Below are 42,554 nucleotides of genomic sequence, written 5' to 3' on the forward strand. Positions count from 1 at the left end.
AACGGCGGACGGAGACCCTTGCTCTCCCACGGGCTTGGTGTCCCAAAGGTGCGACGGTCTTCCATCCGCCACCGCAACTGGCATTACAGCGCCAAATGCGGAAGAAGGGAAGTTACAAGGTGGCCCGCAGGGCCGGATGATGGGGAGCCCAACACATAGAGCTTGCCGTACCGCCCCCTCATCGTCTCGCTTCGCTCGACACTTCTCCCCGCTGGGGAGAAGAGGGAGATTGCCGCTCTTTCACAGGCACAAATCCATATTGCGTCCGCGATGGTCTTCCCTGCCCGCCCCCGCTTCTGTACAAGCAGACCATGATCTCCAGCGACACCATGAGCCCGGCCGAACTTGCCGCCCTTCTGCATTTTCATGCGGAAGCCGGGGTCGAATGGCTGCTGGAAGACGAGCCGGTCGATCGCTTCGCGGAATTTGCCGAGGCGAAGGTGGCGCGCGGCAGTGGCGCGTCGCAAGCCATGCAGCGGACGCAGGTCTCGGAGCGTGGCGATGCACCCAATGCGCCGGTCGATCGCGAAAACGCCAATCGGACCGCCAACAAGCCGCAGGCGGCACCGGCAGTCGTCCCGCAAATGGCCATTCCCGATGAGCAGGCCATCGCCGAAGCGCGGTTTGCGGCCGGGTCTGCCCGCTCGCTTGCGGAACTCAAAAGCGCCATGGAGGCATTTTCCGGCTGCAACCTCAGAAACAGCGCCCGCAACATGGTGTTTGCCGACGGCAATCCTACATCCGGCATCCTGGTGATCGGCCCGGTGCCGAATGGGGACGACGACCGCGAGGGGGTTCCGTTTTCGGGCAAGCAGGGCCAGATGCTGGAGCGCATGCTGGGCGCCATCGGGCTCGACCGGACATCGGTGCTCCTGACCAATGTCATTCCCTGGCGGCCGCCGGGAAACCGCCCGCCCTCGCCGCGCGAAACCGATATCTGCCGCCCGTTCATCGAGCGTCAGATTGCGTTGGCCGAACCGCGCCACCTGCTGATCCTCGGCAATTTCGCCGCCCGTTTCTTTTTCGGCGGCAACGAGATGATCCATCACATGCGCGGCGAATGGCGCGACATTCAGGTGGGCGATGCAACGGTACCGGCTCTTGCCACGCTGCATCCGCAGGACCTGACCTCGGCACCGGCCAGCAAGCGTCTGGCCTGGCAGGATCTCTTGGCGTTTCGCGCCCGGATTCGTGGTTAAGAGCGCCTGAACCCGGCGCCTGCCTGATTTATGAACAAACGATGAAACAAGCCATGCGGATTGCGCATACCAGCAACGCGAACGCGTCCGTTGCGGAATCGATGTTGCAGTGCAATATAAGACAACGGGGGGACTGAATAAGGAATTGAACCATGACGACCCGTTTTCGCCCTCTGCATTCGAGCTTTGAAACGCTCCGCCACGCCGGCTCCGCGCTCCGCACGCCCTTCAACAGCTTCGGCTCGGCTGCCAACGAACAGATGACCGCTGCAGGCTACGGCCACAAGACACGCCCGGCCCAGATCTTTGCGGAATTCGTCCAGCGTTGATTTTCAAGGTCCGCGCAACCGCGCGCCTCCGCTTGAACACCAGGTCAAGATGAAAGGTATCCGATCATGACAGCACATATCCGCTCGCTCCGGGTCCTCCTCGCCGATATCGGCACCGCCGTCCGCGCCTCCGGCGAATTTAGCCGTCTGAGCAAGGAAGCTCCGGCCACCAATGCCGACCGTCATGCGGTCAGCGGGTTCCTGCCGAAGTAACCGTCGGCTTTCTGGCCGCCCTGCGACCACATCCCTCTTCTGCGCCAAGCCTTGTCGCAATCGACAGCGTCAGCAAAACTGGATAGAGCGACACTCGTTCTTTGATTCCAACAGCGGCGTTTCGGGCACCGGTTTTCAAGCGCGCAATCCGCTCCAACATTTTCAGCGTTTTTCCTGAGGCTTGTGCGTCACAGCCAACGGAAAGAACCGCGTCCGGAGCCTTCATGCTGGTCAGCCTCAGATCCGTGTTCAGCCTGATGCTTTCGACGCTTTTGATGATGGTCGGGTTCGGGCTGGCGAGCTATGTTCTGCCGGTCCGCTCGGTGGCCGAGGGCTGGTCGACGCTGACCATTTCGCTGATCGCCACCGGCTATACGCTGGGTTTCACGATCTCCTGCATCATCACCCCGAAATTCGTGCTGCGGGTCGGCCATGTGCGGGTGTTTACCGCCTTGATCACGCTGCTCAGCATCGCCATCCTGATGTGCGGACTGGTGGTCGACTGGCGGGCCTGGATCTTCTTTCGCGCCATTTCCGGCTTTGCGATTTCGGGCAGCTATCTGGTCATCGAGAGCTGGTTGAACGAACAGGTCACCAACGAAAACCGCGGCATGCTGTTTTCGCTCTATCTGATCACCACCATGGTCGGCACGATCGGCGGGCAATATCTGGTGCCGCTTGGCGATCCGACCAATTCGTCGCTGTTCATTCTGTGCGGCGTGCTGTTTTCGCTGGCGCTTTTGCCGACGGCGCTGTCATCGTCGGCAATGCCCGCCCCGCCGGCCCAGGCCAATTTCGACGTGCCGGGACTCTATCGGCGCTCCCCCGTTGCCGTCGTCGGCGCATTTCTCGCCGGTGCCATGTCGGGCGCCTGGCTCAATCTCGGCGGCGTCTTCACCCAGAAGATCGGCCTTTCCACGGCGGAAGGGGCAACGCTGCTGGCGGCCCTTCTGGCTGGCAGCGCCATTTCGCAGATCCCGATCGGGCGGACGTCCGACCGGATCGACCGGCGCATCGTCATGGTCGGCTGCGGCATCGTCGGTGTCGTCTCCTGCCTGACCATGGTCGCCTTTGTCGGCTCCAGCCCGCTGGTACTCTATGTCATCGCCGCCTTCGTCGGCTCGGTCTTGTTTCCGATCTATGCGCTGAATGTCGCCCACGCCAACGATCTTGCAAGGCCCAACGAATATGTCGAGGTTTCCTCCGGCATGATGATCACCTATGGCATCGGCACGATTTCCGGCCCGCTGATGGTCGGCCCCGTCATGGATCGCTTCGGACCGCCGTCGCTATTCGTGATTCTGGCCGTCTATTTCGCGCTCTACGCCGCCTATGCCGCCTGGCGCATCGCCCAGCGCGGCCATACGGATGGGCTGGTGTCCAAGACCGATTTCCAGGCCAATACCGTGCCGACACCGGGGACGGAGGCCGTCAACGCCATGAACCAGGCGGTGCGGCCGGCCGATCTGATCGATGACGACACCGCCCCACCAGCGACATCCTGACCATTCAGGCAATGGCTCAGCCCTGCGGGGTGATGTGCTTGCGCGCACCCCGGCGCTCAAGACCGAGCTGATGTTCCCGGAATATGATGAAGATGCCGGCGCCGACAACGATCGCCGTGCCGATCAGCATGACGCCGGTCGGCACCTCGTCGAACAGGAAGTAGCCGATCAGCAGCCCGAGCAGGATCGACGTATATTCGAACGGTGCGATCGTCGACATATCGGCATAGCGGTAGCTCTGCGTCAGAAGGATCTGCGCGACGCCGCCGCAAAAACCCGCCCCCATCAACAGCAGAAAGGAATTCATCGGCAGCGGCTCCCAGCCGAACGGCAGCGACAACAGCGAGAAGCACGCCGCCGAGAGCGAGAAATAGAGCACGATCGTATGCGTCTTTTCCTTGGCGATCAGCTTGCGCACCAGCACCATGGCGACGGCGCCGAGGGCCGCCGACAGCAGCACGGCCAGTGCGCCCAGCGCCTCCTGCGAGCCGAACCCGCCATCGCGCAACAGCGTCACCCGTGGCCAGGTGATGATCATCACCCCAACCAGCCCGATCAGCACTGCCGACCAGCGATAGATCCGCACCGTCTCCTTCAGGAAGACCGCCGCAAAGACGACTGCCAGCAGCGGCATGGCATAACCGATCGCGATCGCTTCGGGCAGCGGCAGGTGCACCAGACCGTAGAACCCGAAACTCATGGCCAGAATGCCGATTAAGCCGCGTGCAAGATGGCCGAAAATATCCTTGGTGTGGAAAGCGGTGCGCAGATGCCCCTTGAAGGCGAGATAGCCGAGGATCGGCACCATGGCGAAGGCCGAGCGGTAGAAGGTGATCTGGCCGGTGGCAATCTCGGTTCCTGCCGCCTTGATCAGAGTTGCCATGCAGACGAAAACCAGGACGGACATGACCTTGAGGGTGATGCCCTTCATCGGGTGGGGGAACTCGGAATCCATTGCGGGTCGCACTCATCGGACGAGGGCAGCGGGCCGGGAATCATTGGAAACGACAGGCTGCGGAAAAAGTAGGCGGCCGGAGAATCCGCCGCCGGGACCCTGTCACCTTAACGCGCGACAATCGAAAGAGGGATCAATTTTCGTGATGAGTGGCGGAAATATTTGATGCACCTGCCCCTCGTGCTTCTCCCAGGCCGAAACAGCCAGATGGCCACCGGGCAAGCAATCTGGAGGGCGAAAATCGCAGCCTTGAGATAAACGCTGACAACCGGCTGTAAAATTACGTAACCTGTGCCAAAAATACACGACTGATTTAAATATTGTTAGGGCGAATTTCGTAAGTCTCTCAACAAGCAAAGAACGGGACAGGTCAGGCATGCCGGAAATCGGCATGTACCAGCGAAAAAGAACCACCTTGCGACAACACCGGAAGCTTCGCATCTTCAGCGCAGCCTCTTCACAGAGACCAAGCCTCACCACCAGCGTCGTGACGCAGCGGATGATGCAAGCGGGACAAACAATGCGGACAGATACGGGCGAGATCATTCATCTGGAAGACTACCGGCCGACGGATTTCGTTCTTGAGAGGGTGGACCTCACCTTCGAACTGGATCCGACCGAAACCAAGGTCGAAGCCCGGCTGATCTTCCACCGGCGTGAGGGGGTAAACGCGGATGCGCCGCTGACCCTTGATGGCGACGATCTGAAGATGACCGGCCTGCTGCTCGACCAGGAAGAAATTCCGGCGCTCAACTACGATGCAGCCGAACACACGCTGACGATCCGCGACTTGCCGGCAACGGCGCCTTTCGAAGTAACGATCACCACAGAGATCAATCCCGAGGCCAACACCACGCTGATGGGCCTCTACCGCACCAGCAATGTCTATTGCACGCAGTGCGAGGCCGAAGGCTTCCGCCGCATCACCTATTTCCCGGATCGCCCGGATGTGCTTGCTGTCTATACGGTCAATATCATCGCCGACAAGGCGACTGCACCGCTGCTGCTCTCCAACGGCAACTATCTCGGCGGCGCCGGCATGGGCGACGGCCGGCATTTTGCCGCCTGGTACGATCCGCATCCGAAGCCGAGCTATCTCTTCGCACTGGTCGCTGGCGATCTCGGTGTCGTCGAAGATACGTTCACCACCCTGTCCGGCCGCGAAGTCACGCTGAAAATCTATGTCGAGCACGGCAAGGAGCCCCGCGCCGCCTATGCCATGGATGCGCTGAAGCGCTCGATGCAGTGGGACGAGGAACGGTTCGGCCGCGAATACGATCTGGATATTTTCATGATCGTCGCCGTGTCCGATTTCAACATGGGCGCCATGGAGAACAAGGGGCTGAACGTCTTCAACGACAAGTATGTTCTGGCCGACCCGGAAACTGCGACCGATGCCGACTACGCCAATATCGAGGCGATCATCGCGCATGAATATTTCCACAACTGGACCGGCAACCGCATCACCTGCCGCGACTGGTTCCAGCTCTGCCTCAAGGAAGGCCTGACGGTCTACCGCGATCACGAATTCTCGGCCGACCAGCGCTCGCGCACCGTCAAGCGTATCGCCGAAGTCCGGCACCTGAAAGCCGAACAGTTTCCGGAGGATGCCGGCCCGCTGGCGCATCCGGTCCGCCCGACAAAGTTCCGCGAGATCAACAACTTCTATACGACGACCGTCTATGAAAAGGGCTCCGAGGTTACCCGGATGATCGCCACCCTGCTCGGTGCCGACCTCTTCAAGCAGGGCATGGATCTCTATTTCGACCGCCATGACGGACAGGCCGTGACGATCGAGGATTTCGTCGCCTGCTTTGCCGAAGTCAGCAAGCGCGACTTCACCCAGTTTTCGCTCTGGTATCACCAGGCGGGAACGCCGCTGGTCAGTGCCTCGACGGCCTATGACGCCGCCAAGCAGACATTGACGCTGTCGCTTGAGCAGATGGTGCCGCCAACGCCCGGCCAGAGCGCCAAGGAGCCGATGTATATTCCGCTGCGCATCGGCCTTCTGCTGGAGGACGGTTCGGAAGCCACGGTCACCGCCGTCACCGGTGCGGAAATGACCGGCGACGTGCTGCACCTCGTCGAGCGCACGCAGACTGTGGTTTTCAACGGCATCACATCGCGCCCGGTCCTGTCCTTGAACCGCGGCTTCTCGACGCCGATCAACCTGCATTTCGAGCAGACGGCGGCCGATCGTGCGCACATCGCCAAGCATGAGAGCGACCTGTTTGCCCGCTGGCAGGCGCTCAACGATCTCGCCTTGCCCAACCTGGTCGCCGCTGCTGCCAGCGCCAAGGCTGGCGAACCCGTGCAATGCGACGCGTCCCTGATCGACGCCCTGCTCGCAGCCGCCGCCGACGGCGATCTTGAGCCCGCGTTCAGAGCCCAGGCACTGGCATTGCCAAGCGAAGCCGATATCGCCCGCGAAATCGGTGGCAATAACGATCCGGATGCGATCCATGCAGGCCGCCAGCAGATCATGGCGGCGATTGCCAGAGCCGGCCAGGCCATTTTCGAGAAACTGGCCGACGAGATGGTCGTCTCGGGTCCGTTCAGCCCCGACGCTGCAAGTGCCGGACGCCGGGCACTGCGCAACACTGCCCTCTCCTATCTCGTCTATGCGGAAAACGAGCCGGCCCGGGCCGTGGCTGCGTTCAAATCCGCCAACAACATGACCGATCTCAGCCAGGCCCTGACCATCCTTGCACACCGGTTTCCGGATGCCGCCGAAACCATCGAGGCCCTTGCTGCGTTCAAGACCCGTTTTGCCGCCAATGCCCTGGTGATCGACAAGTGGTTCACCATCCAGGCGACCATTCCGGGGGCTGAAGCGCTTGCCCGGGTCACCGCCTTGATGGCCGATCCGCTGTTCAACCGCTCCAACCCGAACCGGGTGCGCGCGCTTGTCGGCACGTTCGCCTTTTCGAACCCGACCGGATTCAACCGCGCCGATGGCGAAGGTTACCGGTTCCTGGCGCGCCAGATTCTCGACATCGATCCCCGCAATCCGCAGCTGGCTGCACGTATCCTCACTTCGATGCGGTCATGGCGCTCGCTGGAAGCCGGCCGGGCCGAACAGGCCCGCAGCGCATTGCGCGAAATCGCCGCAGCACCGAAGCTATCTGCCGATGTCAGCGACATCGTCGAGCGCATGCTCAAGGGATAGAAAAAATCAACCGGAATCGACCAAAACCCCGCAGCTGCGGGGTTTTTTTGTTTCTGTGAAAGGAAGACGCCAAAAGTGCAATTTTCCCATGACGATAAATGGTTAACAAAGTTTTACATTTCCCTCTGGACAAGGCGAATCACAATTGATTCATTGGGTCAGGTTCGGGCGAGCGGCGCACCGAATCACATGAGGGTTTTCAGATTTGACCAAGATGGCGGAAGCGCAGCGGGGACGCGCAGCCGGTGAGCGGTTGCGTCCCAGATTTCCTGGCTTTTCGAGGCTGGAACGGGACGTTATTCAGCACGCGCGGATTTTTACCGAGCCGGCAGTGCGCCGTCTCGCGGGTGCCGAGCCGTTGCTCAAGCGCTCGATCCCGATCCTCATCACCGCGTTTCTTCTCGTCGTCGCCATTTCCCGCATCAGCGGCATCATGGTCGAATATGCGCGCATGGAGGCAAGCGCGCGCCAGGTCACCGTCCTTGCTGCAGCGACCGCGAGTGCAGCACTTCAGGAAAACGGCGTGGCTCTGTTCGACAAGGCGCAGAAATGGGATGTCGAGCAGCGGCTGAACGCCGTCCTCTCGCCGGACATGCTCGAATCGGGCGCCTTTGTTCTGACCGTGCGCAATGACGGCCGGATTTTCGCAAGCTCTCCAGACGGTTCAGTCTATACGGGCCGCACGCTCAACGCCGTGGCACCGGAAGTTGCAGCCTTCCAGTATTTCGGCGAACGCTCGACCGTGATGAAGACCTTCATCGGCGGTACGGAACACATTGTCGCGTTGATGCAGGTACCGGGCGGGGCGGGAATGCTGCTCGTCGCCACGCCTCTGTCAGGCATCCAAAAACTCTGGCGGGACGAGGTGTCGCTGAACGTCACCTTGTTCGCCGGGATCTCGGCGATCCTGCTGATCGTGCTTTATGCCTATTACATCCAGGCCAAACGTGCCCGTGACGCCGACCAGATTTTCGCGGAATCCAACCTGCGCGTCGAAACCGCCTTGTCGCGCGGACGCTGCGGTCTTTGGGATTTCGACATGCCCAACCGCCGGCTTTTCTGGTCGCGCTCGATGTACGAGATGCTTGGCATGCCGCCGCAGAGCAATGTGCTGTCCTTCGGCGACGCCGCACGGCTGATGCACCCGGATGACGGAAGCATCTACAAGGTCGCCCGCACCATCGCCAAAGGCGACGCCCGCCAGATCGATCAGATCTTCCGGATGCGCCATGCCGATGGCCACTATGTCTGGATGAGGGCGCGTGCGCAGGTCATCCGCACTGCTTCAGGCCGTGTGCACCTGATCGGCATCGCCATGGATGTCACCGAGCAGCACCGACTGGCACAGCGTTATGCCGAAGCCGACCAGCGGTTGGCAGACGCCATCGAATGTACGTCCGAGGCCTTCGTGCTCTGGGACAAGAACGACCGGCTGGTGATGTGCAACACGCACTATCAGCAGGCCTACAAGCTGCCCGACCGGGTGCTGGTCGCCGGCACGGAACGCTCGGTGGTCAACTCTGCCGCCGCCCGCCCGATCATCGAACGGCGCATTGCCGACCCCGACCGGTCCAATCAGTCGCAGACTTCAGAGGTACAGCTGTCGGATCAACGCTGGCTGCAGATCAACGACAGGCGCACCCGCGACGGCGGCCTGGTATCCGTCGGTACCGACATCACACTTTTGAAGCGGCACCAGGTGCGACTGCGCGAATCCGAGCGCCGCCTGATGGCAACCATCGGCGACCTCTCGACCTCACGCATCACGCTGGAACGCCAGAAGGCCGAACTCTCGGTGGCCAATGCTAATTACCAGGCCGAAAAAGAGCGTGCGGAAGCGGCCAACCGGGCCAAATCCGAATTCCTGGCCAACATGTCGCACGAATTGCGCACCCCGCTGAATGCCATTCTCGGCTTCTCGGAAATCCTGCAGAACCAGATGTTCGGGCCGCTCGGCTCGGAAAAATACGACGAATATTCCCACGATATCCACGACAGCGGCAAACATCTGCTCAACGTCATCAACGACATTCTCGACATGTCGAAGATCGAGGCAGGCCAGATGAAGCTCAACCGGGAAACCATCGATCTCGCGCCGCTGATCATGGAAACCCTGCGCTTCACCACGATCCCGGCACAACAGAAGAACATCTGCGTCGATCAGCAGATCTCGTCCGGCTTGACGATCACTGCCGATCGCCGCGCCATGAAGCAGGTCCTGCTCAACCTGTTGTCGAACGCCGTCAAGTTCACCAACGAGGGCGGCAAGATTTCGCTGCGGGCCCGCAAGGTCGCCGGTGCGGTGACGTTGACCATCGCCGATACCGGCATCGGCATCCCCCGCCTTGCACTGGAAAAGATCGGCCAGCCTTTCGAACAGGTTCAGAGCCAGTATGCCAAGAGCAAGGGCGGCTCCGGCCTTGGTCTTGCGATTTCCAGATCTCTGACCAACCTGCATGGCGGCGCGATGAGAATCCACTCGCAGGAAAATGTCGGCACGATCATTTCGCTGCGCATACCCGATACGTCGCCACGCACAGTTTAGGGGCCGAGGCCAATCTGGCCAACGCCCAACACCTGATCAGGATTTGACGGTCGCCTGAAATATCCGGCGTACAGCCTTCGACAGGCGCCGGATATCAGCCTCCAGCACCTTGATATCCGGCGAATCCCCTGCCCGGCATAAGAGCTCGACCAGTCCGGCCGGTGCGTCCTTCAGCTCCAGATCCCCCTCGATGCACAATCGCACGATCTGCGAGAGGTCGGTGAACAGCGTCAGCGCCTCCTGTACGGTATCGAGGTCGGCCGGGGCAATCAGAGCCGGTCCAAGCAGCCGCAAGACATCAACCGTCGAGGTGCCGCCCGGTGGAGTGGCGATACCGCGGGCCGGTGCGATCAGGGCAAGATATTGCGCAATGAATTCGATATCGACCAGCCCGCCGGGAATAAGCTTGAAATCCCAGACATCGCTCGGTGGCTTCTCCTTGTCGATCAACCCGCGCATCTCGGCGACATCGGCCGTGACCTTTGCAACATCGCGGCTCTGGCCAAGCACTTCGCGGAAAATCATATCGACTTCTGCAATCAGGCTTTCCTCGCCGCAAAGAGCACGGGCGCGCGTCAGCGCCATATGCTCCCAGGTCCAGGCTTCCTCGCGCTGGTACTTTGCAAAGGCATTGATCCGGGTGGCGACAGGCCCCTTGTTGCCGGAGGGGCGCAACCGCATGTCGACCTCGTAGAGCACGCCTTCAGCCGTTGGCGCCGAGAGTGCCGCGATCAGCCGCTGCGTGACACGGGTGAAATAGCGGATGGAATCGAGCGGCTTTGCGCCATCGGATTCGCTTCCCTCATCATCATGGTCGTAGAGCAGGATGATATCGACATCGGACCCGGCAGTCAGTTCATGGCTGCCCAGCTTGCCCATGCCGATAACCGCGACGCGGCCGCCGGGGAATTTCCCATGCGCGGTCTCCACCTCGTGCAGCACCGCATCCAAAGCGGCGGTCAGGATCAGGTCGGCCAGATCGGTAAACGCATGTCCCGCCTGTACCCCGGTGATGACGCCGGTCAGCAGCCGGATCCCGATCAGGAACCGCTGCTCGGAAGCGGTGATCCGCAGCCGGTCGAGAATGTCCTCATAGTGCCGGGCCGTGGCCAGAAAGCCTTTGATCCGCTCCGCCAGATAGTCTCGTGTCGGCAGTTCTGCGAGAAGCCGGGGATCGAGCATGCCATCGAACACATGCGGCTTGCTGGCAATGATATCGGCAAGCCGTGGCGCGGATGACATGATGTTGACGATCAGCGACAGCAGGCCGGGATTATTGCCGAGCAGCGAGAACAGCTGGATGCCGGACGGCAGACCCGCGATGAAATGGTCGAAGCGCAACAGGGCCTCGTCGGCGCGCTTGTTCTGGCCAAAAACACGCAGCAGTTCCGGCGTCAGTTCCGTCAGGCGCTCGCGCGCTTCCACCGACTGCGTCGCCCGGTAGCGGCCATAGTGCCAGGTCCGGATGGTTCGGGAAATATCCTGCGGCCGCTCGAACCCGAGCTTCCTTAGTGTCCCCAGCGTATCCGGATCGTCTCCCTGCCCGGTAAAGACCAGATTTCCGGTCTCGCTCGAAAGTTTTGCTTCCTGCTCGAACAGCTGGGCATACCGCCGTTCCACCGTCTTCAGCACGCGCGACAATTCCAACGAAAACGCAGGCACATCGGCAAAGCCCATCATGTAGGCGATGCGTTTCAATTCAGCGTCGGTCGTGGGCAGAACATGCGTCTGTTCATCGCGCACCATCTGCACCCTGTGCTCGACATCGCGCAGGAACCAGTAGGCGGAAATCAGTTCTTCGGCTGTTTCCGTGTCGATCCAGTTGGCCCGTGCCAGGCCGTGGAGCATGGGCTCGGTGGCACGCAACCGCAGCTCCTGCATCCGTCCGCCGGCGATCAACTGCTGCGTCTGGACGAAAAATTCGATTTCGCGGATGCCGCCCCGGCCAAGCTTGATATTGTGGCCTTTGACCGCGATCTCGCCGTGCCCCTTATGGGCATGGATCTGCCGCTTGATCGAATGGATATCGGCAATCGCCGCATAATCGAGATATTTGCGGAACATGAAGGGGGTGAGTTCCCGCAGGAAGGCTTCGCCAGCCTTGATATCGCCTGCGACCGGCCGCGCCTTGATGAACGCCGCCCTCTCCCAGTTCTGACCGCGGCTTTCGTAATAGAGCATCGCCGCCTCGACCGGGATGGCAAGCGGCGTCGCACCGGGATCGGGGCGCAGCCGCAGGTCGGTGCGGAAGACATAACCGTCACCGCTGCGCTCCTGCAGGATGCGGATCAGGCGGCGCAGCAGCCGGGCAAAGGTTTCCGGCGCGTCGTCCGGGACCGTGATCAGCGGCGCGTGCGGCTCGTAGAACACCACCAGATCGATATCGGAGGAGTAATTCAGCTCGAACGCGCCGAGCTTGCCCATGCCGAGAACGACGACGCCCGACTGGTCGCTCGGATGCGCGACATAGACGACATTCAGCTTGCCTGCGTCATGCGCGCTCAACAACAGATGGTCGATGGCGGCGGACACCGCTGCACCGGCGAAATCGCTCAACCACCGCGTCGTCTCACGCGCATCGAAAAGCCGGGAGAGATCGGCAAGCGCAATCGCAAAGGCGATATCGCGCTTGGCCTGCCGCAGGCGCGTCATGATCTCGGCATCGGTGAGCGGCTTGCCGGCGTCAGCGCTTTTCCATGCGTCACGGGCGCTCTCGACGCAGGCTTGCAGATAGGGGATCAGCGGGCGGCCAAGCACCTGAACGAGGACCTGCGGATGGGAAACAGCCGTGTCGCGCAGATAGGGCGAGAGCGACAATGCCGCAACGACAAAATCTTTGAGCGGCGTCTCGCCGGCCAGCAGATCGGCGATATCCGTCTGGGTCTTTGCGATATCCTTGAGGCTGGAGAGTACGGACTTGGCGTCCGTCTGGCTCATCGGCCGCAGCGTGCATGTGCCGATATCCGATAACTGCCGCGTATCCGTTTGCATATTGGTCTCTCCCAGCCGCTCCCGATTTCGGCTGCCCTATGCCTATCAGCCGGAGCGGAGCTGGAAAACCATGCTGGCGGTCAAACCACGATTGTTTTCAACGTCGGGAACCGTATCGCTCAGTTCGAGAGACCCTTGGTGCATTTCCATCACCGCTTCGACCAGCGAAAGACCAAGCCCTGTTCCCGGCTTGCTGCGGCTTTCGTCCAGCCGCACGAAACGCTCCACCACGTCCTCGCGCTTATTGGCGGGCACGCCGGGTCCATGATCCGCCACGGACAGGACGATCGATCCATCCCGCATGGAGAGGCTGACCTTGATCAGCGGATTTGCGGCGCCGTCGGAATATTTGATGGCATTGTCGATCAGATTGCCAAGTGCCTGCCCGATCAGTTCCCGATTGCCGGAAACATGAATATCGGCAGGCACGTCGGCCTCCAGTTTCAATGCCTGTTCGTCTGCCACCGGCTCATAGAGCTCGACGCAGTCGGCCACACTTTGCGAAAGATTGACATCGCTCATCTCCGCAGCCGCTGCACCGGCTTCGACACGGGAGATCATCAAAAGCGCATTGAACGTCCGGATCAGCTGGTCGGATTCGCCGATGATCTCTTCCAGCGAGGCGCGATAGCCGGAATTGGTCGCCTTGTGCGCCAGAGCCGCCTCTGCCTTGTTGCGCAGCCGTGTCAGCGGCGTTTTCAAGTCGTGGGCAATGTTGTCGGAGACCTGCCGCAGGCCCTCGTTCAGTTTTTCGATCCGTCCAAGCATGGCATTGAGCGATTCCGACAGCCGGTCGAATTCGTCGCCGGAGCCGCTCATCGGCAATCGCTGCGAGAGGTCGCCCGCCATGATCCGCGTGCTGGCGTCCGACATCCGGTCGATCCGCTTCAACGCGTTGCGGCCGATGGCAAACCAGATGATCAGCGCGCCAATGCCCATGATGCCAAGCGCCACCATAAGCGCCTGCCGCACCAATACCCGAAACTTCTCGGGCTCCTGCAGATCGCGGCCGACGAGAATGCGCAGGCCGTTATCGAGCACCAGCACGTGCGCCAGTGCAACATGCCCTTCCTTGCGGCTTTCGTCGGTATAACGCTGATAGCGGAACGATTCGCCTGTCCAGCCCTCCTTGTCCAGAAGGCCGGGCTGCAACGAGGCGACATTGCCTGCGAGAATTTCGCCGGTCGGCCCGGCAATGACGTAGAGATTGGCGCCCGGCTGACGCGCGCGGCGCTCAAGCGTTTTCAGAAGGCTGTTGACCCCTCCACGGCTATAAATCTGCTCGATCTGCGCTACTTCCGCCGTCACCGCGTCCCTCGTCTGCTGCTCCAGCAGCCGTTGCGACATGGCGGTGACGTAGAACACCAGAAAGGCGGCGCAGAGCGAGAAGAGCAGGAGATAAAGCGCCGACAGGCGAACGGCGGTGGTGCGGAAGAGGACACTCAACCTGTTCATGCGTCGGTGCGTCCGTCTTCCTTGATCATGTAGCCCGCACCACGCACGGTGCGCAGCAACGGCTGATCGAAATCCTTTTCGATCTTGGCGCGCAGCCGCGACACGTGCACATCAATGACATTGGTCTGCGGATCGAAATGGTAATCCCAGACATTTTCCAGAAGCATGGTGCGCGTCACCACCTGCCCCGCATTCTTCATCAGATATTCGAGCAGCCGGAATTCGCGTGGCTGCAGCAAGAGCTCGCGGCCTTGCCGGCGGACCGTATGCGACAGCCGGTCCAGCTCCAGATCGCCGACACGATAGACCATGTCCTGTTCGGGAGCCCCCTTGCGGCGGCCAAGCACTTCGACCCGCGCCAAAAGCTCGTTGAAAGCGTAGGGTTTTGGCAGATAATCGTCGCCACCGGCGCGCAATCCCGTGACCCGGTCATCGACCTGGCCGAGTGCGGAAAGAATGAGGACCGGGGTGTGGACACCCTTGCGGCGCAGTTCCGAGATCACCGACAGCCCGTCGCGGCGTGGCAGCATCCGGTCGATGACCAGCACGTCATAGCTGTTCTCGCTGGCCATGAACAAACCGCTCTCGCCATCGCTGGCATGGTCGGAGACGATACCAGCCTCGCGAAAGGCCTTTGCCAGATAGGCGGCCGCTTCGAGGTCATCTTCGATAATCAGAATCTTCATACGCGTGACCATAGTCCCTGACCCGTCTCTTCCACAACCGGTTTGCCCTTGGGAAATCACACTTGCCTGCCCGGTTGCGCAGGTAGCAGTGCCCTGAAACGCCAGACGCCGCGAAACCCTGGTGAAGGTCCGCGGCGTCCGGCAGCTGGAGCTGCGTCAGCCCTCGTCAGCCCTGGCTGATGGGCAGCGCCACGAAGCGGCTGGCATTGTCGGCCTCGATCTGGAACAGCGCCTTGGTGCGGCCGTCCTTCTTGGCAGCCTCGATCACCTTGAGGATGTCGTCAGCCGACTTGACCTCCTGGTTGTTGACCGAGACGATCTTCTGGCCTTCCTTCAGGCCGCGATCGCTGGCGTCGGAGTCCGGATCGACCGCAGAGATCGTCACGCCCTTGCCGTCTTCGGACGGCGTCACGGTAACACCGAGATCAGCCAGTGCCTTTTCGCTCGCCGGCTGCTGTTCTTCCTGCTGCTGCTGCTCGGTACCGGCAGAAGCATCCTTGGTATCGGCCGGCAGTGTCCCGACTTCGAGCTTGACGCTCTCTGCCTTGCCATCACGCCACAAGGCGACATCGACGCTGGTGCCCGGGCGCATCAGGGCGATCTTGCGGGCCAGCTCGCGCGGACCCTTGATGGTATCGCCATTGACGGCGGTGATCACATCACCCTTCTTGATACCGGCCTTTTCGCCAGGAGAACCGGCCTGCGGCTCAACGACGAGTGCGCCGCTTGCTTCGGCAAGACCGAGCGATTCAGCCACATCCTTATCGACCGGCTGGATTTGTACGCCAAGCCAACCACGCGACACTTCGCCATCCTTCATCAGATCGGTGACGACGTCCTTGGCAACGGATGCCGGAATGGCGAAGGCGATGCCGACATTGCCGCCCGATGGCGAGAAGATTGCGGTGTTGATGCCGACCACTTCGCCATTGAGATTGAATGTCGGACCACCCGAGTTGCCACGGTTCACCGCCGCGTCAACCTGCAGGTAGTCGTCATAGGGGCCGGAGCCGATATCGCGGCCACGCGCCGAAATGATGCCGGCGGTCACAGTACCACCGAGGCCGAATGGGTTGCCGACAGCAACGACCCAGTCGCCAACCCGGACCTTGCTGTCGTCTGCAAAGCCGACATAGGCAAACTTGCGCTTGTCATCGACCTTCAGCACGGCAAGGTCGGTACGGCTGTCCTTACCGATCAGCTTGGCGTCCAGTTCCGTGCCGTCGTTGAGAATGACGGTAAAGGCGGAACCGTCGGAGACGACGTGATTGTTGGTAACGAGGTAGCCGTCCTCGGAGATGAAGAAGCCTGACCCTTGCGAGGTCGGACGCAGGCGGCCCGGCTTGCCGTCGCGCGGTCCATGGTCGCGCTCGGCGCGCTTGTCGCCGTTCGGGCCACCGAATTCCTTGAAGAAGCGCTTCAACGGGTGATCGTCGGGGAGTTCATCCAGCCCGCGGCCGCCGAAATCGAAGCTGAAGCCGTTTCCGCTAGCAGCATCATCGGAAACAGGATTGGCGCGCGACTGAACGCGCACGGATACCACCGCCGGAGAAACCGCATCGACGACATCAGCAAAACTTGGAACCTGCGGCGCCTCGATCTTGACGGCGGCGGCAAAGGACTGGGTGATGGTAGCGGGGATACCGGTCGACAGCATGACGGCCGCCAAACCAGCAACGGTCGTTGTCTTCAAGACGGTCTTGAGGGAGGGACGCAGTGCGTTTGTTTGAAACATCCGGTTTGCCTTTTCTCTTCATTTGCATTTGGCTGACTGGAGGAACAGCCGATGAAGAAGAAATAGACGAACGCACCTTACTGACTTGTGTCCGGAAAATGAACTTTTGGTAATGTTGGGTCAGTAGTCGTAGTCGGTAGTCGGTAGTCGGTAGTCGGTAGTCGGTAGAGAACGGCTCTTCAATCGCCAGAACTCTGCAACGCCTCCCTACTCACTTTTGTTCAACACAGCATCCAGCCGCGCCTGCTCGTCCGCAGACAGTGCCGTTCCCGTCACCTTGCCGGTCCTGCGCCTGGCAGCGACAAGCATGGCTGCAGTACCGGCCAGAAGCAGCACCACCGGCGCGCCCCACAGTAGCAGCGTCTTCGTCTCGAAACGGGGATTGAGCAGCACGAACTCGCCGTAGCGCGACACGACATAGGCAATGACGGCTTCGTCGCTATCGCCATTGGTGATCCGCTCGCGCACCAGAAGCCGCAGATCCTTGGCAAGCTCGGCGTTCGAATCGTCAATCGACTGGTTCTGGCAGACCATGCAGCGCAGTTGCGCCGACAGTCCGCGTGCCCGTGCTTCCAGCGCCGGATCGGCCAGCACCTCGTCGGGATTAACGGCAAAGGCCGGCCACGCCGACAGCAATAGGAAGGCGATGACGAGCAACCGGCGGATCATTGCGCGGGCTCCAGAACCGGTTTCTTCTGTTTCTTGGCCCGGGCCGGGGCGCCGACACGCAAGCGTCGGTCGCTCAGCGAAACGGCACCGCCAGCCATCATGAACACCGTGCCCAGCCAGATGCAGAGGATCATCGGCTTCCACCAGATCCTGACGACGACACCGCCGTCTTTCATGTCATCGCCAAGTGAAACGTAGAGCTGGCTCAAGCCGAACGTCCGGATACCGGCTTCGGTGGTCGGCATCTGCCGCGCCGTATAGAAACGCTTCGACGACCAGACCTCGGCCAGTTCGATACCTCCCTGGCTGATGGTGAAGTGCCCGGACTCTTCGCTATAATTTGGCCCGTTGCCATTGCGTAACCCATCGAAACGCAACGTGTACCCGCCAGCGTCCGTCGTCATGCCCGGCTTCATCTCGACGATGTGTTCCGTTTCGAATGCCGTGACCGCAACAATGCCGATCAGCGTTACGCCGAGCCCGATATGCGCAAGCGCCGTGCCGAAAACCGATCGCGGCAGACCGGACACACGCCGCAGCGCAACAGAACCTGTCACCTTGCCAAGGCCCGAGCGCAGGAAAAGCTCCGTCAGTGAACCGGCAATCATGTAGGCGCCGAGCGCGATACCGAACAGCGCCATGATCGGGCCGCCATTCTGCGCGTAGTAGATGACACTCCCAACAACCAGACCAAAGGCCACAGCTGCAAACAGGCGTTGCCCGGCGCCGAGCAGATCGCCGCGCTTCCAGGCGAGCAGCGGGCCGAACGGCACGGCCAGCATCAGCGGCAGCATCAGCAGTCCGAACGTCATGTTGAAGAAAGGTGGACCGACGGAGATTTTCGCACCGGTCACCGCTTCCAGCGCCAGCGGATAGAGCGTGCCGATCAAAACGGTCGCGGCCGCCGTCGTCAGGATCAGATTGTTGAGGACCAGCGCGCCCTCACGCGAAATCGGCGCGAACAGACCGCCCACCTTCAGATGTGCCGCCCTGAAGGCAAACAGCGACAGCGCGCCGCCGATGAAGAGGATGAGGATCATCAGGATGAAGACGCCGCGCGTCGGGTCGGTGGCAAAAGCGTGAACCGAGGTCAGAACGCCGGAGCGGACGAGGAAGGTGCCGAGCAGCGACATCGAGAATGTCATGATCGCCAGAAGCACGGTCCAGATCTTCAGCGCCTCGCGCTTTTCCATCACCAGCGCCGAATGCAACAGCGCCGTTCCGGCCAGCCACGGAATGAAGGATGCGTTTTCGACCGGATCCCAGAACCACCAGCCGCCCCAGCCGAGTTCGTAATAGGCCCAGTAGGAGCCCATCGAAATGCCGGCCGTCAGACAGGTCCAGGCGGCCAGCGTCCAGGGCCGCACCCAGCGCGCCCAGGCCGCATCGATGCGGCCTTCGATCAGCGCGGCGATGGCAAACGAGAAACAGACCGAAAAGCCGACATAGCCGAGGTAGAGCAGCGGCGGATGGATGGCGAGCCCAATGTCCTGCAGCACCGGATTGAGATCCTTTCCCTCGCCCGGCGCATTCAGCAGCCGGTTGAAGGGATTGGACGTCAAAAGAATGAACAGCGAGAACGACGCCGCGATCCAGGCCTGGACGGCCAGCACATTGGCTTTCAGGGTTTCCGGCAGATTGTCCCCGAACACCGCGACGAGTGCGGAGAAAAACGTCAGGATCAGCACCCACAGCAGCATCGAGCCTTCGTGATTGCCCCAGACGCCGGAAAACTTGTAGATCAGCGGGATCTGCGAATGCGAATTCTCCCAGACATTCTGAACGGAGAAATCGGAGGTGACATGCGCGTAGGTGAGAACCCCGAACGACAGAGCCATCAGCAGGAACGTGGCCTTGGCAGCAACCGTGCCGATCTCCATCAGTGCATGGTCGTTGCGCAGCGCGCCGATAATCGGCAGAACGGCCTGCAACAGCGACGTGGCAAGCGCCAGAACCAGGGCATAGTGACCAAGCTCGATGATCATTGGATGTTTTCCTTGCCGCCGAGATTGACGCCCTGCGCCTTCAACCGGTCCGCCACGTCCTTGGGCATATAGGTCTCGTCATGCTTGGCAAGCACGGTATCGGCAACGAAAACCGGGCTTCCCGCCTTGAAACTGCCTTCGGCGACAACGCCTTGGCCCTCGCGGAACAGGTCCGGCAGAATGCCGGTATAGGTCACCGGCACCTTGTCCAGCGTGTCGGTGACGCTGAAGGTGATGGTCATGCCCTCGCCGCGCTTGAGCGAGCCATTCTCGACCAGACCGCCAAGCCGGATGCGGGTTCCCGGGGCAAGATCCGCCTTGGCGAGATCGCCGGGCACATAGAAATAGGCAATCGCCTGGCTGAACGCGACCATCACCAGCAGTACCGCCGCAGCAATGAAGCTGACACCGCCGCCAATGATCACAAGACGCTTCTGTTTGCGGGTCATTCGACGCCTCCGTCGGCCTTCAGCCCAAGCTCGCCTGCCAGCGCCAGCAATTGCTTGCCTTCGCTGCCATCCGCCGGAAAGACGGCAAGCCCCTGTTTCAGAGCGTCGGCGGCCTTGTCCTTCTGGCCGAGCACGGAATAGGAGCGGATGATCCGCATCCAGCCCTCGAAATTCCTCGGATCTGTCTTCAGCTTTTCCGCGAGGCTGCCGACCATGCCCTCGATCATCGCCGTGCGATCGCCAGCGGTCATATCCTTGGCCGCCGCGATATCGTCACCGGTCGGATTGCCCAGCCGTGTCCCAGCCTGCTGCGCTGCTGCCGGGGTATCGCCCTTGAGACCGGCGATATGCTCGTTGACCAGCGGCAGCCATGGCGCACCGGCAGGCGATGTGCTGACGATCTGCTCGAAGGCTGCAAGCGCTTCCGGCACCTTGCCTTCCTGCTTCAGGGCAAGCGCCAGGTAGAATTGCGCACGCGGATCGCCGGGTTCGATCGCCAAGAGTTTCTGCAACGAGTCGCGTGCCTCGTTGGTCACCAGCCCGCCGGACAGCGCGATCAGGCTTTCGGAATAGCCGCCGAGACGCACGGGCGTTGCGCCAAGTATGCGCAGCGCGTTGCGGAATGCCACGGCGGCCTCTTCGACCCTGCCGCTGCGATAGTAGATCGGCGCCAACACGTCCCATCCGGCACCGTCCTCAGGATTGGCGACCAGTTGCCGTTCGGCCCGTGCGATCAGGATGTTCATATCGTCGCCGGGATTGGCGAGGCGCGCGGCCAGCGGCGCATCCGGTAGATCCGGATTGCCGGTCCGCAAGTACAGACAGAGCCCGACTGTGGGCAGAATGAGGACGACGGCCAACTGCGCCAGCCGGTTACCGCGCTTCACCGGTTGAGCAGGTGTAACCGCCTTCACCGCGTCGGTCGCGGCCAGCAGGCGACGGGCGACTTCGGCGCGTGCGAAATTCGCGTCATCGCCGGAAATCAGACCATTGTTCTCGTCGCGCTTCAGCTCTTCCAGCTGATCGCGATAGACCTCGACATCATGGGATTGGGGGGCCTCGGCGGTTGCGGCGGCGCGCAGCAGCGGAAGCAGCAGAACGGCGGCAACGGCCGCCGTCAGGGTGGCAACTAGGATCCAGAACAGCATGTGCGCTCAATTACTATGCGAAGCCTGCCATTCCAATCGGAAAACCGGAGATGACGGAAATTTGAGGCGTTTCGCCGCAACTGTGCGAATGCGGCGATCAGCCCAGCGGCGTCCACGTGCCGTCGGCGTTGCGGCAGGCGGCGCCGCGGGCGACACTGTCTTGTCCCGTGACCGTCACCGTATGGCTATATTGGCGGCAGTTCTGCGAGCCGACTTGATAGGGTGCCGCTGCAACCACCGAGCCACTGATGCCGGACCCCTGCCAGACCACCGGCTGTCCGCCACGCGATCCTTCCAGAGCACGGTATTCGGCTTCCAGCGCCCGCTGACGGTCGGCCTTGCTGATCGAAAGTCCCGCTTGACGCCCGATCACGCCACCGCCGAGTGCCGCGATATAGGAAGCCGATGTGTTCGAGGTGATGCCACCGCCGATTTTACCGGCGTCGCGCGACGCCGTCCCGCAGCCAGCGATCAGCAGCGACGAGGCGATCAGGCACGCGGCCGGAGAACCGGAAAGAAGGGTCGGGAAACGGGCCTGGTTTTTCATTGTGTCGGACAGCTCTTACGGTTTCCTGTGCATCGGCAGATCATGGTTCGGCTTCAGGCCGATTCATGGCTCACTATCTTTTTACATTCCCCGCCGGAGCAGGCAACAACACAGCGATCAAAGCTGTTGCATTGCGGAATTTTACCCGCAATCCTGTCAAAAAAGTCACGCGACGGCTTAAAACACGTCTCATCACGACACAGCAGGCAGCACGATCAGTGCTTTCAGGCCGCCGCGCTCGCCGCGCGACAACCCGAGAGTGCCCTGATATTCGCCGGCGATCTCGCTGACGATCGACAATCCCAAGCCCGTACCCGGCTTGCTTTCGTCCAGCCTCTTGCCGCGCTTGATGGCAATGCCGATCTGCTCCGGTTCCAGACCCGGACCGTCATCATCCACCTCGATGGTAATCCAGTTGCGCCGCCCGGGGTCCTTGCCCTGCACGCCCTCGGGCGCAATCTGTGCCAGAATGTGAACCTGGTCGTTGGCGTAGCGGGCAGCATTGTCCAAGAGGTTGCCGACCGTTTCCTCGACATCCTGCTGTTCCATCGCCAGGATCAGGCCGGGCGGCGATACAGTCAGCAGAAAGGTCTTTTCCGGGTGCAGCCGGCGCATGACGCGCACCAGCCGTTCAAGCACCGGTTCGACCTCGGTGCGCGCCAGAACCGATTCCCGCTGTGCGGCGATCCGCGCCCGGTTGAGATAGGACTGCACCTGCATCTGCATCGCATCCGCCTGCGCCTTGACGAGGTCGCCGTGCGGCGGCTCAAGCACCCGCGCTTCGTTGATCAAAACGGCAAGCGGCGTCTTCAGCGAATGGGCGAGATTGCCGACCTGCATACGGGCACGTTCGATGATGCGCCGGTTGCTGTCGATCAGGGCGTTGACTTCGCTTGCCAAGGGTTGGATTTCGCGCGGAAATTCGCCGTCAAGCCGCTCGCTTTCGCCGCCACGAATCTTTTCCAGCGACCGCCGCGCCTGGTCGAGCGGCCGAAGCCCAAACAGAATGGCCAGCGCATTCATCCCGAGGCCGCCGAAACCGAAGATCGCCAGCGCCAGGTAGAGATTGCGGTTGAAATCGTTGATATCGGCTTCCAGCACATCCCGGTTGCCCGCCACCCGGAAACGGGCCGTATGCCCCTGAATGTCCAGAACGACTTCCGTCTCCGCCACTTCGACGTCGTTGTTGAAGGAATCGACGGTGGTGTAGAAACGCTCGTAGCGAATATCGAAGGGAACTTCATCGACGCTGGCGATTGGCAACTTGCCAGAACCGAGCGAGGTCGAAATCAGCGGCGGCGTATTGAATTCGCCGATCGGCTCGACGATCCAGTACCAGCCCGTCTGCGGCTGGGAGAAGCGCAGGTCGCCCAGTTGCGGACTGCCGGCCAGCACCGACTTGTCGTTGACGACGATCGAATTGATGACGTTGTAGAGCTGTGCGCGCAAAAGGTCCTGAAAGCCGCGCTCCGAACCTTGCCGGTAGAGCGTCGAGATCACCACGCCGATCACCACCAGCGCCACCACCGCCCAGATGGTGGAAACGAGGAGAACACGTGCGGTCAGCGATTGCGGACGCAACATCATGAGTGTCGCCGAATGGTTTGATGGGACAACACCATCAGGCCTTGTCCCTCATGCGCAGACTTCAGGCGTTTCCGGTTGATGATCGTGGTCCCGCTCAGGATTTCACTTCCTTGCTGGCCATGCCGGGTGCCTGCATCCGGTAGCCAAGGCCGCGCACGGTTTCGATCAGGTCATTGCCGATCTTCTTGCGAAGCCGGCCGACGAAAACTTCGATCGTGTTGGAATCGCGGTCGAAATCCTGGTCGTACATGTGCTCGACCAGCTCCGTGCGCGACACCACCTGCCCCATGTGATGCATCAGATAGGACAGAAGCCGGAATTCATGCGAGGTGAGTTTCAGCGCCACGCCGTTGACCAGCGCCTTGGAGCCCTTGGTGTCCAGCCGCACCGGACCGCAAACAATTTCGGAACTTGCATGTCCGGCAGCCCGCCGGATCAGCGCCCGGATACGGGCCAGTACTTCTTCGACATGGAACGGCTTGGTGACGTAATCGTCGGCGCCGGCATCGATACCGGCCACCTTGTCGCTCCAGCGGTCGCGTGCGGTGAGAATCAGCACCGGCATCACCTTTCCGGCACCGCGCCACTTTTCCAATACGGTAATGCCGTCCATTTCCGGCAGGCCGATATCGAGGATGACGGCGTCATAGGGCTCTCCCTCGCCGAGATAATGGCCTTCCTCGCCGTCGAAGGCCTGATCGACGACGTATCCGGCTTCCTTCAGGGTGTCCGTCAATTGACGGTTGAGGTTGACGTCGTCTTCGACCACCAGAATGCGCATGAACAGACTTTCTTCCCTTGCTCGCCAGCATCTCCCAAAGATCTGCCGTCGCGTTGCAACACGAGACTTCTACCTAGGTATTACTGCTTACCTTATTTCATCCGTTTGGAGAATGTGTTGAAGGCAGGCATTCTGCGGCTACATCGGCACCCGCATCGTCACCTTTTTCGGACGGCCGCCATTGCCGGGAATCAGCACCGTAACGACGCATTTGCCATCGCTGGTCGGCTGCGCCGACAGGAGTTCGCCACCGGTCTCGGCCACCACTTCGGCGGCCGCCTGACCACAATCGCCATCCACGGCGACAACCATCGATGGCACATCAATCGCCGGCGGCGCGAATCCGGAAAGGCCCGCTGCAAGCGTTGCTATGATCAAGGGTGAGGACATGAACGCACTTTCGGATTGAAACGATATTGGCGACCTGGGAAGCATCGTTGCCGTTTTAATAGACGATACAGTCTGAATGGCAAATGAATGTCCCGGGAACGGCCGGTTTTGCGCAATGTCTAGCGCAAGCGCGAGCGCGCGGAAATCCGGCCCCAGATGGCGATCAGTCCACCAGCGGCCGCCGCCAGCGCGGTCAATCCATCCACAATTCCACTTTGATCCTCCGGCGCGATCTCCAGTCCCAGCAGATTGGCGCAGGATGCCAGGATTGCGACCACGCCGCCCCAGACGGTTTTCGACATGTACCAAGTCTTCAAATCGTTCATTTGATGCTCCGTTTGCTTGATGTGAGTTTGGTTTGAATGGGAAGCAGGATTTCTACAGGCTGAGCAGCGCCTGCGCAGGCACTCCGAAAGCAACCTTCTGGCCGCGCTGCTGGACGCGGATCGACAAGGCCACCTGCGGCACGCCGAAATCCTCGATTTCGAAGCCAGCCGCATAGTGCAACGCCGGTTCGGACACATCGAAGGACCGCTTGACCGCCGCGCCATCGAGAATGTCGATGCGATATCGTTCCTGGGGTTCGTCCAGCGCGATATCGCCGTCCAGCCAGTGGTCGGCATCGCGGCGCGCGCAGCGGGTCCAGGTGATTCGAATGGCACCACCTTCGAGACGCCGCCCGCGCAGATGCACCGGCGCAACCGGCCTTTCCGCCCTCAAGCCGCCGGCAAAGGCAAAGGGGCCGCTTCGTGCTGCAACCTGCCCGCCCGGTTCGGCGATCCAGTTGATCACTCGCCCCGCCTCGTCCGGGCTTAGCCCAAGCGGCCTCACTGCCGCGTTGAGCACTACCACCGGAGCACCGGCAGCACTCCCTGCCAGCATCGCGTCGGTGGTCCCATGCAGCCCGCGCAAGAGTTGTGTCAGCCGCCAGCGCCCGGCAGAGATTTCCTCCGCGCGCTGGAAAGCGATGATTTCCCAGGCACCGTTTGCAGCAAGGATCGCCATGCGGTTCTGTCCGTTGAGGACGGAAAGGCGGCTTGCCGACGATAATCCGCCGAAATTCAGATCAAGCGTCAACGTACGCGCGGCATCGAACCGGCCAGTGACGCCGGCACGAAGCGGCTCTGCCAGAACACCCGTCTGCGCCGGCTGATCGAGCCGTACCCGCGCCTGGTAACCTTCCGTCGCCGCCGATGACGAGAGTGTTATCGCCCGCCATGGCCGGGCAAAGACCGCCGCCCGCGCAAAAAGGCTGGCATTGCCCGCCTCGTATTGCGGCAGGTCCATCAGATGCACGACCGGCGAGAATCCGTCGGATGGCCTGCGCGGCGGAGCGACCGGTTTTGATGGCTGGACCGGACCACCGCCACCCGACGGCACAAACGCCCGTGCCTCGACCGCGCGTGCCGCACCATCCTCGATCCGGTTGATGATAAAACGGCCCGCCGGCCCCTCATCGAAACAGACGACATCGCCCGGCTCGAACGCTAGCGCCGCCGGCGAGAGCGCAAAACGCACACTGCGCCGCGACACCTGATGATCGCGCAGGGCATCCTCGACAGCACTGGCCGCCGCCCCGTCATGCATCACCCCCGGCAGCGAAAGCCGCAGCACGCGGTCATTGGCCGGCGATACCCGTCGCGACCGCGCCGTCGTCCGCTCATAGGCATTGCCCGGATCGAACCGGTCGAGAATGGCCTCGCTGCCGAAATCGCTATCGTGCCCGCGTGTCTCCTCGAATAGTGCCTGCTTGTCGAGATCGGCCAGTACCGGAATGACCTTTGGCTCCGCCGCCTGTTTCATCCGCGACCGAAACCGCAGTGTCGCGCCATCTTCGACCGCATCGATCTGCAGTGCCGCCATCAGCGGCTCCAGCACATCGCGCGCAGACGCCTGCTCCGACTGCACATAACCGCCGAGATCACCGCTGACACAGCTCACATCACCGCCCGGAAAACCGTGATCCGCAAGCACGGCCGCGATCACGTCGGCCGTTGTCGCCGCGCCCAGCCGGCCGTTCAGCCAATGTCCGGTCTGCCAATTGGCGCCGTCCGACCAAAGTGCTGTATTCTCCGGAAACGCCGGCATCGGCCGCGCATCCCAAGTCCAGACGAACATATGATTCGGATCAACGCATGAGGGTGCACCCGCGCCTTGCCAGAACCGGTGCTGCGCCTGCAGGAACCGGCGCTGCATCGCATCGCCACGCGCACCGTTCGAAAAATACGGAACCGCCGTCTCCGACGATTTCGGATCGGTAAAGACATTCGGCTGGTTCGCCCCCTTGTCGATCGCCGGGCAACCGAGTTCGGTAAACCACACGGGTTTCGAACCCGCCACCCACTCCGTCGGCAGCGCCTGTTCGACCCCGCCGATCCGGTTGCGATGCGTCTGCCCCCACCAGCTGGCAATATCCTTGTAGCGGTAAACCCATGGTTTTGCCGCCAGCCCGTCGGAAATTGGCGTGCGGATACGGTCGCGGCGGTCGTCGCCGCTGGCATAGTACCAGTCATAGCCCTCGCCGGCCGCGACCATCGCCCGCATCGCCTCGGCATCTTCCGCCAGACGGAAACCATCGGGATTGCCAAACGACAGGTCGCCGTCGCGCCAGTCGGACAGCGGCATGTAGTTGTCGATCCCGACGGCATCGATATCGGCCGAGGCCCAGAGCGGATCGAGATTGTAGAGCACCTCGCCCGACCCATCCTGCGGATGGTAGCCGAAATATTCGCTCCAGTCCGCCGCGTAGGTCAGCTTGGTGCCGACCCCGAGAATGGCCCGGACATCCGCCGCAAGACCGATCAGCCTCTCGACAAACGGAAACGCGCCTGCCCCATCGCGCAATTGCGTCAGCCCGCGCAATTCGGAGCCGATGATGAACCCGTCGATCCCACCCGCCACCTTGCCCAGCAGCGCGTAATGCAGCACCAGCCGGCAATAGCCCTCGTCCGCAGCCAGAGATGTCACCGACGTGCCGGATACGGAAAAATCTGCCGCCGTGGCAGCCCCGCAAAATGCGCCGATCTGCGTGCGCGCCGCCATCGTCTTGTCGGCACTGGCCGCAAGCCCGGGTGCAGGATGCGCGGTCACCCGCCCCCGCCAGGGATAGGCGGGCTGCCCGGTGCCGCCATAGGGGTTGGGCAGCGCATTCCCGGCCGCAATATCCATCATCACGAAGGGATAGAGATAGACTTTCAGCCCACGCGCTTTCAGATCAGCAATCGCCGCCATAACGCTGGCGTCATCAGGCGTACCGCCATAGGCAGGACCGCCGCCGTTCCTGCTGATCAGCCGCGCACCCCCGCGCGAAATTCCCGACACCGACCAGCGACGGCTTTCCCCCTGCCGGAACGGCGTCTCGACGCCAGGCACGATCCGGCACTGGCCTGCCCGCAAATCGGTTCCGAACCACGACACCACCAGCGCCACGCGCTCAAGGTTCGGGCACAATGCCTGCAACTCGTCGATCGACGCATGCCAGTCGGAACCGGCGTGGAAAATGTTGCGGTTGATCAACCGGCTCGCACCGGCCCCTGTCTCTTCCTTCACCACGCCCGGATCATAGCCATGCTCGCTCGAACCCGGAATGATCGTGACTGCCCGGATCTGCTTTTCCAGCGTGCCGACCGGCCGCAAGACCTCGAACTGAATGACCGGAATCCGGTTGCCGTAACTATCCAGCGGCAGCCGCTCGAACACGGCATAGGCGAGCCCCCGGTAGGCCGGTGATTTCCCTACGCCCTGCTTGGCCTCGATCAGCGGATCGGGCAATTGATCGCCGGTGCCGCGATACATCCGCATCTCGATCCCGGTCAGATCCAGTTCCCGCCCATCCGCCCAGACACGGCGCACGCCGGCAATCTCACCCTCGCAGATCCCCAGGGCGAAATTGGCATAGTAGCGAAACGTCTCGACCCGCGGCCCGCTCGCCTTGCCGCCCCGCCGCTCGACCCGCACCTCCTCCTCGAACCGCGTCGCCCAGATCAGCGTGCCGCCGATGCGCACGGTGCCATAGGCCCGCGTGATCGCCGTGCCGTCCTCGGCACCAGGTATGCGCGCATCGCCCAGCCGGGCGCCGGAGACCGTGGTCATGCCGTTGATGATCGAGCGGTCGATCACCGATCCGGCCAGCGCTCCAACCGCACGCCCAAGCGCCGCGCCAACCGGCCCGAACACGCTGCCGAGCGCTGCACCGGCCGCCTGCAGAAGAATGGTTGCCATGATCCTCAGACCTTCTCGGGAAAACGAAACACGCCGGCGATCCGCCGCCGCCAGGAGGGCACCAGCGCCGACTCGATCACCGCCGCCTGCTCAAAGGCATGGATGAAACGGTCTTGGCTGCTGAGAATTCCGGCATGCTTGGCCGGCAGATCCGGCCGCCAGCAAAACAACAGCAGATCGCCCGGCCGCATCTGCGCCGCCGGCAGCTCAGCCCCAAAATACCGCAACGCCGCATGGCGCAACCGGTCCTCGCCGCTGCGCTCGGCCCAATCCGGCTGATAAGCCGGCGGCAATTCCGGCTCCACACCATAAATCTCGCGCCAGACGCCCCGCACCAGCCCAAGGCAATCGCAACCGACCCCCTTCAAGCTTGCCTGATGCCGGTACGGCGTCCCGATCCAGCTTCGGCCTGCAGCAACGACCCGCTCTGCGAAGCCGACGCCCCGATCTCCCTTTTCTCCCCAGCGGGGAGAAGGTGGTCCGCAGGGCCGGATGAGGGGGACGGCAGGCTCAGAGCTAGAAAATCTCTGCTCGGCGCATCCCTCACTCATGCAATGCCCCCCCATCATGCACCGCATCCCCATCCGCATAACCGAAGGCAAAATCCGTCCCCGGCATATGCGGAAATCCCTGAAAATTCAGAGAGTTTGCAAATTTCCCGCCACAGGTGCCAAAGCTCTTGTCGCATCCCGCCGTCACCGTGAACGCATCGCCCACCGCCAGCGGCAAAGGCGGCGGCAGCCAGAGAGACAGCGTCACCCCGTCAGCATCCTTGCGATGATCCTCGATATCGCAGGCATGCCCGGCATTGGCCCCGCCAACGAACCGGAACAAGCCATAGCGGTAAAACCCCGCCACTGCGGCATCGAGCCCGCTTACCCGTATCCGCGTCTCGCCCAGAACAGCCGCGATCGTGCCACTGCCCCGGTAGGCCGGATTGCTCAAATTCACCTTGCACCGTCCATCGCCCAGCACCGCATCGCAGCGCTGCCCGTAAATCCGCCCCTGTACCTGATCCAGCCGATGCGTCAGCCGCCGCAGCTCGGCGCGAAAGGCGCCGCCCGCCCGCACGACATCGCCGATCTCCTGCACCCGCAGCAAAATGCGCTGGTCCGGCGCCTGCCAGTTCACCTGGAACACCTCGACCCTGGCGCCGTCATAGCGCCCGGCAGTCACATCCGCCTCGCTGATCGCGGCGCTGGAAAACCCGCCGGTTACCTCACCCGCCTCGACGGAAAGCCCGCTCGCCGCCTCGCTGTCGGCCGCCTGGAAACCGCTCGCCGCCCAGAAATCGGTGCCGTCGAAGCTCAGATCATGATCATGCTCGGTAAAGCCGAGTACCACTCCATGGCGCCGCGTCACCCGCCAGCAATGGCAAATCGTTGTCGCGTCACCATCCAGGTGTTCAGCGAGTGCAGGCGAAAGCGTTCTCATGGCTTGATCTCCACCAGAGGAATGGACGGAATGCGGCCGGCCTGAAACTGCCCCAGATCGACATCGATCCGGTCGGTATCGAAGCGCACCGGCACATCGAATTCGAAGCCTGCCTTCACGGCAGCGCCGGTCGCCGGAATTTTCGAAGGCAGGAATGTCACCTGCCCGCTTGCCGCATTGAGCATAAAATCGGCCGGTGCTGCCAAAACCCCACCAACCGAAATCACCACGGTGCCCAGGACAGGCTTGGCGATCTCGCGCATGCTCGCGCCACCCGCATCGCCATAGGTCTTTGCCAACTGGAACACGACTGTTGCGCCATCACCCGTTCCAATGAGCTGATCATTGGCGCTAACCACCCCACCCGGCGCACCGGATTTGAAATCGACGGGATCGCGAAACCGGAACCCGTAAAGCTGCCCCGCCCGCGCCTCGAAAAACTCCAGCACCGCATAGAGATCGCTGAGCGACTTGATCCCCGAGCCCGCATCATAATGCCGGCGCGCATCGCGCCAACGCCGGTTGCGGTTTTCCCGCCCATTCGAAAGACTGACAATATCCGTCCGCCTGACCGGCCCGCCACTCGTCCCCAATGCCAGGCGCAAGGGAAACCGGACCTCATGAAATCCTGTTGGCATGATGTTTTCCGTTGTGTGTTGAATCGGTTGGCGGGGAAAGTTCAGGGATAGCTGCATGGAAGGCGGCGTTGTCTCGCGCTCGCCTGCCGACGACTTTCGCTGCCTACGGTGGAGAGAATGAACAAGCCGTGAGCGCCGTCACGCTTTCCCCTTTTTTTGAAGCGAAAACCTCTATCGCTCCCTCCCTCCGCTGGGGGAGCGGGGGGACAAAAGACTCCCAGCTTCAAGCGACTCGGTAAGACGCTTGAAAAAGTATCAAGTCTTTGGTTTCCTGATAAAGTCGCAACAGGAGACCATCTGATGTACGTCGTTTCTACGAATAAAGGTCAGAGCATCACATCGCTCAGACCCTTTATCGGCCGCCAAGCCGCGCGGCACCATTTTCTCGCTATGGTAGAGGAAGACTACGACGCGGTGAACCTGTATGAGGTAGCGGTTTGCTCGCCATATGAAGCTCTTCAAGCTGTTAGAAACGGCGACAAGACGAAGTGCAGGCTTGTGCACCATAGAGAGAGCGATTCTTACCGCATTAGTCGACTGGCTCGCGATTTGGATCTCGATTTGGACATTTAGTTTTTCTTCCTCACTCGGGTTCGGAGCATCGCGACCGAAAAGCTTTTCGGCCCTCAAATCCCCCTTCGCCCCCGCCCCACCGTGCGCGTCAGCATCGCCGCAATCTGTCCCTCGGACTTTCGAAAACTCTGCACATCCGACGCCGTCACATTGAAGACGACGTTCATCGCCCCACCTCCACCGGATGCCGCCACGCCGAGCGATCCGTCGGAACCGCGCTTCAGCGGCAGGATCGCTTCCGATCCGGCCTCGCCCATCAGCCCCATCTGTCCGTCCATCGGAAAATAGGTCGGCGCCGACACGACCCCACCGGCGGCAAACGGCGTCACCCTGCCCGGCACGCCGCCATCGGCAAAAGCGGCCGCCCCGCTAAAACTCCCGGCAAGCCCGGAGATGGCCGAACCGAGCAGCCCCTCCAGCGGCTTCAATCCCGCCGAAAGCGCAATCTCCGTCAGCCGCAATCCGGCGCCACGCAGCACATCCTCCAGTCCCTTGCCGCCCCGCGTCGCCGAGGCCAAAGCCCCGGTCAGCGCCGATCCGAACGAGCGCGAACGCCGCTCCAGATCGTCGAGCACATCCTTCAAGGCATCCGCATCATCGGCTGCGGCCGAAAACCCGATCTCGTCGTGGTCCATCATCGTCTCCTTGGAAAAATACCCGCCGTCTCAGTCGGGAAACGCCGCCATCAGCGCATCCATCCCGGAGCGATCCGGAACCGCACCGGAAGGCCGCAACCCGCCGAATGCGGCTTGCATCTCGCGCGGCGTCATCGACCAGAAATCCTGTGCTGGAAGCCGCAGCAGGCAAAGCCCGGCATGCATCACCGGCCCCCAAGGAAACGGGGCCGGCAAGGCATCCACTCGGCCTGCTGCGGCCGTCAAGGGTTTGCGCCGTCCTCCGTGCCACCAAACGTCGCCGCCAGCAGTTCGCTGGTCAGCCGCGCCAGGCCGGCAATGCCGCCGTCGATGCTCATCACAGCAACATCCTCGTCCGACACCAGATTGCCGCCGCCGCGAAGGCCGGCGCTTAAAATCCGGATCATGTCATCAGCCTTCAGCCGCCCGGCCGAAAATCGGGTGGCGAGTTCGATCAGATTGTCGGCCGCAAACGCGGTCTCCAGTTCGGCCAGGCTGCCGAGCGTCAGACAGAGGATCCGCCGCTCGCCGCCGATGACGGCTTCCACCTCGCCGCGATGCCGGTTCGCCCGGCCCGTCATTCCCGTATTCCGCCCGATCATCACAGCACCGCAAAGGTCAGGGCACCGGCCGATTCCAGCGCGGTTTCGAACTGGATCTCGCCATTGTACTGGCCCGAATATTCCAGCGCCGTCACCTGGAACGGCCCGGTCAGCGTGCCGAAATCCGGAATGACGATCTGCCAGTTCAAAATGGCGCCGTTGAAGAACGCCGCGCGCACCAGCGCATCCGAGCTCTGGTCCTTGAAGATGCCGGCGCCCGATACCGAGGCGCGCTGTATGCCCGCCCCGCCCAGAAGCTCCCGCCACCGCCCGGCAGATTCCGCATCCGTGGCGTCCACCGTTTCGGCGTTGAACGCCAGCCGCTTTGAGCGCAACCCCGCCACCGTCAGGTAAGAACCGCCATTGTCGATCTTCAAAAGAAGATCCTTCCCCTTCTGCGCCACCATGTCTTCATCCTTCCGGAAAACGAAAAAGGCGCCCGAGAGGGCGCCGGCAAACTCACATTTCTCGTACGCGAAACCTCACTCCGTCACGACCCGAAACTCCATTTCCGCCACATGCCCCTTGGCCTTGGCATCACGGCCTATCCTTGTGCGCCGATGGAAAATGCTGACCAATACAAACCCGGTCAGGACAAGAGGCACATCATCCAACAGTGCCCGCACCCGCGCGGCAATCTCCTGCGCTACCCGGCTTCCGCCTTCGCCCGTGCGTACTTCCAGCGTGACCAGATGCTCCTCCCCGGCCTCGCTCGCCGTCGATGCGTCCCGGCTGTCGATCCCTTCAATGAAAACGCACGGCCGGTGCGATCGTGGCTGCAGGTGATCGCGAACCCCATCGGCCCCGATCAGCGCCGTCAGCGCCGCGTCACCGGCAAGCGTTACGAAAACCGCCTTCTGCAAGGCACCGGCAGCGCTCATCGCCTTTCCTCCGTGCATCGGCAGACCAGATAGCGCCGTGTTTCGTCCGGATCATGAAATGCCTGGACCGCAAACGCCCGCGCCCCCTTGCGAAACCGCATGCCCGCCGCGATGTCCTCGCGAAACCGGATCCAGATACGATGCGTCACGACGAACATTTCCGTGTCCGCCCGCTCCTGCGCGCTGACGGAGACGGGATCGAGCCACGCCCAGAGCGAGGTCACCGGTGCAAAGCCCGGCACGATACCGCCCTGGCCATCGCCGGCATCGGCGCGCATCTCCAAGTCCAGCCGCGCCGACAGCTGCCCGGGATCGACAGTGATGGCCGCCATCGTCATAGCCCCCGCCGGCAAAACGGTGCGATCAGCCGGTCGTAGCCGGCAGGCACCGCCGCCGGCTGGCTGTCGATTGAGACCGCACCACGAAATTCGTAGAGCAGCGCCGCATGCAGCAGCATTGCCCGTTTCAGCGTGTCCGGCACATCTGCACCGGTCGCCCCGAAACCAGCCGTAAAATCGATCTCGATACCGTTGATCACCCGTCCCGGCTGCTGTTGCCGCGGCAGGATCAGCCGCGCCGGCCGCGCCTGTCCGTCCAGCACGAAGCCTGCCGCATCGACGGCAACCGGCATGCCGGCGGCATCATAAACCGTAACCGCTTCAATCGTTTGCACCGGCCCCCTGCCAATCTGAATCACCCGTGCCCGCGGCCAGTCGTCGAGATAAAGCCGGAATGTTCGCGTCAACAGCGAAAGCCCGGTCTGCCGCTCCAGATGGTCGCGCACGGTGCGGATCAGCGCGGCGATCAGCCCATCCTCGGCGCTCGTTTCGACGCGCAGATGCGCCTTCGTCTCGGCAAGCGTCAGCGGCTCGCCGAGCGGCGGTGCCAGTTCGGTGATGGTCATGGATGTCTCCGGAAGCGAGGGAGTGAAGCGATGGATTGGGTGGACGCAGCGGGAGGGGAGCTGCGTCCACCCTCGCGCACTGCGGCAGGGAAGACCGCCGGCGCGAATGGTCGTTATCCTTGAGGAAGGACAGCCTTACGCTTATTCAAGATGCCGCGAATTTAATCAGCTTGATAGCCTCAAAATTTTGCACTCCACCGCCGACCCGCTTGGTGGTGTAGAACAGCACATAGGGTTTTGCCGAATAGGGATCGCGCAGCACCCGCACCCCGGTTCGGTCGACGACGAGGTAGCCGGCGGCAAAGTTGCCAAACGCGATCGATGTGCTGCCGGCACCGATATCCGGCATGTCCTCGGCCTCGGCAATCGGAAACCCCATCAGCGAGGCCTGCTGGCCTGCCACCGCCGGCGGGCGCCACAGATAGTTGCCGTCGGCATCCTTGAACTTGCGGATTTCGGCCTGCGTCCTGCGGCTCATGACGAAGGCGGCATTCTGCCGGTGCCCGGCCTTCAGCGCATAGATCGCGTCGATCAGCGTGTCCGAAGGTCCGCTCGCCTTGAAGGCGCCGGCGGCTCCCGTGGCGATGTAACCGATATTGCCCCAGCTCCAGCTTGCATCTGCCACATTGGTATAGCTCAAGAAGCCCTTCGGCTTGTTGGTGCCGTCGCCGGACACGAAGGCCGTGCCTTCCTGCTCGCCGAAGGCGATATCGACCTCCGAGGCGATCCAGTTCTCGATATCGACGGCCGCATCGTCAAGAAGCGCTGCGGTCGCTGCCGGCATGGCGTAGAGTTCCATGGTCGGAAACGAGAGTTCGGCCAGCTGCGGCGTCGTGGTCTGCGGCCGCACGGCCGTCTCCGCCACCCAGCCGGTCGCCATGCCGGACAGCGCAAACGGTTTCTTCAAGACCGCCCCCGACACCTGCCTGACCGTCGCCATGGCACGGATCGGCGAGACCACCGAAAGCCGGCGGCCGATTTCCGTGTCGGTCTCGTTCGGCACCAGGTAGCCGCCATCGCTGGCCGAACCGGTCGAAAACGCCTTGGCTTCCAGCTCGCGCAGCGCCTGCTCGTCGCCCCGGCGGATATAGCTTTCGAATGCCGCCTTGTGTTCCATCGTCTCCAGGCTTGCCTCGCCGCTGCGGCCGAGCGCCGGCCGGGCCTTCTTCAGCGCCAGCTGGTCGATGACCCGCTTCTGCTCGTCCATGCTGCGCGAGATGCGGTCCATCTTGTCGCGGGTGATGACATCGGCCGTCAGCTTGCTTTCCAGCTCGCCCAGCCGCCGGTCGTTGGTTTCCTTGAACGCCTCGAAGGCACCCATGAAATCCTCGAACGCCGCCGTCATCGTTTCGGGCGCGGTCTTGATTTCCGGGGCGGCCTTGCCTTGCTGCGCCATGCTGCTTGTCTCGTTCATCGATATATCCTTCTGTCGGAGAGCTTCATCATCCGGGCCGCCCGCCGCATCGTGCGCACGAGCTCCGTTTCGGTATCGCGGAAGAACCGCGCATTCTTGACGTTCGAAACCCTGGCCGATGGCAGCATCGGAAAGGTTACGATCGAGATTTCCCAGAGATCGGCTTCGAGGATGCGGCGCACGCCGGTCTTGCCGTCGGTTTTCGCCTTGACGGTCTGAAAGCCGATCGACAGCCCGTCAAGCGCGCCCGCCTTCATCAGCATGTGCACCTCCTTGGCCCTCGCCACACCGGGCGACAGAAGCCCCTCGACATAGAGCCCGCGCGCATCCTCGCGGATGGTTTTCCAGATCCCCAAGGGCTCGCCGGGATCGTGCTGAAACAGCATGCGCACGCCGGACGCGCCACGCTGCGCCAGCGATTGCTGAAAGGCCCCCGGCGCAATCGCATCCTTGCCGAGATCGACCTCGCCAAAAATGCTGGCATAGCCGGAAAACCGTCCCTCGCCGGTCACCCCGGCAAGCGTCAGATTGGCAAACTTCTGCGTTCGCCAGACAGGCATGCTGTCGGTCGTCATGGGTCTCTCTCCGATCATGTGAAATCGCTGGACGAAAAAAGCCGCCGCCAAGCGTCTGTGGCTTGCGGCAAAACTATTCAGGGTCCGGGGTTGATCGCTGGCGGCGCCGGTCTATCTCACCCTTCGCCGTCTTCGAGGGACGGCCGTGGACCGGCGCAGGATGCGATGCGGACTGGGACACACCCCGGGCGGGCATTCGATCCGCCCGGGATAGCAGCCTGGAAACCAACCTGCGCGCAATTCCCGCCTAATCCGGCCGCGTGCCGAACCGCTCCGCCACGCGCACCGCCGCTCCCATCACCCACCAGGCAAGAAGGCTGGATGCCGCCGAACCGGTCAGCATCACCTCGGCGCCTGAAAGACTGCCGGCGATGTCGAGCTTGGTGACGATCCAAAGACCCGCCGGTCCGCCGAAAATCAGCCCGCAGGAAAGGCCGGTGAAAAAGCGCGAGGCAGCCTCGCGCTTGCCCTTCGGCAGCATGTAGATCAGCGACACCGCAGCCCCGGCCGCTGCACCAATACCCTTGGCAGCCCAAAGGCCCGGGTCACTGCCAAAATCAGCCATTTGTTAAGCCCTTGATGCTATTGTTGAAATTGCATCGTTTTCACCCGGCTGCAGCCAACTGCCGCTGGGTGATGCGCAGCGTGACGTTGCGTCAGCTGGAGCATTCTCTGAATCTTTTGAATCGGTTGCGGCGTAGCGCTGAGAGGTTGAATCAGCCGCTTCATGTGCGAGGCTAACGGACCGCCGAACAGAGTCCGGCAATCGCTTCAAGCATAAGAGAACAATCAGATATCTTCGAAATCGTCGCTCGTATCAGCGGCGATGTCGGGGTCATGCTGGCGCGCATGGCGCACGATCAGAATGCCCAGAATTCCATTCACCACTTCGTAGTCTATGACATAGGGCGGCGCCGAAAACCGGCGCACCCCTTGCGGCACAACCAGAGCTTTTCCCGCCAATGGGAATTGCCGCAGCATCTCCATCGTCTGCCGAAGATGCAGGATCATTGCCGATGCTGACCGCTTGTCAAAGCGGGCAAGATACGCGCGCTCGGCTTTCAAATAGGCGGAGGCCTCATCGGAAATGCGCAGCTTCTTCAAGCGGCATCATCCTTGCTCAGGGCATCCAATTCATCCAGCAAGGTGTCCACGTCTTGGAACTTGCCTTGGCGCATGCCCTCCCGGGCGCGCTCGATCTCCATCAGTTCCCTGCCTTCCGTGGCAAGATAATACCGCATCGCCCGAACCATCACCCAGCTGCGGGATCGCTCGCTCGTTGCTGCGATCGTCTCGATATCCTTGAGCACATCGACCGGCAGACGCAGTGCGATGGGATCGGAGAGAACGGGTTTGGCCATCATCGGCTCCATTTGTTATACGGCGTATAACAAAATACCAGCAACGCGCCGATCTCTCAAGTCCCGCCTCAATAGCCCACCGCCTGCCGCTTCTCTTCGTCGGTAAGAAAATCCGCTTCCTTCATCCGGGCCCAGACCTCGCTGCGCTCGCCGGTCAGCCCGGTCACCTGGTCGAGATCCGGCACCAGCTTCAGTGCTTCACCAGACCGTCCGGAAAGCCATCCGGACAGCGCTGCCGCCGTTCGAAAAACCATCGGCAGGATGGTCAGCCGGTAGAGCCCCCGATTGGCCTCCTGATAATTGGCATAGGTATTGTCGCCGGGAATGCCGAGCAGCATCGGCGGCACCCCGAAGGCCAGCGCGATGTCGCGCGCCGCACCGTTTTTCGCCTCGACGAAATCCATGTCCTTCGGCGACAGCCCCATCGCCTTCCAGTCGAGCCCGCCTTCAAGCAGCAGCGGCCGGCCGGCGCGGATCGGGCCGGAATAACCCTCATCCAGTTCGTTCTTCAGCCGGTCATACTGGTCGGCCGACAGATTGCCGCCCTCCTTCGGCTGGTAAACCAAAGCACCCGAAGGCCGGGCCGAATTGTCGAGCAGCGCCTTGTTCCAGGTCGCCGCCGCATTCGAAAGGTCGAGCGCCATCTGTGCGGCTGCCAGCGGCGGAAAACCCAGGTGATCGTCGAGCGGATGAAACAATCTCAGATGCAGCAGCCCATCCTCACCCGCCGAAATCCGCCGCACCAGATTGCCGACCCGGTATTCATACGCCTCCGGCCAGCCGTCCCGCCCCTCGAGAATGCGCACCCTGTCCGGCCGCAGCAGATGCAGTTCGCGCATCGCGCCGCCGATCTCCGCCGCATCGACATAGGCATTGCCCGATAGCAGCAGATGGCCATAGAGCATCTCGAAAAAATCATGTCCCCCCATCCGCCCATTCGGCCGTGCCAAAAGCGCCAGCACCGGATGCGCGCTTCGCTCCTGCGTTCCCTCGTAGACCAGCAACGGCACGTTGGCCGCAGCCTCCGAAATCAGCCTGACCGCCCGGTGCGCCACCGGATTGCGCATGAACCCTTCGCGGGCCAATGCCGCATAGGACCGCCCGGTCCAGTGCGCCCGCCCCTCCTGCGCAATGGCAATGAAACTTGAGGCCGCCTTGGTTTCACGCAAAGCGTCACTCTCCACCGGGCGGCGCCACGGCAGACGGAATGGATTTTTCATGTCTCGCTATCCTTGAATGCCGCCCGGGCGCGGCCTGAAATCGGGATGAAAACTGGCGCTTCTATTCCACCCGCGCCTGCCGGATCGCGGCGAGATATCGCCTGCCATACCCCGCCACCAGTTCCGCCCGGTCGCGGCCATTGATGATCCGCCGCGCGCCGGTCCAGTCTTCGTGGTCTGCGGAGAAGTACTGCCCCAGCCTGCGGCCGGTAAACGCGCCGGTCTGCATGCCGATGAACAGGATGTCGGCCGCAACGGCCATTTCCATCGCCCGCTCCGGCCGGGAAATCAGGTCGATCCCAGTCGCCAGCGCCATCTTTTCGTAATTCATCCTGTGCGTCAGCTGCACCAGCCCACGCCCGAGCCAGCTCTTCCCCTCGGCATCCCGCCGCCAGTAGCGCACGGACACAGAGGGCAGCCGGCCGTTGTCAAATGCGCTGTCAAGAAGAGCAATCGCCCGCGCGTCGCTTTTGGCAAAGGTTTCGCGCACCGGCTGCATGGTCCGGCCGGTCTCGTGATGCGCAGTCGCCAGCATATAGGCGAGCCAGCGATCGTCGATCCCTGCTGCAACCCCAGCGCGATCGAGAATCGCCGTCAACCCGATCACTTGGCGCCGTTTCAGCACGCCATCGAACAGGGAAATACACACTGCCTCGAAGAAAGTTTTTCGCGCCAACATCCTCCACCCTCCACTTCCGGTCAAAAGACTTGAAAAATGTCGTGACTCTAAATCGATTTAATCAATTTAAATCGCTTAAACTGTTTAATGCCCTGATTTACTTTGGCTTTGGGATGTGAAATCTGGATTTAGCAATATGATATTGCCTTGATCGAGGAGGATCGAATGAACACTCAGAGCAAGATACAGGCCGACACCACCCGCTCGACAGTACCGCAGCACATCCTCGACCGGTTCGAAAATGCCTGGCAGCAGATGCGTGCAAACGCCACCGCCGAGCCGAAATCATACGCGACCGAAGACGACAAGCGCTGATCGCCTCTCCGGAATTTCCGATCGCCAGCGCACAACCGAAGCGGAACCTTCCGTCTCGGCCTGCGTTGTCGGTCGTTGCAGATAGAACGAAAGGATCGCCCATGCCGGCCCAGCAAATCTCCCAGGCTCAGTTCGAACGCCTCGAAAACGAGTGGCGCCAGATCCGCGAAACCGCATCGACGGCACCCAAGCCCGCGTCTTCGGCGACAAGCAAATAATTCGGCCACTCTGCACTACACCCTCCCCTTGAGGGGGAGGGTCGGAGCAAAGCTCCGGAGTGGGGTGACTGCCGCGTACTCGCGGCGTCCGCGCAAGCACCCATACCATCTCATCAAATCCCCCTGACGCGCGGCTCGCCGCCGCCGTCCAGCATCAGCGCCGTCAGCGCCCAGACCAGCGCATCCAGCCGGTCGGGCGAACGTCCAGAGGACAATCCATCCGGCCCGAAATCGCACATCTGGTCTTCCAGTGCCGGAAACGAACCGGCATGCACCACCCGGCCCTGCTCGTAGAGTGCTGCCACCGGTTCCGCGCGCAGCCATTTTCCACGCGATGCCCGGACCGATGTCACCGGCAACTGCGCATCGATACCGCGCAGCACGGCAGACACCATGTCGCCGCCCTGGTTGACCTCGGCGACGATCCGGTCGGCATCGAACCGCTTGTAGGCGCGAACCACGGCACCGGCCCAGCCGGCCGGGCTTGCACCCTCGACCGAACAGTCGGCCAGCACGACGCCGCGCCCGGTTCGATCGAGCCCCGCCACGATAATGCCGCAGCAGGATTCGCGTCCCATGCCGGCCGGCGGATCGACCGCCACGACGATCCGGCCAAGCGGCCCGGTGTCGCGCAGCTTCAACGCCTCGATACCGGCGCGCGACCAGAGCGCATCCTCGCGATCCTCGATCATTTCGCCGTCGAGTTCCTGCCGCCCCAGCCGCGTGCCGCCGTAGCGCCCAGCCATCGCCGACAGGAATCCCGGCGCAAGGTTCGCCGCATTGTCGCCGGTCCTGATCCGGCACGTCGTGGTGCCGGGATCGGCGATCAGTGCCTTCAGCACCGGCACCGGCCGCGGCGTCGTCGTCACCAGTGCACGCGGAAAATCGCCCAGCCGCAGGGCAAACTGCAGCATGTCCCAGGTCTCCTGCCCATGTTTCCATTTGCCGAGCTCGTCGCACCAGGCATAGTCGAATTGCGGCCCGCGCAGGCTTTCGGGGTCTTCCGAGGAAAAGATCTGCGCCACCGTGCCGTTCGGCCAGACCAGCCGCCGCCGCGATGCCTCGAAGTCCGGCCGGACGTTTCGTGCAATCCGGCAGATGCCGGACACGCCGTCGATCATCACTTCGCGCGCATCGCCCAGCGTCTCGGCCACCAGCGCGATCCGCAATCCCGGCCGCGCCGCCTTGCCGGCCGCGAGTTCCTGCACCCATTCGGCGCCCGCCCGCGTCTTGCCCGACCCGCGCCCGCCCATCAAAAGCCAGACCCGCCAGTCTCCTTTCGGCGGCCTTTGTTCGGAACGGCCGGTATTATTCCAGGCACCGAGCACACGATGGATTTTTGCAGAATCGGCGATCGTAAAGGTTCCTGCCGCTTCTGCAGGTCCCGCTGGTGAGCTTACCTCGTGGGGAAGATTTCCGTTGGTTGAGCACGTGTCGCCGATACCGATCGCCAGTCCTTTTGCGTTGCCATCGTGATTGGCCGCTGTGCAGTTCACCGGCTCACCGGTTGCGCTATCGGATGCAGTCTGGTGACCGTTCCCTGCACAATTCTCTCCAGCAGGAAACGGCTCCTGATCACCCCGCAGCAGGTTACCCGTCAGCCGTTCCAGCAAGCGTTCGGTCTTGATGTGCGCATCGAGCGTCCAGCCCACTCCCGTACTGTAAAACGCGCCGATCTCGCCCTTCTTTCCAGTCAATGTCTTTGTCCGGCACCGCTCATGACGGTCCACTGGACCGGGCGTCGCCGAGGGCTCGCTCGGCAAGCGAACGCTCCGCTTCAATGCACTCAGCTGCTGCTTCTCTCGCTCGTTGTTGTTCACGGTCACGGGCAATATCCTGTGCTCGGCTTTCAATCCGGGCTTCGAATTCCGCTTGAAGCTTTTCAAACCCCGCCTGGTCGAAGTCCTGTTCAGCCATCACCTGCCGGTCATGCGCAATCGTCCTTTGCAGGCTGTCGATCTTTTCCAGCGTCCGCGCGATCACCGACATCGCCTCGATGCTCGCCTTGGCGTCGGCCTGGACCAGCTTGCGGTCGATCTGCTCGCCCGCAGCCTCCGCCTCGTCGTCGGCAAGGCGCCGCAACCGCTTGAACTGCTGCATCTGCTCGCGCAATTCCCTGGTCATGGCGTTCAGCATGTCCTGCAGGTCATCCAGCGGCGACACGGCTTGCGCCTTGGTTTCGAGGATCACCCGTCGGGCAACATCCTCAAGCGCGGCATCCGTCCCGTGCGGCCACGCCCCGCCATAGACCGGCGCCTTCGGCCACAGGCCGAACAGCTCCGGATCGAAATCCAGATCAGACGTCATGACATTGTCCTTGAAACTTAACCCTCCCCTTGAGGGGGAGGGTCGGAGCGCAGCTCCGGGGTGGGGTGACCACTATGGAAATCAAAGCTCATCGCTGAAACAGCAAAAACAGCCGCTTGCTCCTCTTCTCCCCGGCGGGGAGAGCGACTGTCTTGTTCGTCAAGCGTTTTGCCATGGTTTATTGTCCCGGATGATGGCATTGAGAATGGTGAGAAGCTTGCGCATTGTCGCAACGATGG

At 62.1% G+C, this 42,554-nt stretch carries 42 protein-coding genes; 7 read left to right on the forward strand and 35 right to left on the reverse strand.

The genetic code is table 11. From position 1 onward, the window contains the following. Positions 1–311: 311 nt before the first annotated feature. The 4 genes from ACP7E6_RS27605 to ACP7E6_RS27620 all read left to right on the forward strand — a co-directional run bounded on the left by ACP7E6_RS27605 (position 312) and on the right by ACP7E6_RS27620 (position 3,246). Entirely contained in the window at positions 312–1,199 is an 888-nt protein-coding gene (locus ACP7E6_RS27605) for a uracil-DNA glycosylase (RefSeq protein WP_426233112.1), read from the forward strand. A 152-nt stretch (positions 1,200–1,351) separates the two neighbouring features. After that, on the forward strand, positions 1,352–1,528 hold the full coding sequence (locus tag ACP7E6_RS27610) for a hypothetical protein (protein WP_113549007.1): 177 nt from the start codon (positions 1,352–1,354) through the stop codon (positions 1,526–1,528). A 66-nt stretch (positions 1,529–1,594) separates the two neighbouring features. Then, positions 1,595–1,741 carry a hypothetical protein gene (locus ACP7E6_RS27615; RefSeq protein WP_426233114.1) on the forward strand — a complete coding sequence of 49 codons (147 nt, stop codon included), beginning with the start codon at positions 1,595–1,597 and terminating at the stop codon, positions 1,739–1,741. 224 nt (positions 1,742–1,965) lie between these two features. Next, the gene (locus ACP7E6_RS27620) at positions 1,966–3,246 is read left to right on the forward strand and encodes an MFS transporter (protein ID WP_426233116.1); all 1,281 of its coding nucleotides are present in this window, start codon (positions 1,966–1,968) and stop codon (positions 3,244–3,246) included. Between the two features lie 16 nt (positions 3,247–3,262). Here the strand turns inward: ACP7E6_RS27620 and ACP7E6_RS27625 are convergent, their stop codons facing one another. Beyond that, positions 3,263–4,201, reverse strand: coding sequence for a DMT family transporter (locus ACP7E6_RS27625; RefSeq protein ID WP_426233118.1), 939 nt, complete (start codon positions 4,199–4,201; stop codon positions 3,263–3,265). 520 nt (positions 4,202–4,721) lie between these two features. Here ACP7E6_RS27625 and pepN point away from each other — a divergent pair. Continuing rightward, on the forward strand, positions 4,722–7,370 hold the full coding sequence (gene pepN / locus ACP7E6_RS27630; protein ID WP_426233119.1) for an aminopeptidase N: 2,649 nt from the start codon (positions 4,722–4,724) through the stop codon (positions 7,368–7,370). 205 nt (positions 7,371–7,575) lie between these two features. Then, complete coding sequence (locus ACP7E6_RS27635; protein ID WP_426233121.1) at positions 7,576–9,915, forward strand: PAS domain-containing sensor histidine kinase; 2,340 nt, start codon at positions 7,576–7,578, stop codon at positions 9,913–9,915. A gap of 36 nt (positions 9,916–9,951) precedes the next feature. Here ACP7E6_RS27635 and ACP7E6_RS27640 read toward each other — a convergent pair whose 3' ends face one another. From ACP7E6_RS27640 to ACP7E6_RS27790, 31 genes are all read right to left on the reverse strand, one after another. Then, on the reverse strand, positions 9,952–12,906 hold the full coding sequence (locus ACP7E6_RS27640) for a bifunctional [glutamine synthetase] adenylyltransferase/[glutamine synthetase]-adenylyl-L-tyrosine phosphorylase (RefSeq protein WP_426233123.1): 2,955 nt from the start codon (positions 12,904–12,906) through the stop codon (positions 9,952–9,954). Positions 12,907–12,951: 45 nt separating this feature from the next. After that, entirely contained in the window at positions 12,952–14,361 is a 1,410-nt protein-coding gene (locus tag ACP7E6_RS27645) for a sensor histidine kinase (RefSeq protein ID WP_426233125.1), read from the reverse strand. Then, on the reverse strand, positions 14,358–15,059 hold the full coding sequence (locus ACP7E6_RS27650) for a response regulator transcription factor (RefSeq protein WP_060503644.1): 702 nt from the start codon (positions 15,057–15,059) through the stop codon (positions 14,358–14,360). Before ACP7E6_RS27650 ends, ACP7E6_RS27645 begins: the two co-directional genes overlap by 4 nt. Before the next feature lie 154 nt (positions 15,060–15,213). Further along, positions 15,214–16,782 carry a Do family serine endopeptidase gene (locus ACP7E6_RS27655; protein ID WP_426233127.1) on the reverse strand — a complete coding sequence of 523 codons (1,569 nt, stop codon included), beginning with the start codon at positions 16,780–16,782 and terminating at the stop codon, positions 15,214–15,216. A gap of 207 nt (positions 16,783–16,989) precedes the next feature. After that, positions 16,990–17,451, reverse strand: coding sequence for a cytochrome c-type biogenesis protein (locus ACP7E6_RS27660; protein WP_426233129.1), 462 nt, complete (start codon positions 17,449–17,451; stop codon positions 16,990–16,992). Then, on the reverse strand, positions 17,448–19,436 hold the full coding sequence (locus ACP7E6_RS27665) for a heme lyase CcmF/NrfE family subunit (protein WP_426233131.1): 1,989 nt from the start codon (positions 19,434–19,436) through the stop codon (positions 17,448–17,450). The genes ACP7E6_RS27660 and ACP7E6_RS27665 overlap by 4 nt, the downstream gene beginning before the upstream one ends. Continuing rightward, positions 19,433–19,885, reverse strand: a complete 453-nt coding sequence (gene ccmE, locus ACP7E6_RS27670; protein WP_426233133.1) for a cytochrome c maturation protein CcmE — start codon at positions 19,883–19,885, stop codon at positions 19,433–19,435. Before ccmE ends, ACP7E6_RS27665 begins: the two co-directional genes overlap by 4 nt. Beyond that, positions 19,882–21,033: a c-type cytochrome biogenesis protein CcmI gene (gene ccmI, locus ACP7E6_RS27675; RefSeq protein ID WP_426233135.1), complete on the reverse strand. Its 1,152-nt coding sequence runs from the start codon at positions 21,031–21,033 to the stop codon at positions 19,882–19,884. The genes ccmE and ccmI overlap by 4 nt, the downstream gene beginning before the upstream one ends. A gap of 97 nt (positions 21,034–21,130) precedes the next feature. Further along, a complete protein-coding gene (locus ACP7E6_RS27680) occupies positions 21,131–21,580 on the reverse strand; it encodes a hypothetical protein (RefSeq protein WP_426233137.1) in 450 nt (149 codons plus the stop codon). Between the two features lie 192 nt (positions 21,581–21,772). Continuing rightward, a complete protein-coding gene (locus ACP7E6_RS27685) occupies positions 21,773–23,161 on the reverse strand; it encodes an ATP-binding protein (protein WP_426233177.1) in 1,389 nt (462 codons plus the stop codon). Between the two features lie 100 nt (positions 23,162–23,261). Next, positions 23,262–23,948, reverse strand: a complete 687-nt coding sequence (locus ACP7E6_RS27690; RefSeq protein ID WP_113246111.1) for a response regulator transcription factor — start codon at positions 23,946–23,948, stop codon at positions 23,262–23,264. 138 nt (positions 23,949–24,086) lie between these two features. Next, the gene (locus ACP7E6_RS27695) at positions 24,087–24,338 is read right to left on the reverse strand and encodes a hypothetical protein (protein WP_426123440.1); all 252 of its coding nucleotides are present in this window, start codon (positions 24,336–24,338) and stop codon (positions 24,087–24,089) included. 119 nt (positions 24,339–24,457) lie between these two features. Next, positions 24,458–24,664 (reverse strand): hypothetical protein, encoded by a 207-nt coding sequence (locus ACP7E6_RS27700; RefSeq protein WP_426233139.1) that lies wholly within the window; start codon positions 24,662–24,664, stop codon positions 24,458–24,460. A gap of 52 nt (positions 24,665–24,716) precedes the next feature. Continuing rightward, positions 24,717–28,559 carry a baseplate multidomain protein megatron gene (locus ACP7E6_RS27705; protein WP_426233140.1) on the reverse strand — a complete coding sequence of 1,281 codons (3,843 nt, stop codon included), beginning with the start codon at positions 28,557–28,559 and terminating at the stop codon, positions 24,717–24,719. A gap of 5 nt (positions 28,560–28,564) precedes the next feature. Continuing rightward, positions 28,565–29,053: an NlpC/P60 family protein gene (locus ACP7E6_RS27710; protein ID WP_426233179.1), complete on the reverse strand. Its 489-nt coding sequence runs from the start codon at positions 29,051–29,053 to the stop codon at positions 28,565–28,567. Positions 29,054–29,102: 49 nt separating this feature from the next. After that, positions 29,103–29,993, reverse strand: a complete 891-nt coding sequence (locus ACP7E6_RS27715; RefSeq protein ID WP_426233141.1) for a DUF2163 domain-containing protein — start codon at positions 29,991–29,993, stop codon at positions 29,103–29,105. Beyond that, a complete protein-coding gene (locus ACP7E6_RS27720; protein WP_426233143.1) occupies positions 29,990–30,631 on the reverse strand; it encodes a phage distal tail protein, Rcc01695 family in 642 nt (213 codons plus the stop codon). The genes ACP7E6_RS27715 and ACP7E6_RS27720 overlap by 4 nt, the downstream gene beginning before the upstream one ends. A gap of 626 nt (positions 30,632–31,257) precedes the next feature. Next, complete coding sequence (locus tag ACP7E6_RS27725; protein WP_426233145.1) at positions 31,258–31,839, reverse strand: phage tail tape measure protein; 582 nt, start codon at positions 31,837–31,839, stop codon at positions 31,258–31,260. A 30-nt stretch (positions 31,840–31,869) separates the two neighbouring features. Next, the gene (locus tag ACP7E6_RS27730) at positions 31,870–32,085 is read right to left on the reverse strand and encodes a rcc01693 family protein (RefSeq protein WP_426233147.1); all 216 of its coding nucleotides are present in this window, start codon (positions 32,083–32,085) and stop codon (positions 31,870–31,872) included. Then, complete coding sequence (locus tag ACP7E6_RS27735; RefSeq protein WP_426233148.1) at positions 32,082–32,420, reverse strand: gene transfer agent family protein; 339 nt, start codon at positions 32,418–32,420, stop codon at positions 32,082–32,084. Before ACP7E6_RS27735 ends, ACP7E6_RS27730 begins: the two co-directional genes overlap by 4 nt. Positions 32,421–32,440: 20 nt before the next feature. Next, positions 32,441–32,848, reverse strand: coding sequence for a phage major tail protein, TP901-1 family (locus tag ACP7E6_RS27740; protein ID WP_426233150.1), 408 nt, complete (start codon positions 32,846–32,848; stop codon positions 32,441–32,443). Positions 32,849–32,923: 75 nt separating this feature from the next. Next, positions 32,924–33,322 (reverse strand): DUF3168 domain-containing protein, encoded by a 399-nt coding sequence (locus tag ACP7E6_RS27745; protein WP_426233152.1) that lies wholly within the window; start codon positions 33,320–33,322, stop codon positions 32,924–32,926. Next, a complete protein-coding gene (locus ACP7E6_RS27750; RefSeq protein ID WP_426233154.1) occupies positions 33,319–33,654 on the reverse strand; it encodes a phage head closure protein in 336 nt (111 codons plus the stop codon). Before ACP7E6_RS27750 ends, ACP7E6_RS27745 begins: the two co-directional genes overlap by 4 nt. A gap of 2 nt (positions 33,655–33,656) precedes the next feature. Then, complete coding sequence (locus ACP7E6_RS27755; RefSeq protein WP_426233156.1) at positions 33,657–34,226, reverse strand: head-tail connector protein; 570 nt, start codon at positions 34,224–34,226, stop codon at positions 33,657–33,659. A gap of 145 nt (positions 34,227–34,371) precedes the next feature. Next, the gene (locus ACP7E6_RS27760) at positions 34,372–35,640 is read right to left on the reverse strand and encodes a phage major capsid protein (protein WP_426233158.1); all 1,269 of its coding nucleotides are present in this window, start codon (positions 35,638–35,640) and stop codon (positions 34,372–34,374) included. Beyond that, positions 35,637–36,215 (reverse strand): HK97 family phage prohead protease, encoded by a 579-nt coding sequence (locus ACP7E6_RS27765; protein WP_426233160.1) that lies wholly within the window; start codon positions 36,213–36,215, stop codon positions 35,637–35,639. Before ACP7E6_RS27765 ends, ACP7E6_RS27760 begins: the two co-directional genes overlap by 4 nt. Before the next feature lie 247 nt (positions 36,216–36,462). Continuing rightward, complete coding sequence (locus ACP7E6_RS27770) at positions 36,463–36,780, reverse strand: DUF6107 family protein (RefSeq protein ID WP_426233162.1); 318 nt, start codon at positions 36,778–36,780, stop codon at positions 36,463–36,465. A 224-nt stretch (positions 36,781–37,004) separates the two neighbouring features. Next, positions 37,005–37,319: a type II toxin-antitoxin system RelE/ParE family toxin gene (locus tag ACP7E6_RS27775; protein WP_426233164.1), complete on the reverse strand. Its 315-nt coding sequence runs from the start codon at positions 37,317–37,319 to the stop codon at positions 37,005–37,007. Further along, entirely contained in the window at positions 37,316–37,576 is a 261-nt protein-coding gene (locus tag ACP7E6_RS27780; RefSeq protein ID WP_426233166.1) for a CopG family ribbon-helix-helix protein, read from the reverse strand. The genes ACP7E6_RS27775 and ACP7E6_RS27780 overlap by 4 nt, the downstream gene beginning before the upstream one ends. 68 nt (positions 37,577–37,644) lie before the next feature. Then, on the reverse strand, positions 37,645–38,796 hold the full coding sequence (locus ACP7E6_RS27785; RefSeq protein ID WP_426233168.1) for a phage portal protein: 1,152 nt from the start codon (positions 38,794–38,796) through the stop codon (positions 37,645–37,647). Positions 38,797–38,857: 61 nt separating this feature from the next. Continuing rightward, positions 38,858–39,475, reverse strand: coding sequence for a hypothetical protein (locus ACP7E6_RS27790; protein ID WP_426233170.1), 618 nt, complete (start codon positions 39,473–39,475; stop codon positions 38,858–38,860). A 165-nt stretch (positions 39,476–39,640) separates the two neighbouring features. Between ACP7E6_RS27790 and ACP7E6_RS27795 the strand changes: the two genes are divergently transcribed. Next, positions 39,641–39,790, forward strand: coding sequence for a hypothetical protein (locus tag ACP7E6_RS27795; protein ID WP_426233172.1), 150 nt, complete (start codon positions 39,641–39,643; stop codon positions 39,788–39,790). 331 nt (positions 39,791–40,121) lie between these two features. Here the strand turns inward: ACP7E6_RS27795 and ACP7E6_RS27800 are convergent, their stop codons facing one another. The 3 genes from ACP7E6_RS27800 to ACP7E6_RS27810 form a co-directional block, all read right to left on the reverse strand. Further along, positions 40,122–41,336, reverse strand: coding sequence for a DNA-packaging protein (locus ACP7E6_RS27800; protein WP_426233181.1), 1,215 nt, complete (start codon positions 41,334–41,336; stop codon positions 40,122–40,124). 388 nt (positions 41,337–41,724) lie between these two features. Beyond that, positions 41,725–42,315: a hypothetical protein gene (locus tag ACP7E6_RS27805; RefSeq protein WP_426233174.1), complete on the reverse strand. Its 591-nt coding sequence runs from the start codon at positions 42,313–42,315 to the stop codon at positions 41,725–41,727. 17 nt (positions 42,316–42,332) lie between these two features. Next, positions 42,333–42,554 (reverse strand): hypothetical protein (locus ACP7E6_RS27810; protein ID WP_426233176.1); only part of this gene is annotated, 222 nt, incomplete at its 5' end.

This window comes from Pararhizobium sp. DWP3-4, assembly GCF_049898205.1.
Lineage (GTDB): Bacteria > Pseudomonadota > Alphaproteobacteria > Rhizobiales > Rhizobiaceae > Pararhizobium.

Excerpts from the sequence above, each read along its gene's own strand:
- ACP7E6_RS27725 (WP_426233145.1), bottom strand. The coding sequence starts at position 31,839 with ATGGACCACGACGAGATCGGGTTTTCGGCCGCAGCCGATGATGCGGAT.
- ACP7E6_RS27665 (WP_426233131.1), bottom strand. The coding sequence starts at position 19,436 with ATGATCATCGAGCTTGGTCACTATGCCCTGGTTCTGGCGCTTGCCACG.
- ACP7E6_RS27745 (WP_426233152.1), bottom strand. The coding sequence starts at position 33,322 with ATGAGCGCTGCCGGTGCCTTGCAGAAGGCGGTTTTCGTAACGCTTGCC.
- ACP7E6_RS27625 (WP_426233118.1), bottom strand. The coding sequence starts at position 4,201 with ATGGATTCCGAGTTCCCCCACCCGATGAAGGGCATCACCCTCAAGGTC.
- ccmI (WP_426233135.1), bottom strand. The coding sequence starts at position 21,033 with ATGCTGTTCTGGATCCTAGTTGCCACCCTGACGGCGGCCGTTGCCGCC.
- ACP7E6_RS27720 (WP_426233143.1), bottom strand. The coding sequence starts at position 30,631 with ATGCCAACAGGATTTCATGAGGTCCGGTTTCCCTTGCGCCTGGCATTG.
- ACP7E6_RS27795 (WP_426233172.1), top strand. The coding sequence starts at position 39,641 with ATGAACACTCAGAGCAAGATACAGGCCGACACCACCCGCTCGACAGTA.
- ACP7E6_RS27605 (WP_426233112.1), top strand. The coding sequence starts at position 312 with ATGATCTCCAGCGACACCATGAGCCCGGCCGAACTTGCCGCCCTTCTG.
- ACP7E6_RS27680 (WP_426233137.1), bottom strand. The coding sequence starts at position 21,580 with ATGAAAAACCAGGCCCGTTTCCCGACCCTTCTTTCCGGTTCTCCGGCC.
- ACP7E6_RS27695 (WP_426123440.1), bottom strand. The coding sequence starts at position 24,338 with ATGTCCTCACCCTTGATCATAGCAACGCTTGCAGCGGGCCTTTCCGGA.
- ACP7E6_RS27660 (WP_426233129.1), bottom strand. The coding sequence starts at position 17,451 with ATGATCCGCCGGTTGCTCGTCATCGCCTTCCTATTGCTGTCGGCGTGG.
- ACP7E6_RS27615 (WP_426233114.1), top strand. The coding sequence starts at position 1,595 with ATGACAGCACATATCCGCTCGCTCCGGGTCCTCCTCGCCGATATCGGC.
- ACP7E6_RS27700 (WP_426233139.1), bottom strand. The coding sequence starts at position 24,664 with ATGAACGATTTGAAGACTTGGTACATGTCGAAAACCGTCTGGGGCGGC.
- pepN (WP_426233119.1), top strand. The coding sequence starts at position 4,722 with ATGCGGACAGATACGGGCGAGATCATTCATCTGGAAGACTACCGGCCG.
- ACP7E6_RS27610 (WP_113549007.1), top strand. The coding sequence starts at position 1,352 with ATGACGACCCGTTTTCGCCCTCTGCATTCGAGCTTTGAAACGCTCCGC.
- ACP7E6_RS27715 (WP_426233141.1), bottom strand. The coding sequence starts at position 29,993 with ATGAGAACGCTTTCGCCTGCACTCGCTGAACACCTGGATGGTGACGCG.
- ACP7E6_RS27765 (WP_426233160.1), bottom strand. The coding sequence starts at position 36,215 with ATGACGACCGACAGCATGCCTGTCTGGCGAACGCAGAAGTTTGCCAAT.
- ccmE (WP_426233133.1), bottom strand. The coding sequence starts at position 19,885 with ATGACCCGCAAACAGAAGCGTCTTGTGATCATTGGCGGCGGTGTCAGC.
- ACP7E6_RS27805 (WP_426233174.1), bottom strand. The coding sequence starts at position 42,315 with ATGACGTCTGATCTGGATTTCGATCCGGAGCTGTTCGGCCTGTGGCCG.
- ACP7E6_RS27740 (WP_426233150.1), bottom strand. The coding sequence starts at position 32,848 with ATGGTGGCGCAGAAGGGGAAGGATCTTCTTTTGAAGATCGACAATGGC.
- ACP7E6_RS27650 (WP_060503644.1), bottom strand. The coding sequence starts at position 15,059 with ATGGTCACGCGTATGAAGATTCTGATTATCGAAGATGACCTCGAAGCG.
- ACP7E6_RS27705 (WP_426233140.1), bottom strand. The coding sequence starts at position 28,559 with ATGGCAACCATTCTTCTGCAGGCGGCCGGTGCAGCGCTCGGCAGCGTG.
- ACP7E6_RS27780 (WP_426233166.1), bottom strand. The coding sequence starts at position 37,576 with ATGGCCAAACCCGTTCTCTCCGATCCCATCGCACTGCGTCTGCCGGTC.
- ACP7E6_RS27750 (WP_426233154.1), bottom strand. The coding sequence starts at position 33,654 with ATGGCGGCCATCACTGTCGATCCCGGGCAGCTGTCGGCGCGGCTGGAC.
- ACP7E6_RS27785 (WP_426233168.1), bottom strand. The coding sequence starts at position 38,796 with ATGAAAAATCCATTCCGTCTGCCGTGGCGCCGCCCGGTGGAGAGTGAC.
- ACP7E6_RS27640 (WP_426233123.1), bottom strand. The coding sequence starts at position 12,906 with ATGCAAACGGATACGCGGCAGTTATCGGATATCGGCACATGCACGCTG.
- ACP7E6_RS27790 (WP_426233170.1), bottom strand. The coding sequence starts at position 39,475 with ATGTTGGCGCGAAAAACTTTCTTCGAGGCAGTGTGTATTTCCCTGTTC.
- ACP7E6_RS27690 (WP_113246111.1), bottom strand. The coding sequence starts at position 23,948 with ATGCGCATTCTGGTGGTCGAAGACGACGTCAACCTCAACCGTCAATTG.
- ACP7E6_RS27655 (WP_426233127.1), bottom strand. The coding sequence starts at position 16,782 with ATGTTTCAAACAAACGCACTGCGTCCCTCCCTCAAGACCGTCTTGAAG.
- ACP7E6_RS27770 (WP_426233162.1), bottom strand. The coding sequence starts at position 36,780 with ATGGCTGATTTTGGCAGTGACCCGGGCCTTTGGGCTGCCAAGGGTATT.
- ACP7E6_RS27735 (WP_426233148.1), bottom strand. The coding sequence starts at position 32,420 with ATGACGGGCCGGGCGAACCGGCATCGCGGCGAGGTGGAAGCCGTCATC.
- ACP7E6_RS27645 (WP_426233125.1), bottom strand. The coding sequence starts at position 14,361 with ATGAACAGGTTGAGTGTCCTCTTCCGCACCACCGCCGTTCGCCTGTCG.
- ACP7E6_RS27755 (WP_426233156.1), bottom strand. The coding sequence starts at position 34,226 with ATGACCATCACCGAACTGGCACCGCCGCTCGGCGAGCCGCTGACGCTT.
- ACP7E6_RS27620 (WP_426233116.1), top strand. The coding sequence starts at position 1,966 with ATGCTGGTCAGCCTCAGATCCGTGTTCAGCCTGATGCTTTCGACGCTT.
- ACP7E6_RS27760 (WP_426233158.1), bottom strand. The coding sequence starts at position 35,640 with ATGAACGAGACAAGCAGCATGGCGCAGCAAGGCAAGGCCGCCCCGGAA.